The following is a 56,409-nucleotide window of genomic DNA, read 5'->3' on the forward strand; positions in this document are numbered from 1 at the left end:
GGTCCTGCCGGGCCTCGACCGCCAGCCGCGTCGCACGCTCACGCAACTCGTCCGGGTACTTCCGTGGTGCTGCCATGACTCTCATCCTCCGTGAGTTGAGAACCTCCACTGAACCCGGGGCGCTTCAGTGTGTCAGCCGGTCCCGCAGGCCGAGCCGGTCGACGACGGTGTCGAACCACTGCTGGTCCACCTCGCGCCCGGCGATGTCGAGCGGCAGCGTGATGTTCTCGTGCGCGGTCAGCGTCGGAACCAGGTTGAACGCCTGGAAGACGAAACCGATCCGGTCGCGGCGCAGCCGGGTCATCTCGTTGTCGGAAAGTCCCGCCAGCGTGACGTCGCCGATCCGGACGGTGCCCGAGCTGGCGTCGTCGAGCCCCGCCAGGCAGTGCATCAGGGTCGATTTGCCGGACCCGGAGGGCCCCATGATGGCGGTGAACTGGCCTGCGCCGAAGGCGATCGAGATGTCGTTGAGTGCGTTGACGACGGTATCGCCCGATCCGTAGATCTTCCTCACGTGCTCGGCACTGGCGGCGACGGTTGCCCGGGAAACCTCTGGAGATTGCGTCATGGTCACCACGGTTCCAGATGCCGGTATGTCGCGCCAATGGGGGACCACCCCCAAAACGGCCCGTAACCGGGCGGTCCGCGGTCCGGATATCCACGGCGGCCTTAACCGAGGGTTACCAGAACCGTCCGCGTTGGCAACTGCCGGGAAATATCCGGGAAACGCGTGGTTCCTATGTTTGGCGAACCCACCGCCGACGATGGCTACCACCGACCAGAGGAATACCCATGACCAACGCGGAAATCCAAGAGTTTCCGATACCGGAGATAGCCAAACACGCCGCGGGCGAGAGCGTGATCAAGCCCGGCTACGCGCCGTCACTGACCAACGAAGACCTCGCGCCTCTGAAGAAGCAGACGTGGACCTGGTACAACATCTTCGCGTTCTGGATGTCCGACATCCACAGTGTGGGCGGCTACGTCTTCGCCGGCAGCCTGTTCGCGCTCGGGATCGCCGCGTGGCAGGTACTCATCGTGCTGGTGCTCGGCATCGTCGCGGTGAACTTCCTGGCCAACCTGGTCGCGAAGCCATCGCAGCAGGCCGGCGTCCCCTATCCCGTCACCACCCGTATCTGCTTCGGAGTGAAGGGCGCCAACGTACCTGCCATCATCCGCGGCATGATCGCGGTGGTCTGGTACGGCATCCAGACCTACCTCGCCTCAACGGCATTCGGCCTGCTGGCCATCAAGTTCTGGCCGTCGCTCGCCGAGTACGGCGATTCCGGCACCCACTCGTTCCTCGGGCTCTCGCCGCTGGGCTGGGCGGGCTTCGCCATCATGTGGGTATTGCAGGCGGCGGTCTTCTGGAACGGCATGGACACCATCCGCCGATTCATCGACTTCTGCGGGCCCGCAGTCTATGTCGTGATGGTGCTGCTGGCCGGCTACCTGATCTACCGGGCAGGCTGGAGCAACGTGCACTTCGACCTCTCCGAAGGCTCCGAGTTGAGCGGCTGGTCGTCGATCACCATGATGATCTCCGCGTTTGCCCTGGTCGTCTCGTACTTCTCCGGGCCGATGCTGAATTTCGGTGACTTCTCGCGCTACGGCAAGACCTTCAGCGAGGTCAAGAAGGGCAACTTCTGGGGCCTGCCGGTGAATTTCCTGTTCTTTTCGGTGCTGGTCGTCGCCACGGTGTCGGCCGGCGCCACCGTGATCGGCAAGGACGACAGCGGCAAGATCATCACCGACCCGGTGCACATCGTCGACAAGATCGACAACACCACCGCCGCAGTCCTCGGCGTGCTGACGTTCGCGATCGCCACCATCGGCATCAACATCGTCGCCAATTTCGTGTCGCCCGCCTTCGACTTCTCCAACGTGGCGCCGACCAAGATCACCTGGCGGGTCGGCGGCATGATCGCCGCGGTCGGCTCGGTGCTGATCACGCCGTGGAACCTGTTCAACAGTCCGACCGCCATCCACTACACGATGGACACGCTGGGCGCCGTGATCGGTCCGCTGTTCGGCATCCTGATCGCCGACTTCTATCTGGTGAAGAAGCAGAAGATCGTCGTCGACGATCTGTTCACCCTCAAGCCCGACGGCCGCTACGCGTATCGCAAGGGCTGGAATCCGGTGGCCGTGATCGCGGTTGTCATCGCCTCGATCCCGCCGATCTCGGTCGTCATCTGGGGCACCGCCTACGCGGCCAGCTTCACCTGGTTCATCGGTGCAGGCCTCGGCTTCGTCGTCTACCACGCCGGCATGCGGTACACGCCGAAGAAGTACCTCTACGGCGACTACGCCGAGGACGGCGGGCACCACTCCGACGATACGACCCCGGCCATGTCGGCTACGTCCGCCTGAGACGCTCGGGTGCCCGGCACCGGATCCGCACTCGCCCGAGCTCGCGAGACGGGCTGGATGCCCCCAGACGACGACGCCCCGGTCACCGCTGGAAGCGGGAGACCGGGGCGACGTCGAATCGTGGTTTAGGCCTTATCGGCCTCGTCGAGGCGGGTGACCAGGGCGTCGAGCTCGGACTGCAGACCGGCCGGCAGCCGATCGCCGACGAACTCGTACCACTCCTCGATGGTGGGGACCTCGGCCTTCCACTCGTCGACGTTCACCGCAAGGGCCTCGTTCAGGTCCTGCTCGGAGACGTCCAGACCGGTCACGTCGATCTCACCCGGGGCGGCGACGATGCCGATCGGGGTCTCGATGCCCTCGACCTTGCCCTCGATGCGGTCGACCATCCACTTCAGGACGCGGCTGTTCTCGCCGAAGCCCGGCCACAGGAAGCGGCCGTCGTCGCCGCGGCGGAACCAGTTCACGTAGAACACGGCAGGGAGTTGCACGCCCTCGCGCTGCCCGACGTTCAGCCAGTGCTGGAAGTAGTCGCCGACGTGGTAGCCGAGGAACGGCAGCATGGCCATCGGGTCGCGGCGGACGGCGCCCACGGTGCCCTCGGCGGCGGCGGTCTGCTCGGAGCCGACGGTGGAGCCCATGAAGACGGCGTGCTCCCAGTCGCGGGCCTGGGTGACCAGCGGGACGGTGGTCTTGCGGCGGCCGCCGAACAGGATCGCCGAGATCGGCACACCCTGCGGGTCGTCCCACTCCGGGGCCAGCGTCGGGCACTGGCTCAGCGGGGTGCAGTAGCGCGAGTTCGGATGCGCCGCCTTGGTGCCGGACTCCGGGGTCCAGTCGTTGCCGAGCCAGTCGATGAGATGGGCCGGGGGCTCGCCCATGCCCTCCCACCAGACATCGCCGTCGTCGGTGCGGGCGACGTTGGTGTACAGGGTGTTGCCGGCCTCGATGGTCTTCATCGCGGTCGGGTTGGAGTCGTTGCTGGTGCCGGGGGCGACGCCGAAGAAGCCGAACTCCGGGTTCACCGCGTACAGGCGGCCGTCCTCACCGAAACGCATCCAGGCGATGTCGTCGCCGACGGTCTCGGCGCGCCAGCCCGGCAGCGTCGGCTGGATCATGGCGAGGTTGGTCTTACCGCAGGCCGACGGGAACGCGGCGGCGATGTAGTAGACCTTGTCCTCCGGGCTGATCAGCTTAAGGATCAGCATGTGCTCGGCCAGCCAGCCCTCGTCGTGGGCCATCGCCGAGGCGATCCGCAGCGCGTAGCACTTCTTGCCGAGCAGCGCGTTACCGCCGTAGCCCGATCCGTACGACCAGATCACCCGGTCCTCCGGGAACTGGACGATGTACTTGTCCGGGTTGCACGGCCACGGCACGTCCTCCTGGCCGGGCTCCAGCGGAGCGCCCACCGAGTGCAGGGCCTGCACGAAGAAACCGTCGTCACCCAGCAGGTCGAGCACCGGGGTGCCGACGCGCGTCATCACCATCATCGAGAGCACCACGTACTCCGAGTCGGTCACCTCGACGCCCAGCTTGGGGTCGTCGGCGCCGAGCGGGCCCATGCAGAACGGGATCACGTACATGGTGCGCCCGCGCATGCAGCCGCGGTACAGCTCGGTCATGGTGGCGCGCATCTCGGCCGGATCCACCCAGTTGTTGGTGGGGCCGGCGTCCTCTTCGGTCTTGCTGCAGATGAAGGTGCGCGACTCGACGCGGGCGACGTCGGCGGGGTCGGAGAGAGCCAGGAACGAGTTCGGCTTCTTCTCGTCGTTCAGCTTGACCATGGTGCCGGCCTCGACCAGCTGAGCGGTCAGGCGATCCCACTCCTCGTCGGTCCCGGCGACCCAGACCACCCGGTCGGGCTGCGTGAGCTCGGCGACCTCCGCGACCCAGGCCAACAGGCCGGCGTGATTCGTGGGCGCGCTACCGGCTTCCAGGCCGGGAATGGTCGCAGCGGTCATTGAGTGTCTCTCCTCGTATTGCTGACTCCGCGCAGTTCACCACGCCTGCACGGTCGCCAACATGATACCGCCGGGAGGCACCAACCGGACACATGCCCCGTCCCCGATGGGACCCGCGTGCCCGGTGAGGCGTCAGCCGAAGCGTCCCAGCTGTGTCGGCTGCCATACCCCGGTGGCCGGATCCAGATCGCTCACCGCGCAGTGCCCGGACGGATCCAGTTCGGTGATCCGGTCCACCCGGCCGTCCAGATCGGTGTCGGTGTAGACGGTCAGATGCGCGGCGGTCCCCCTGGTCAGCGAATCGGCGACGCCGTCCGCGTCGGCATCGAGCTGCGCCGGCCCCAGATCCCAGACCGAGCCCCCGTCGAACAGCCACAGGTGGTCGTCGAGCGGGTGCCCGCCGGACCCGCCCGCAGCGCCCTGACCACTGTCGTTGAGAGATTCCTCACCCGTCAGATCAATCCAGTCGTTCATGGCCCACTCCTTCGTTTCTAGAAGGTTGGACGCACCAGCGGGCCGTTCGGTTCCACGACTCGCGGGTGAGTTCGGCTTCGGCCGCCCCGATCAAGCCGGCGACAGCGTGTTCCAGACCGCCGCGGACCGCGGCGACGGCCTCCGCGGTGGAGCGTCGTGCGGCGGACCGCGTGGCCGCCTGCCGCCGGACGGCGACCACCCCGGCGGCGATCGCCAGCCCCACGAGCACCGTCAGTACGGTGCCCGGCGCACCCAGTCCGGCCCACCGCACCAGCGGGGCGACGGTCACCCGGCCGAGCCCCAGACCGGCGGATCCGCCCAGCGCCAGGACCACCAGATCCTCCGGAGACAGCCGCCGGGCGGGGGCATCGGGCACGACGACGTCCGCGGTCCCCGACGGCGACGGCGACGGCTCCGGCACCCGCACCCCGGCCAGCGCGGCGGCCCGGACGTGGTCGACGCCGCCGCGTACCTCGGCGTCGACGCGATCCCGGTACTCCGTCAGCGTCCCGGCCAGCCACGCCCGGTACGGATCGGCACCGCCCCGGCCCAGCCGCTCGCACGCGGCATCGGCGAGCCTGGTCACCTCCAGGGCACCGGCGCGGATGTCGGCGGCGGCCTGCGTGCGCACGGCGGCCAGTCCGGTCCGGGCCCCGGCCAGGCGCTCGGCGCGCAACCGGGCGCGGGCGCGCTCGGCGCCGGCGGGCGACGGCGCGGGGTCCGGCGGCCTGGGGGTCGCCGACGGCTCGGCGGTCTCCGCCGGTTCAGCGGCCTCGGCCGGGTCCGGGTCCGCACACCAGGCGGCCAGCGCCGTCAGCCCGGATCCGTCCCGGTCGCCGGCGCGCGCGGCCTCCAGCGAGACCGCGAAGACCGGCAGCCGGTGCCGCGGATCCAGCGCGTTCCGGGCCGCCGCGAGCCGGCGCGGCCAGTCCGGATCGAGACCGGCACCGACACCGACGAGCGCCACCTCGCGCGCCGGCCCGCCCGGCTCGGGCGCCCGCAGGCCGGCGAGCAGCGCACGTTCGGCGGCACCGGCCGTCGTCGTCAGGTCCAGGGCCAGCAGCGCGACCGGCGGCCCGGTCCCGGGCAGGAGAACGGCCAGCTCCGCCGGTTCGGCACCGGCGAGCCCGGCCACCGTCACGACGTCCGCGCCGCTCATCGCGGCACTCCACGCATCGCCAGCCGCGCTTCGACGGCGTCCCGGCCGGGGCCGCGGGCCGCCAGCACCGTCGACTCGGCCCGGTGGCGTCGTTCCCGGGCGGCCGCGATGCCCGGCGCGCAGGCCCGGATCGGTCCGACCAGCGCCGCGAAACCGCTGCGCGCCCGCACCGCCGCCGTCATCGCCTGCCCCGTCATCGCCTGCCCCGTCATCGCATCGGGGCCGAGCCGCGGCGAGCGCGCGGCGGCGGCCAGCGCGCACGCCAGGCCGGCCGGGCCGAGTTCGCGGAGCGCGCGGTCCCGCAGCGCTCGGTCGGCGGCATCGCGGGCCGCATCCGGGAAGGCCACCGCGGGCACCGGGACCCGTTCACCTGCGCCGGCCCACCGGCACAGCGCCGCGGCCAGGCCGTCGTCGATCCGGGCCGCCGCGAGGAGCCCGGACACCGGATAGACCGGGCGGCCCAGGGCGACGGCGGCCGCCTCAGCGAGTTCCCGGGCACGCTGGGGATCACGGCGCAGGTCCGCCTTCCCGGCGACCACCACGCACGGCCGTCGTTCCCCGGCGAGAAGCTCCCGGTCGCAGTCCCGCGCGACCGCGCCGAGCACATGCACCACCAGATCGGCGCCGGGATCATCGCCGGCCGCCGCCCACACCCCGAACTCGGTCCGCAGGCCCAGCGCGACGGTGTCCCGTCCGCCGCCGGGATGGCCGGTCACCACCGCGGTCAGCGGTGCGCGCCGGCGTCGTTCCAGCTCATCGGCCGTCGTTTCGGTCATGCCAACCTCCCCCGAGTCAGCCCGTCCGGCCGTGCCGGACGCCCCTTGACGACGCTACGCGCCCCGCCGGTTCGGGTGTCGGATATGGCTAATGGCGCAGAATGCGCCACGATGGAGCGGTGAACACCGACGCCGCCGCGCCCGGCGCCCCCGACAGCGACCGCTCCCGCCTGTACCCGCGCGTCACCAGCTTCCGCTTCCGGCGCGGCAGCCTGACCGCCGGACAGCAGCGCAACTGGGAGACGCTGTGGCCCGTCCTCGGTCGCGATCTGCGTACCGGCCCGGACCGCGCCGACGAGCCGCCTCTCGACGCCGGGGAATGGTTCGGCCGCCGCGCACCGCTGATCATCGAGGTCGGCAGCGGTACCGGCATCTCCACCGCGGCGATGGCCGCCGAGGAGCCGGACGCCGACGTCGTCGCCGTCGAGGTGTACCAGCCCGGCCTGGCCCAGTTGCTCGGCCTGATCGACCGCGGCGGCCTGACGAACGTCCGGATGATCCGCGGCGACGCGACCGTGGTGCTGACCGAGCTGGTCGGGCCCGACTCGCTCGACGGTGTCCGCGTCTTCTTCCCGGATCCGTGGCCCAAATCGCGCCATCACAAGCGCCGCTTCCTGCAGTCGGGCACCATCGAACTGATCGCCGACCGCCTCAAGCCGGGCGGCATCCTGCACATCGCGACCGATCACGCCGACTACGCGCAGTGGATCGCCGAACTCCTGGCCACCCAGGATCCGTCCCGCCCGCACGTGATCCCGCTGACCTACGACAGCCCCATCCTGCTGGAGCGGCCCACCACCAAGTTCGAGGGCCGCGCCGAGCGCGAGGGCCGCGAGGTCAACGAGTTCGTCTACGTCAAGCCCGTGCCGCGCGACAAGCCGGCCGCCGACGACACCCAGGAGGATCCGGTATGACGCCCACGGCCGACCTGAGCCCCACCCTCACCGGCACCAGCCCGGCCCGGCGCGTCCTTCTGGTCTGGGACGCCCCGAACATGGACATGGGTCTCGGCGGAATCCTCGGCGGCCGGCCGACCGCCGCGCATCGGCCCCGGTTCGACGCCCTCGGCCGCTGGCTCCTGGGCCGCACCGCCGATCTGGCGGAGACCAGCGAGGAGCCGGTCGAGCCCGAGGCCACCGTCTTCACCAACATCGTCCCGGGCAGCGCCGAAGTGGTGCGCCCGTGGGTGGACGCCCTGCGCAACGTCGGTTTCGCGGTCTTCGCCAAGCCGAAGATCAGCGACGACAGCGACGTCGACCAGGACATGCTCGACCACATCGCGCTGCGCGAGCACACCACCGGCCTGGCCGGGGTCTTCGTGGCCTCCGCCGACGGGCAGGCGTTCCGGGAACCGCTGCTCGAGCTGGCCCGGCAGGGCGTGCCGGTCACCGTCATCGGGTTCCGCGAGCACGCGGCATGGGCGACGACGTCGACCGAACTCGAGTTCATCGATCTCGAGGACATCCCGGCCGTCTTCCGGGAACCGCTGCCGCGGATCAGCCTCGACGCCCTGCCCGACGACGGCGCCTGGCTCACCCCGTTCCGGCCGCTCAGCGCTCTGCTCAAGTAGTCCCACAAGGGCTTTTCTCAGGCTCGCCTGCAAGAATGCCCGACGGGGTTTTGTCCGCGAGAAGGAAGGAACCGGCGTGTTCGGATCCATCGGCTCATTCGTGTACCGGATGCGCTACACCGTCATCGCCGTATTGATCGTGCTGATGGGCGGCCTCGGCATCTACGGTCTGGCGCTGCCGAAGTACCTCTCGCAGAGCGGCTGGTTCGACCCGACCTCCGAGTCGGTGACCGGTTCGGTGATCGCCGACCAGTCCCTCGGCCGCGACCACAAATCCGACGCGCTGCTGGTCATCACGCCGCCGAAGGGCACCGCGATCAGCGATCCCGCGTTCGGTGCGAAGGTCGAGAAGATCGTCGACGACCTGGTCGCCAAGTACCCGAAGATCATCAGCCGCGAGAGCCCGGACGATCCGAGCGACACCTCCAAGGCCGGCCTGCTCGATCCCTTCCCGGACGGCACCGGCGCCGGCGCCACCGCGCAGCAGCTCAAGCGCGACCGGATGTGGAACCTCAAAGAGAACGTCGGTTTCATCTCGATCGGCATCGTCGGCAACGACGACACCACGATCCTCAACAACTACAAGACCATCGAACCCTTCTTCGACAACCTGTCCGAGAAGTACGACATGCCGGGCACCACCTTCGAGCTGGCCGGCCTGCAGCCTATCGCCGGCGCGATGAGTCACGGCATGGAACAGGACATCCACCGCGCCGAACTGATCGCGCTGCCGGTGGTCGCGGTGATGCTGCTGTTCGTCTTCGGCGGCATCGTGGCCGCCGTGCTGCCGGTCCTGATCGGCGGTCTCACCATCGCCGGATCGCTCGGCATCATGACGATCCTGGCCCAGATCACCGAGCTGAACGTGTTCGCCCAGTCGGTGGTCACGCTGATCGGCCTGGGCATCGCCATCGACTACGGCCTGTTCATGGTGAGCCGGTTCCGCGAGGAGATCGCCGAGGGCTACACCGTCGAAGCCGCGGTCCGAAGATCGGTGATGACGGCGGGCCAGACCATCGCGTTCTCGGCCACCATCATCGTGGCCGCGCTCGCCTGCCTGCTGATGTTCCCGCAGCCGTTCCTCAAGTCGGTCGCCTACGGCGCGATCGCGTCGGTGGCCTTGGCCGCGCTGCTGTCGGTCACCGTGCTGCCGGCCATCCTGGGCATCCTGGGACGCCGGATCGACGCGCTGAGCGTGCCCGCCCTCAACCGCACCAAGACCCGCGAGGAGATCGAGAACGGCTTCTGGGGACGTCTCTCCGGCTGGGTGATGCAGCATCCGCTGCAGACCGCGATCCCCACCGTCCTGCTGCTGCTCGCGCTGATCATCCCGTTCGGCAACATCGCCTTCGGCGGTATGAGCGAGGCGTACCTCCCGCCGAACGACCCGCACCGCGTCGCGCAGGAGCACTTCGACAAGTACTTCCCGGCCGAGCGCACCGAGGAGATCAAGCTGGTCGTCGTCTACAACCCGGACGACGAACAGGCGACGGCCAAGATCCAGGCCATCGCCGACGAGGCGAACAAGGTCCCCGGCTTCACCAAGAAGTTCTCGCCGACCACCGACGGCGGCGGCCTGCAGGGGTCGTACTACAACAACCCGGACAGCGGCTACGCGGTGCAGCAGATGTCGGCCGGTCTGGCCGATCGCACCACCGCCGCCGAGGCGATCCACGAGCTGCGGTCGATCAACAATCAGGGTCTACGCGTCTACGTCGCGGGTATGCCCGCGCTGACCCAGGACTCGATCGACTCGCTGATGCGGCTCCTGCCGTACATGGCGATCCTGCTGGTCCTGGTGACCGGTCTGTTGATGTTCCTGGCGTTCGGCTCGATCATCCTGCCGATCAAGGCCGCGCTGATGTCGGCGCTCGGCCTCGGTTCGACGCTGGGCATCCTGACCTGGATGTTCATCGACGGGCACGGCGCGACGCTGCTGAACTACACCCCGGGCCCGTTGTTCGCGGCCGTCCTGGTGCTGATCATCGCGATCGTCTACGGCCTCTCCACCGACTACGAGATACTCCTGCTCTCCCGCATGGTCGAGGCCAGACAGCAGGGGGCGTCGACCACCGAGGCGATCCGCGTCGGCACCGCCCTGACCGGCCGCATCATCACCGCGGCCGCCGCCATCCTGGTGGTGGTGACCGGCGCGTTCGGCCTGTCGAACATCGTGATGATGAAGTACATCGCCTTCGGCATGATCGCCGCGCTGATCCTCGACGCGACCGTCATCCGCATGCTGCTGGTGCCGTCGGTGATGAAGCTGCTGGGTGACGACTGCTGGTGGGCCCCGCGCTGGATGCTCAAGCTGCAGCGCAAGATCGGCCTCGGCGAGACGATTCTGGAAGACGACCCGGCCTCGAAGGAGGTGGCGGTGGTCGCCGCCGGCAGCACCAGCGCCGGGGGCGTGGTGGCCGTCGCCCAGGCCGAGACCACCCAGTTGCGGGCGCAGCCGCAGGCCGATCGTCCCGCCGCCGGGCAGGCCGAGCCGCGCGGACTGCGCGCCCTGGCCCGCCGCGGCCGGAAGGACCACGACGCCGAACCCGACGTCGTCGCGGCGTCCCCGGCCGACGACGCCGACGAGGCGGCACCGCCGTCCGGGCCGTCGATCGCCCATCCCGCGAACCCGATGTCGGGCGAGCATCCGCTGGCCGAAGGGCACCTGGAGGATCTGGTCGACGATCCGCGCGCGTCGGACACCGGCGCGGCGGCCCGCGGCGGCGCCGGACCGGACACCGGTTCGTGGCGCCTCGGCGCGGGCGGGGTCCGGCTGGGCAACCGCGATCTGCGTCCGCGGCCGCAGCCGCCGACCGGTCCGCAGCGCAGGCCCGCCACGCAGCCCGGTCAGCCCCAGCCGGCCCCGCGGCCGCAGGGACCGGCCGGTGCTCAGCAGCCGGCGACCCAGCAGCCGACCGCGCAGCGGCCCGTCGCGCCGCGACCGCGCCCCCAGCGCCCGGCCGCACCCCCGGTCCAGCCCGCCCGGCCGCAGCCGGCCCCGTCTGCCACCCAGCCGCCGTCCGGTCCGCAGCCGGCCGCCCCGCAGCCGCCGGTGACGCCGCGGCCGCAGTCCGGCCCCTACCCGGGCACCGCGCCCGCGGGTCCGCCGACCATGCCGCCGCAGTACGGGCACCCGGCCGAGACCACGTCGCGGGAGCGGCGCGCCGACCGGAACGACCAGATCAGCGTGCAGGATCTGCTGCGCCGCAGTCGCGGTCAGGACACCGACGGCGACTGAGCGGTTGGTGCCGGGCGTTCCTGTGACACAAGTGTCGCGTGTCGAAAATTCATCGACGGTATGCCATTCGACAATTTTCGACACGCGACACTAGGGTGCTGAGCATGGCCGACGAGACCGGAGACGCCGACGGCCAGGAGGCACCGGCCAAGCGCACCTGGAACTGGAAGCGCTGGCTCCGCATCGGCACCCCGATCCTGATCGTGGTGATCCTCGGGGTCGAGGCCTGGATCGCCTGGCCGCACATCGCGCCGACCTGGCACGAAGGCCACCCGGGCAGCCGGCTGAGCGACATCCGCTGGTGGTGGGTGGCCGCGTGCATTGTCGCCGCCATGCTGTCGATGGACAGCTACGCGCAGGTGCAGCGCGTCCTGATGCGGTCGGCCCATGTCCGGGTCCGCCAGCGCGAGTCGCTCGCGGTGATCCTGGCGTCCAACTCGATCTCGCAGACCATGCCGGGCGGCCAGGTGTTCGCGCCGGCGTTCATCTACCGGGAGAGCCGCAAGTGGGGCGCGTCCCCGGTGGTCGCCTCGTGGCAGCTGGTGATGTCGGGTCTGCTCGCCGGTGCGGGCCTGGCGGTCCTCGGCCTGGGCGGAGCTCTGCTCGCGGGCGCCAAGACCAGCGCGTTCTCCGTCTTCTTCAGCGTCGCCGTGTTCATCGCCTTCGTCGTGGTGATGCAGTACATCGCGTCGCGGCCGGAGATTCTGGAGGGTCTCGGCGTCCGCATCCTCGGCTGGGTCAATCACATGCGCGACAAGCCCGACGATCACGGCGTGGCCCGGCTGCACCGCATTCTGGCTCAGCTGCGCGCGGTCCACCTGAACAAGCGCGACGGTGCCAAAGCGTTCGGCTGGAGCCTGTTCAACTGGGTCGCCGACGTCGCCTGCCTGGCACTGGCCTGCTACGCCCTCAACGCGCACCCGGGCTTCGCCGGCCTGATGGTCGCCTACGCGGCGAGCAAGGCCGTCGGCAGCGCGATCCCGCTGCTGCCGGGCGGCATCGGGGTCGTCGAAGCCGTCCTCGTCCCCGCCCTGGTGCAGGCCGGGATGTCGACCGCCGACGCGTTTCTCGCGGTGATCCTCTACCGCATCGTCAGCTATGTGCTGGTCTCCGCGATCGGCTGGGTGGTGATCGCCATCCGATACCGCGCCGAGATCAAGTCCCGCGACGACATCCAGCACGAGATGGCCCGTGAGGAAGACGACTTGGGCGCCGGGCCCGAGAGCGCCTGAGGCGGCCGCCGCAGTAGCGTGGACCCAGTGAGCACCGCAGCAACCCGCGCCTGGGACAAGTCCCTCGTTCTGACCGCTATCACCGATCTCGCCGCGATCGTCGCCTTCGTGGCGATCGGCCGGGGCAGCCACGACGAGGCGTTCACCATCGCCGGCTTCTCCCGCACCCTGTGGCCGTTCCTGGTCGGCGCGGTGATCGGCTGGGCACTCGGCTTTCTGATCAATTGGGTGCAAGACGGCGGCAAGCGCGACGTGATCGCGACCTGGCGTCCGATGCGGATCTTCCCGGACGGCGTGGTGATCTGGGTGTCGACCGTCGTGCTCGGCATGCTGCTGCGGGTCTCGTCCAGCCAGGGCACGGCGGCCTCGTTCCTCATCGTCGCGACAATCTCCACCGCGGTGCTGCTGCTCGGCTGGCGACTGGCCGTCGCGATCACGCTGCGCGTCCGGTCCGGACGAGTCGGCTCCTGAGAAGCCTGCTGTTCGGCGGTCGCTGAGCAACCACCGGACAGCAGGCCGGGCCCCGGCTCAGTCGTCGACGCGGCTCAGTTGTCGATGCGGTAGTACTTCTGCGCCACCTGCAGGGCGGCGGTGCCCGACTTGGCGCCCTCGCAGTAGACGACCAGCACCTTGCCGCCCGAGATGCCGACGAACCAGCCGGGCCCCTGCGGCCCGTTGGTGCCGACCAGGGCGCGCAGACCGGGCGCCCCGGTCAGGTCGCTGGCGTCGCCGGTCTTGGCGGTCGTCGCCATCGCCGCGGCGATCCGCCGCGCGGTGTCGGCGTCCATCGCGCCCAGCTTGCCACCGGTCACCTTGGTCGGCGTGCCCTTGATCAGGAACGGCGGCACCGATTCGCCGGTGCCGGCGATCGAGCGGGCCACCGAGACGCCGAGCGTGCCCATGTTGAGCATGGTGGCGGTGAAGTCCTGCGGGCGGAACGACGCCGCCGACACGGTCGGCCGGGACTCGTCCCGGGGCGCGACGACGCCCGGCACCGTGACGGTGATCCCCAGACCCAGGCGGTTGAGCTGCTCGGTGGCCGCCGACTTGGACTTCTGCGTCGCGTCGAGGGCGCCGAAGACCGGATCGAGGGTGCTGCCGGTCGGGTACGCGACATCGGCCAGGACCCGCTTGTCCGCGGCCGCGTCGTTCTGCGCCATGGCCAGGATGGCGCCCGAGCGCGCATCCAGGGTCATGATGGTCGCGGGCTGGGCCACCTCGACGGCGGCGTCACCCAGGGTGAGCTGCTCGTTCTGGTTGATCGTGGTCATGATGTCGGGTCCGGCGCGGCCCTGCTCGCCGGCCAGCTTGACCGGCGCCGCACCCGGCGCGGCCTGCTGCACCTGCCAGCCGGAGGTCGCATCGCGGATCGCCTGCCAGTAGTTGGTGAGTCCGGTCGAGAGCGGTGTCGACAGCCGCCGGTCGGACATCACGAGCATGCCGGTCTTGCGGACGGTGACCCCGGCGATGCGTTCGGGGTCGAAGGCCAGCACCTTCATGTCCGGGTCGCGCAGCGTCACCGCCACCGTCTCGCCGCCCTGCGCGGCGGCGATCTTGTCGTTGATCACCTGCGCGGTGATCAGCGGCGCGATCGGCTTGAGCGCGTCGGCGAGCGAGTTCACCGATCGCTGCAGGTTCCGCGTCGCGGCGGGGTTGATGACGATCTCGTTGACCGGCTGCATCTGCATGAAGGCCTTGCCCGACGCGCTGCGCACCGTCGGCGCCGGGGTCGCGTCGGTCCGGATCATCTGCAGGCGGCCGCCGACCGGCATCCCGGTGTGCAGCAGCCCGGATTCCCACTGCACCTTCCACCCGGTGGAGAGCCGGCGCAGGCTGCCGCTGGTCTTGGTGGAGAACTCGCGGTCGTCGGCCCAGCGCCAGGTGGTGCGCATGGTGAACGACCCGGTGCCGTCGCTGTATTCGACGGTGTCGAGAACGTGGGCGTCGACGGTCCGCGCGTGCATCCCGGCGAAGGTGCCGCTCAGCGAGTCGGCCGCTTGCGACGGCGAGGTGGTCATGTCCGAGGTGGCCTGCACCTCTTGGCTGGAGAACGCCTTCGCGAAGGCGCGGGCGGCCTTGGCGGGTTCGGAGTCGTCCTCACCGCCGCACGCGGCCAGGGACAGCACGCAGACGACGCTGACGAACAGCGCCATCGCCGATCGTCGCGACCACAGACTCATAGTCACAATTTTCACTCTAATCACATCTGTAGGGCCAGTCAGTCCGTTCACGGTCCGGCGTCTAACTGGTCACGATCCGGTCTCCGTCGATAATGGACCCATGTCCCCCCGCCTCGTTCGCGCCGCCGACCGCGCCGTCACCACCACCGAGTGGCTGACCTCCCGGCACGGCTTCTCCTTCGGCGACCACTACGACCCGGACGATACGCACCACGGCGTTCTGCTGGTCCACAACGACGAGATCATCGCTCCGGGAACGGGATTCGATACACATCCGCACGCCGAGACCGAGATCGTCACCTGGGTGCTGTCCGGAACACTGGTCCATCAGGACTCACAGGGACACAGCGGCCTCATCCATCCCGGGCTCGCCCAGCGGATGAGCGCGGGCACCGGCATCCTGCACTCGGAACGCAACGACCCCGGCCCGCCCGGCTCCCGAGCGACCGCGGCCGAACCGGTGCACTACCTGCAGATGTGGCTCAAACCCGATCGGCCGGGCGCCGACCCGAGCTACCAGCAGTGCGACGTCTCCACCGAACTCGCGGCGGGCGGACTGATCCCCCTGGCCTCCGGGGACCGGCGGCTCGACTCGGCCATCCGCATCGGCCACTCCGCCGCCACGCTGTGGGTGGCGCAGCTGGCCGCCGGGCGGACCGCGCGAATCCCGGACTCCCGATTCACCCACCTGTTCGTCGCGGACGGCGCGGTCACCGTCGACCACACCCCGCTGAGCACCGGCGACACCCTGCGGGCGACCGGATTCGGCGGCACCGTCATCGGCGCCCGCACCGATGCGCAGGTGCTGATCTGGGCGATGGACGCCGCACTCGGGGAGTAGCCGCAGCGCAACGTCGCCGATCAGGCACTATGGACGCGTGACGAACGACACTCCCAAGACCTCCGGCCTGGACCTGCAATGGGTCGACGACTCCGTGTCCGTCGGTGACGACCTCTTCACCCACGTGAACGGGCGCTGGCTCGCCGAGCACGTGATTCCCGCCGATCGCAGCATCGACGGCGCCTTCCACGTGCTGCGCGACAACGCCGAGGCGCACGTCCGGGACATCGTCGAGGCGGCCCAGGCCGAGGGTGCGCCCGGGTCGGACGCGGCCAAGATCGGCGCGCTCTACACGTCGTTCATGGACACCGAGCGCATCGAGGAACTCGGCGCCTCCCCGATCGCCGGCGGCCTGGCCGCGATCGACGCGATCACCGACATGGCCGGCCTGACCTACGCGCTGGGCGTCTTTCAGCGCGGGGGCGTCGGCGGCCTGTTCGGGTACTACGTCGACACCGATTCGAAGAACTCCGACCGGTACCTGGTGCACATCACCCAGAGCGGCCTCGGACTGCCCGACGAGTCGTACTACCGGGAGGACAAGCACGCCGCCACCCGGGATGCCTACCTGGCGCACGTGGAGCGGATGTTCGCCCTGGCCGGCCGCGCGGATGCCGCCGCCGAGGCCGCCACCGTGCTGGCTCTGGAGACCGAGCTGGCCGCCCACCACTGGGACGTTGTCCGCCGGCGCGACGCCGAGGCCACCTACAACCTGATGACGCGCGACGAGTTCGCCGCGGCGGCCGCCGGGTTCGACCTCGGCGCCTGGATCACGGCGCTCGCCGGCGATGCCGCGACGGCCGCCTTCACCGAAGTGGTGGTGGGCCAGCCGTCGTTCGTGACCGGCGCCGCTCAGGTGCTGGCGCAGCGGCCGCTCGACGACGTCAAGACCTGGCTGCGCTGGCGGCTGCTCCGCAGCGCGGCGCCGTACCTGTCGGCCGAATTCGTCGACGAGAACTTCGCGTTCTACGGGACCACGCTGTCCGGGGCCCCCGAGAACCGCGAACGCTGGAAGCGCGGCGTGGGCTTCGTCGAGGACGCGATGGGCTTCGCGGTCGGCGAACTGTACGTCGAGAAGCATTTCCCGCCCGCGGCGAAGGCCCGGATGGACCGGCTGATCGACAATCTGCTCGAGGCCTACCGCCGCAACATCAGCGAACTGGCCTGGATGACGCCGGCGACCCGGGAGAAGGCGCTGGCCAAGCTGGACAAGTTCACCCCCAAGATCGGCTACCCGGCGACCCGGCGCGACTACGGCGCACTGACCGTCGATCCGGCGGACCTGCTCGGCAACGTCGCCCGGGCCGCCGCCTACGAGACCGACCGCGAACTCGCCAAGATCGGGCGACCGGTAGACCGCGACGAATGGTTCATGACCCCGCAGACGGTCAACGCGTACTACAACCCCGGCATGAACGAGATCGTCTTCCCGGCCGCGATCCTGCAGCCGCCGTTCTTCGACGCCGAGGCCGACGACGCCGCCAATTACGGCGGGATCGGCGCGGTGATCGGCCACGAGATCGGGCACGGCTTCGACGATCAGGGCGCCAAGTACGACGGCGACGGCAACCTGGTGGACTGGTGGACCGACGACGACCGCACCGAGTTCGGCAAGCGGACCTCGGCGCTGGCCGCCCAGTACGCGCGGTACACGCCGACCGGCCTGGACTCCCAGTACACGGTGAACGGCGAGTTCACCCTCGGCGAGAACATCGGCGACCTGGGCGGTCTGTCCATCGCGCTGGTCGCCTATGCCCTCGCCGGGGCCGATGCCGAAGCCCCGCCCGTGATCGACGGCCTGACCGGCCCGCAGCGCGTCTTCTTCAGCTGGGCCCAGATCTGGCGCACCAAGACCCGCGACGAGGAGGCCATCCGCCGCCTCTCGATCGACCCGCACTCGCCGCCGGAGTTCCGCTGCAACGGCGTGGTGCGCAACATCGACGCGTTCTACGACGCCTTCGGCGTCACCTCCGGCGACGCGCTGTACCTGCCGCCCGGGGAACGGGTGCAGATCTGGTGAAGAAGCTCTCGCTCCGGCAACCGACCACCACCGCCGAGGAAGCCCCGCTGATCAAGACCCAGGGGCCGATCGAGACGGCGGCGCTGGACAACGTCAACGCGGGCTGGCTGACCCGGGCCCTGCTGCGCCCGCTGTTCGCCGCGTGCGTGCTGGTGATCGGCTACTTCCTGCTGCCGTTCAACCACACCAGCGACTGGAACGTCGCGGCGTCGGTGGCCGGTTCGCTGCTGCTGCTCGCTTTCTGCGTCTGGGAGGTCCGCGCTTTTCTGCACGCGACCTATCCGCTCGCGGCCGCGCTGGAGATGCTCGCCGCGCTGGTGACGCTGTATCTGGTGTCGTTCTCGACGATCTACTTCACGATGTCCGACTACCACCCGGGCAGCTTCAATCAGCATCTGACGCGGATGGATGCGCTGTACTACTGCCTCACGGTGTTCACGACCACCGGTTTCGGTGACATCGATGCGGTGACCCAGGGCGCGCGGATCGCGGTGTCGATCCAGATGATCTGCAACCTGATCCTGATCGGCCTCGGGTTCCGGCTGTTCAGCATGGTGGTCACCGCGCGCCTGCGGGCCAGCCCGCACAACGGCTGACCGTTACGACAGGAACGCCGAGACGGTCCGCTCGAACGCGTCCTTGGCCTCGATCATCACCCAGTGGCCGCACCGCGAGAAGACGTGCAGCTGCGCGTCCGGGATCAGCCGCAGCGGCACCAGCGCCATATCCGGTGGGCTGACCCGGTCGTCGTTCCCCCAGGTGAGCAGTGTCGGGCAGGCGACCTTGTGCATCCGCGCCCAGTAGGGCGGCCGGTCGGACGTGGCCTGGTAGCGCTGCATCATCGCGAAGGCGGCCGAGCCGTACATCATCGCGGCGGTCGCCGCGGCCGCCGGATCGGTCGCCGCGTTCCAGCGCTCCTCGATCAGTTCGTCGGTGACCAGCGCCCTGTCGTAGACCATCGAGTGCAGCCAGCGCACCAGCTTGTCCCGGTCCGGCGCGTCGGTGAACTCCTGCAGCAGGCGCAGTCCTTCGCTGGGGCTGGGGCTGAGCAGGTTGGGGCCGACGCCGCCGATCGTGACCAGCTTCTCGACCCGCTCGGGGTGGTCGATCGCGAGGTTGATGCCGACCACGCCGCCCATCGAGTTGCCGACCATCGCGGCGCGGTCGATACCGAGGCCGTCCATGAACCGGATCACCGCGGCACCGGCGGTCAGCACCGGATGGCCGTCGACCGGGTCGGAGACGCCGAAACCCGGGAACTCGACGATGTACACGTGATGCGTGCGCGCGAAGAAGCCGAGGTTCCCGCGGAAGTTGCGCCACCCGGTGACCCCGGGGCCGCTGCCGTGCAGCAGCAGGAGCACGTCGTCGTGCTGCTCCCCGGCTTCGTGATAGCGGATCACGCCCTGGTCGGTGACGAGCTCGCGGCGGGTGCTGTCGAAGGTGAGGTCCACGCCGCCGATACTAGAACACGTTCTAATATCGCGCCAGGGCCGTCTCCCGCCGCATGACGGTCGAGCGAAGTCGAGACCACCACCCCGCCACATGATGGTCGAGCGAAGTCGAGACCACCACCCCAGACACTAGAGTCGAAATGGCACGACCCCCATCGCGAAAGGAGATCCGCCCATGCGCGCAGTCGTCATCCACGGCCCCGGAGACATCCGGACCGAGGAGGTTCCCGACCCGCGGATCGTCGAACCCACCGATGCGGTGATCCGGGTGACCGCCACCTGCATCTGCGGTTCCGATCTGTGGCCCTACCGCGGCATCGACGCGGTGAACGAACCCCGGCGGATGGGCCACGAGTACGTCGGCGTCGTCGAGCAGATCGGCGACGACGTGACCTCCCTGGCGGTCGGCGACTACGTCGTCGGCTCGTTCATCGCCTCCGACAACACCTGCGACATCTGTCGTGCCGGATACCAGTCGCGCTGCGTCCACATGGTCGGGATGGGGTCGATCGGTACGCAGGCCGAACGCGCCCGCGTGCCGCTGGCCGACGGCACCCTGGTGAAGGTGCCCGGCACGCCGACGCCCGAGCAGGTCACCGGTCTGCTCGCCGCGTCCGACGTCCTCGGCACCGGCTGGTTCGGCGCGGTGTCCGCGGAGGCCGGCCCCGGCAAGACCGTCGCGGTGGTCGGCGACGGCGCCGTCGGCCTGCTCGCCGTGCTGGCCGCGAAGCGCCTGGGGGCGGACCGCATCATCGCGATGTCGCGGCACGCGGACCGGCAGGCGCTCGCGCGCCGATTCGGCGCGACCGACATCGTCGCCGAGCGCGGCGCGGCCGGGATCGCGAAGATCAAGGAGCTCACCGACGGCCTCGGCGCGCACAGCACGGTCGAGGCGGTCGGCACCCAGGAATCGATGGACCAGGCCATCGGCGTCACCCGGCCCGGCGGCCACATCGGCTTCGTCGGCGTCTCGCACGGCGTCGAGATCGAGGGCCGCGCTCTGTTCTGGGCCACCGTGCACCTGGCCGGCGGTCCCGCGCCGGTCCGCCGCTTCCTCCCCGAGCTGATCGACCTGATCATGGCCGGTGAGATCGATCCCGGCGCCGTCTTCGACCTCACCCTCCCCCTCGAGGAGGCCGCCGACGGCTATCGGGCGATGGACCAGCGCCGGGCCACCAAGGTGCTGCTCACGGTCTGACGCCTCCCATGCCCCGGCGACCGAGAGGTGGTGGCTTCGACTCGGCTCGGCCATCGCCTCGCCGGCTCAGCCGGCGGACGGGAATCGCTCGTCTAAGGTGAGCCCTATGCGTATCGATCCCTCCGTTCCCGCTGTCGCCGCCGGCCTGATCGGCGGCTACGCCGTCGCCCGCTACTCGGGGCGCCGCGAGCTGGGCGGAGTGGTCCTGGCGGCGGCGGGCGCCGTCGCCGGTCGCAGCTGGCTGCAGCGGGGGCCCGCCGTCACCGCCGGGCTCACCGCCACCTACCTGGGAGCGTTCGGCGCCTCCCATCCCCTGGCCAAGAAGATCGGGGCCTGGCCCTCGGTCTTCGCCGTCACGGCCGCGGCAACCGGAATAACCGCCGCAGTCACCGCAAACGGCTGAATTCCACCCGTCGATTGCGGCTGAGCAAGGACACAGACGGCGCTGCCACACTAGAGGGATGCGCGATAGACTTCTCCGCCTCTCCCTGTCCGCTGTCGCACTGACGGCCGCGTCGACCCTGATCGTGGCCTGCACCAACAGCACCCCCAAGCACGTCGATGCGCCGCCCGCGGCCATCGCCCTGGCCCCGCACGACGCGAAACTGAACCCCACGACGCCGATCGTCGTGGACGCGACCGGCGGCACCCTGACCCAGGTGACCGTCACCAACGCCGCCGAATCGGGCAAGCAGGTGACCGGCAAGCTCGATCCGGGCGGGCGCCGCTGGAGCACCACCGAGGATCTCGGCTACGGCGCCACCTACACCGTCGACGCGACGGCGGTGAACGCCGATCAGAAGCCGGTCCACCAGACCTTCACGGTCAACACGATCGCCCCGGACTCCACCGCGTACGCCAACGTGGTCCCGGATCCGGACATGGTGGCGCAGACCGGGATCGGCGTGGGCCAGCCGATCTCTGTGCAGTTCACCGCGCCGGTCACCAACAAGGCCGAGGTGCAGAAGCATCTGAAGGTCACCACCACGCCGAATCAGCCGGGCGCCTGGTACTGGATCGACGACCAGAACGTCCACTACCGGGGACCGGACTACTGGAAGCCCGGCACCAAGATCCACCTGGATGCCGAGGTCTACGGCGTCGATCTCGGCAACGGCGTCTACGGGGCCGAGGACTACTCGGTCGACTACACCGTGCACGACTCCTGGATCGCCAAGGCCGACGGCGCCACCGAGCTGCTGACCATCTTCCACAACGGCCAGCAGGTGAATCAGATGCCGATGAGCCTGGGCAGCCCGGACACGCCGTCGCACAACGGCCCGCACGTGATCAGCGAGAAGTCGCAGACCGTGACCATGGACTCGTGCACCTACGGTGTCTGCGCGGGCCAGCCGGGCTACTACAACGAGACCGTGCTGTGGGACGAACGCATCTCCAGTGACGGCGAGTACGTGCACGCCGCACCGTGGTCGGTCGGCCAGCAGGGCTCGTCGAACGTGTCGCACGGCTGCGTCAATCTGAGCACCGACAACGCGATCTGGTTCTACAACCACTTCGGACTCGGCGACGTTGTCGAGATCACCCACTCCCAGGGCCCCACCCTTCCGGTCTGGGACACCTACGGCGACTGGACGGTGCCGTGGTCCACCTGGCAGAAGGGCAACGCGGACGCCTGAAACCCTGAAGCATCGACCCCGGAGCAGACGACTGCTCCGGGGTCATTGCGTTCTGCTCAGCGGTAGAGGTCCGGGGTGGGCGGGATGTCGACGGGCACCGGGCCGGGGCTTTCCAGGGCTGTGACACCCGCCTCGCAGCACAGCGCCGCGCGGTAACCGTCCCAGGCCGACGGTCCGGTGGCGCCACCCGCGCGAACAGCGGTGATCCAGTCCTGCACCTCGCGGTCGTAGGCGGCGGCGAACCGGGTCGTGTAGTCGCGATGCTCGGCGATCGACGACGCCCCCTCGGCCCAGACCCGCAGACCCGCAGGGGCCCCGATCCGGGCGACCCCGCGGGACAGCACCGCCTCGGTGGTCACCTGGTAGCCGAATCCCGCGGACACGCTCATCTCGACGTCCGCGAGCACGCCGCCGGCGAGCTCGATCAGCACCAGGATCGGCTCGCGCAGGTGCTCCGGGGCGTGCGGGTTGCGCCGCCCGTACCGGACCTCGATCGAGGTGACCGGGGCCCCGGCGAGCCAGGGCAGCACGTCGAACTCGTGCACCACCGAGTCGGTGATCAGCATCGACTGCCGGTAGCCGGCCGGCACCGAGGGGTTGCGGTGGACCGCGTGCAGCATCAGCAGTTCCCCGGCACCACCGCGGGCGATCAGCTCCCGCAGGGCCGCGTACTCGGGATCGAACCGGCGCATGAAACCGACCTGGATCAGCCGCCGGCCACCCGCCAGTTCGGCGTCGACCACCCGGCGGGCCGACGCCGCGTCTGGGCAGAGCGGTTTCTCGCACAGCACCGGGAGGCCCGCGGCCAGACACCGGAGCAGGTCGTCCTCGTGCCGGGGCCCGGGTGAGGCGAGCAGCACCGCGTCCAGCCCGCCGGCCGTCAGGGCCGCGGGCAGGTCCGGGTATCCGGCCGCGCCGGGCGTGGAGTCCAGGGCCGCCGCGCGCCGCGCCGTGTCCGGTTCGATCACCGCGGTGACGCGAGCACCGGCGACGACGCGGTGAAGCCGCCGCAGATGATCGCGGCCCATCGCTCCGGCGCCGACGACGCCGACGCGCAGTTCGGTGAAGGTCATGTCGGTGACGCCCCTTCGGGTCGTGATCAGCGGGTCCTGGTCAGCGGGTGGCAGCCGAGGATGTGCCGCCGGGTCCGGGTGGCGATCGGTGCCGGGCGGTCGAGGTCGCAGCCCGGCATGTCCTGCTCCACGATGGCGAACATGTCCGGGTCGATCGCGGCCGCGGCGTCGATCACCGGCGCGAAGTCGGGGATCCCGCTCGGCGGCTCCACCATCACCTCGGCGGCGCAGTCGGCGAACGGCACGTCGTCGCGCCGGATCCGCTCGATCAGCACCGGATCGACCTGTTTGAGGTGCAGGTAGCCGATCCGCTCGGGATGGCGTGCGAGCAGGTCGAGGCAGTCGCCGCCGTAGTAGGCGAAATGGCCGGTATCCAGGCACAGGCTGACCGCACCCGGATCGGTCTCGGCGAGCAGTCGTTCCACCTCGGCGGCGGTCCCGACGTGGGTGTCTGCGTGCGAGTGGAACTGCTGCCGGATGCCGAACTCGGCGGCGAGCGCCCGGCCGAGCCGGTCGTGCCCGGCGGCGAGCGCCCGCCACTGGCCGTCGTCCAGTGTGCGCGGCTCGCGTTCGGCGCCGGTCACGTCGCTGCGCCAGAGTTCCGGGATCACGACGAGATGCCCGCCGCCCAGCGCGCGCACGAGCGCCGCCACCCGCGACACTCGCGCCCACGTGTCCGGCCATTCACCGGCGCCGCGGTGGAAGGCGGTGAACACGGTGCCGCCGGACAGCGCGAGGCCGCGACTGCCCAGTTCGTCGGCCAGCCGGGACGGGTCCGTAGGCAGATAGCCGTACGGCCCGAGTTCGAGATAGTGATAGCCCGTGGCGGCCACCTCGTCGAGGAAGCGCTCCCAGCCGATCTGACCGGGATGGTCGGCGAACCACACTCCCCACGAGTCGGGCGCGGTACCGACGCGCAGGCCCGTCGCCCGGACGGCGTCGTCATCCATCTGCGTCTCCTTCCGTGGCGTCTCCTTCCGCGGCGCCGCCCAGAAGCGGCCGCTGCCGCCGGCGCTGCTCGTCGTAGACGGCCCGCGCCGCCCGGGTATCGGGGAGCGCCGAGACCTCGGCGACCGGGACGTCCCACCAGCCGTGCCCGTCGGGCGCCGGGATCAGCGGATCGCTGCGGACGTGCACGACGGTCGGCCCTTCTCGACGCTTGGCGGCGACGACGGCCGCGCGCACCTCGTCGCACACGTCGGGGCCGGGTGGCACATCGACCACCGCGCACCCGTAGCCGTGCGCGTGGGCGACGAGGTCGACGCCCGGATAGCGCGTGCCGTACCGGCCGGAGCCGATCGATTCGGAGAGGGCGCCGATGGAGGCGAACCCGTCGTTCTGGATCAGCACGACGATCAGCCGGATGCCCTCGGCGGCCGCGGTCGCCAGCTCGGAGCTGAGCATCAGGTACGACCCGTCGCCGACCAGCACGATCACGTCGCGGTCGTCACCGGCGTCGAGCAGGCCGCGTTTAGCCCCGAGCCCACCGGCGATCTCGTAGCCCATGCACGAGAAGCCGTACTCGACGTGATAGCCGAGCGGATCCCGCGGACGCCACAGTTTCTGCAGGTCGCCGGGCAGTGAACCGGCCGCGGCCACGACGACGTCGGCGGGTTCGACCGCCGCCAGCACGGCGCCGATGATCTCCGGCTGACCGGGCAGTTCGGCACCCCGCGGCGCCAGTGCCCGGTCCACGACCCGCGCCCAGTCGTCGATCGCGGCGGTGATCGCCGCGGTGTGCCCGGCCGGAACGCGCAGACCCGCGACAGCCTCGTGGAGCGCGGCGAGGCCCTCGCGGGCGTCGGCGACCAGCGGCAGCGGCGACCCGTGTTTGGCAGCGTCGAACGGGGCGACGTTGAGGTTGACGAAGACGACGCCGGGGTCACCGAACGCGGACCGGCTGGCGGTGGTGAAGTCGCTGTAGCGGGTGCCGATGCCGACGACGACGTCGGCCGTCGCGGCGATCGCGTTGGCCGCCGCGCTGCCGGTGGCCCCCAGCCCGCCCAGGTGGAGCGGGTGCCCGGCGGGCAACGACCCGCCGCCGGCCTGGGTGGTGGCCACCGGGATGCCGGTCGCCTCGGCGAACGCCCGCAGCGCGTCGGTGGCGCCGGAGTAGATCACCCCGCCCCCGGCGACGATCATCGGCCGCCGCGCCGCGTCCAGGGCCGCGGCGGCCCGGGCGATCGCGCCGCGTTCCGGCGGTGGACGGCGCAGGTGCCAGTCGCGGTCGGCGAGGAATTCCACGGGCACATCGAGCGCCTCGGTGGCGGTGTCCTCCGGCAGCACCAGGGTCACCGCGCCGGTCTCGGCGGGATCGGTCAGCACACGCAGCGCGGCCAGTGCCACCGAGTAGAGCTGCTGCGGCCGGTCGATCCGGCCGAAGAAGCGGGACAGCGGACGGAACGCATCGGCCACCTGAAGCCCCGGGTCGTGCGGGTGTTCCAGCTGTTGAAGAACCGGATCGGCGACGCGGGTGGCGAAGGTGTCGGCCACCAGCAGCAGCGCGGGGAGCCGATTCGCGGTGGCCAGCGCCGCCCCGGTCAGCATGTTCGCCGCCCCCGGGCCGACCGAGGCGGTGGCGGCGAGGGTGGCGCGCCGCCGATGCATGCGGGCGTAGCCGACGGCCTGGTGCACCATGGCCTGTTCGTTGCGCGCCTGGTGATACGGCATCCGTCCCGGATCGATCGTCTCCCCTTCCAGCAGCGCCTGCCCGATCCCCGAGAGGTTGCCGTGCCCGAAGATGCCGAGCACGCCGGCGACGGTCCGCTCGCGGACGTCGCCGTCGACCGTCCACTGGTGGCCGAGGAAGGTGATGAGCGCCTGGGCGACGGTGAGTCTGCGGGTGGTCATCGCCGGTCCGCCCGTTCCGCGGTGAAGGGCAGTCGCGGATCGGCCTCCTGGCCCGGCCAGGTGTCGCGCACCCAGGCCTGACCGGGGTCGTCGCTGATCAGCCAGACCCGTTCCGGTCCGGGCCCGGCCATCACGTTGAGGTAGTACAGGTCGTACTCGGGCGCGGCCATCGCCGGACCGTGATAGCCGTAGGGCACCAGCGCGACGTCGCCGGTGCGGACCGTGGCGTGCGTGTCGATCTCGCCCGCGGGCGACGACGACGTCACGAACATCCCGAAGGCGTCGACGTCCGCGGGCGCGCTCAGGTGCCGCGCCGGGGCCGCCTCGAAGTAGTAGATCTCCTCCAGCTGCGACTCGTGGCCGGGCACGTATTCGTCGTGTTTGTGGGCCGGATGCGACGACCAGTTGCCGCCCGGGGTGATCACCTCGCAGACGATCAGCGCCGCCGCGTCGAGCACGTCCGGGGTGCCGAGGTCGTGCACCTGCCGGGTGTCGCGCCCGGTGCCGCGGATCTCGACCGGGATGTCGCCCGCGCCCAGGTGAACGGCAGGCCTGGCCTGGGTGGTCCGCGCCTGCGCGATCGCCACCCGCCCGGATCCGCGCAGCGTGGCGGCGGTTCCGGCACCGAGGAAGAGGACGTCCGTGGGTCCGGAGAAGACGTTCGCGCGGCCGGCCAGCGATGTCGCGGCACCGTCGTGGTCGATGTCGAACGACCCGGCCAGCGGAACCACCAGGCGCTCCACGTCACCGGCAGGCAGATCGACGGCGGCACCGGCGACGACGTCCGCGACGCGCAGGCCGGTGTGGGTCCAGCCGTCGATCGCGTCGTCGACCACGACCGCGCAGCCGTCGCGGGCGAGGGTTCCGCGCGGCCGGAACCAGGCGTTCGGCACGGCCGCCCTCACCGCTCCACCGCCGCGTGCACCAGCTCGGCGGCCGCCGCGACGGCCCCGGCCACGTCGCCGTCGTGCGGATAGAGCAGGGCGCGGCCGACGGTCAGCCCGACCACGCCGGGCAGGGCGAGCGCCGACTCCCAGGACGACGCGACCGTATCCGGGCCGATCGCCGGGTCGCCGCCGAGGAGCAGGGTCGGCAGGGTGGTCGACGCCATCACGTCGGCCATGTCGTCGACCACCGGAAGTTTGAGCCAGGTGTAGGCGGAGCTGCCGCCGAGGCCGGCCGCCATCACGATCGAGTTGATCACCGCGTCGGTGGACAGGTCGTTCACGATCCGGCCGTCTACGCGGCGGCTGAGGAACGGCTCCAGCATGATCGGGACCTGCGCGGCGGCCGCGGCGTCGACGGCGCGGGCGGTGGCCTCCATGGTGGTGACGGTCGCCGGATCGTCCAGGTCGAAGCGCACGAGGGCCTTGGCGAAGTCGAGGCGGTCGCGGGTGATCGCCGGGATGTCGTAGGCGGTGTAGCGGTCGTCCATCTCGAAGGCCGCGCCCCGGAGCCCGCCGCGGTTCATCGAACCGACGACGATCTTGTCGTCGAGCAGCCCGAGCAGGGCCAGGTCGTCGATCAGTTCCGGGGTGCCGAGGACTCCGTCGACGCCGGGGCAGGCCAGCGCGGTGGCGACGCGCTGCAGCAGGTCGTACCGGTCGGCCATCGCCATCGGGTCCTTCCGGATACCGAGCGCGCCGCGGGCCGGATGGTCGGCGGCGACGATCAGCAGACGGCCGTCTCCGCGCACCACCGGGCGGCGCCGGCGCACGGCGAACGCGCGGCCCACCGCCTCGGGGTCGGCCAGCCGGGTCAACCGGAGCTGGGCGAACGCACCCTCGGTGATCGGGCCGGGCGTCGCCAGCGGGCGCATCGCGGTCATCGCGCGCCCACCCGTCGGCCCGGGTGCCCGGCCAGCAGCGCCGTCACCTCGGCGGTGGTCGGCATCGCCGTCGAGCATTCCCGGCGGCCCGCGACCAGCGCACCGGCGGCGTTCGCGAAAGCCGCGACCCGCCCCAGGTCCCAGCCCTGGAGCAGCCCGTGGCAGAAGGCGCCGCCGAAGCCGTCGCCGGCGCCGAGGCCGTTCACCACCTCGATCCGGCACGGCGGCGCCTCGACTCGCTCGGACCGGGTCTTGGCCAGCACACCGCCGGCGCCCCGCTTCACCACGGCCAGGTCCAGTCCTCGTTCCAGCAGCGCGTCGGCGGCACGGTCCGGGTCGCGCTCGCCGACGGCCGTGAAGCACTCGTCCTCGTTGCCGATCGCGATGGTCACCAGGCCCAGGGCCGCCTCGATCTGCGCGGTCGCCGCCGCACGCGACGGCCAGAACATCGGCCGGTAGTCGAGATCGAGCACCGTCATCGGGACGCGCCCGCGGGCCGCCCAGGCGGCGTGGTGCGCCGACCGGCTCGGTTCGCGGGACAGTCCGGTCACCGTCGACCAGTAGATGCGCGCGTCCGTGATCGCCGGGCGATCGAGGCCGTCGGCGGTCAGCGTGAGGTCCGGCGCGATCGGCTCGCGGTAGAAGTACAGCGGGAAGCGGTCCGGCGGGAAGATCTCGCAGAAGGTGATCGGGGTGTTCAGCCCGTCGGCGGTGCCGACGTACCGGTCGTCCACGCCGAGCCGGGTCAGCTCCCGGTGGAGATAGCGGCCGAAGGGGTCGTCGCCGGTGGCCGAGATCAGCGCCGTGCGCAGGCCGTGCCGGGCCGCCGCGACGGCCACGTTCGCGGCGCTGCCGCCCAGCGACTTGCCGAAGGTCTCCACCTCGTCGAGCCCGACACCCGACTCCCGCGGATACAGGTCGACGCCGAGCCGCCCGATGGTGAGCAGGTCGAAGGGTGCAGCGTCCGGCGACGAAAGCGTCATGGCGGCCGGACCTCCCTGCTCGTCGGCGTGGCATCCCTGCCTTGAACTCTAGTCAGTTCTCCCGAGTTGCTTTGCGGTCCTCGGCGTATGAGGCGAGTGGACCCGAGACGGGCGGGATGCGGTCGCCGCTGAAGTCGACGTCGGCGGATCTGCAGTCGAAGGACCACTCCTGGTGTCGTACCGAAGTCGAACATCGCGTGTTCGCAGTCCGATGCCCAACACCGACCGGAGCCATGATTGCCGCCGTAGGAGTCGGCTCTCCCAGAGATCGCAAGTAGGTGCCACAACCAGGGGATACAGTCTCACAACGGCACAGAGATCATCGGTAGCGCACACCACAATATGAATGTAATATAAATCATAGATACTTCGAACATCATGAGGGATCAGAGGGAGGTGACAACCATGGAGATCGGCGAGGCATCCGGCGAGTTCGCCACCCGCTGGGCCGGGGTCGACTTCGCTCCGGCGGGGATGGTCGCCCCCGATGACACCGATGATGAGCAGACCCAGTGCCATGACTGGGGCGTGTACGCCGAGTCGGCATGGCGGGGGCAGGCGTTCCTGTATTGGCAGCAGCTATACGCGGTCGGCCAGTTCCTCGACATCGCGCTGGCCGGCCTCGACGACCAGGTATGCGCGGGGGCCGAGCAGAAAGACCTGTTCGATCCTTACACGGTGGCGGTGGAGTTCTTCGGGGCCATGTTCGCCGGGAACCGGCGGGATTCCCGCGCTCTGGTCGCGATGGCGATCGCCGTGGCCGAACGCCTGCCGAGGACCGCCGACCTGCTGCGGCAGACGGTGATCAGCCCGGCGATGTTCGCCAAGGTCGTCGACCGCACCGACATCGTCGACGAGCCCGCGATCGTCGCCACCGTCGACCAGGACGTGGCGAACGCGTTGGCGAAGGCCGGGCACATCTCCGAAAAGGCCGCCGAACGGATCGCCGACCGCATCGTCGACAAACACGATCGCGAGGCCTCCCGCAAACGCCGCGACAAAGCCCAACGACGTAAGAACGTGACCCGGCGGGACTACACCGACGGGCTCGGTGGGATCACCATCACCGCCGACGCCGAAGAGACCCGTCTGGCGTACGAGGCGGTCGAGGCGATGATCGCCGGAGTCTGTCCCAACGATCCCCGCAGCAAGGGGGCGTTACGGTCGGCGGCGGCGATCGCCCGGCTGCGCGGTCTTCCGTTCACCTGTGCCTGCACCGGCAAAGAGACCTGCACCGCAACCCTGTCGACCGAGGAGATCTCCGAGCGGCAGGCGCGAATCATCGTGCACGCAGTGTGCCGCAAGACCACCCTGGCCGGCGGCGACGACGAGCCCGGATTCCTCGATGGGCACGGCCCGATCGGCGCCGACCACGTCCGTGATCTGGCGCGCCGCCCCGATGCCCTGGTCCGAGACCTCGACCTGGGTAAACTCCTCACACCCCACCGGACCCTGGCGACCACAGCCGAGACCACGACCCCCGACAACGGCGGCGCCCACAGCGGTGACAGTGACGGCGCCCGGGCGGCACCGAAAGCCGAGTACCGGCCACCTACCGGAGACGACGAGGACGCCGAGACAGGCAGCGCCGATACCGGGGACCAGGACGGGGGCGCCGCGACCGAGACCAGCGGGGGTCCTGTGCCGCCAACGTTCCTCACCGACACCGCCCAGCCCGGGGATCCCTACCGCCCCACCGCCGCCCTGGACGTCCTCATCCGCGCACTGTTCGGCACCTGTACCGTCCCCGGCTGCGATCAGCCCGCCTGGCACTGCGAGTTGGATCATTGCCAGGAGTTCAACCAGGTCTGCCCCGCTTCCGGCGGCCCCACCTGCCTGTGCAATCTCAACCCCAAATGCAAACGGCATCACTTGCTGAAAACTCACCTCGGCGCCACCAACCCCGCAGACGGCTGGATCGACGAACAGTGGATCGACCACGACGGCACCGTGTGGACCGCGATCACCGTCCACGGCATCACGCTCGAGACCCGCGCGGAGAATCAGTGGCTGTTCCCCGATCTGACCGCGGCGACATGCGCCCACCAGGCCCAAGCACCACCCGAGACAGCTCCGGCCGGCGAACCAGCCCCACCACGCGCGTGCGCGTGCACCCCCAGTGGAGGCCTTCGAGCCGCCACCGCACACAAGCACGCCTGGCGGCGCGCCGAACGCGCCCGCCTCCGCCGCGAACGCGCGCACGCCGACGAACTCTACGGCCCACCACCGTTCTAGTCAGACCACCGGGGTCAGGAACGGAAGTCGCCCGCCGCGAATCGTTCCTCCAGCTCCTCCAGGGAACGGCCGCTGGTGTTCGGCAGGAAGCGGTACATGAGGAACGCGAACACCGCGGTGCACACCAGGAAGGTGCCGTAGGTGGTGGCCAGGCCGCCGGCCTCGACCAGTGCGGGCACCGCCTGGCCGACGGCCGCGTTGGCCAGCCACAGCACCAGCGCCGCGGCGCCCATGCCGAAGCCGCGGAGCCGGAGCGGGAACAGCTCGGACAGGCACACCCAGGTGGTGACGTTCATCGTCGTCTGCTGGCAGAGGACGAACAGGCCGAGCAGCACCAGGATGGTCCACGCCTCGGCGCGACCCGAGCCGGGCATCAGCAGGGTCACCGCGATGATCGCCGCGTGGCAGACCATCACCAGGCACATGCCGGTCAGCAGCAGCGTCTTCCGCGGGACGCGGTCGATCAGGTAGTAGAGGCAGAAGATGCTGCCGATCACGCCGGCCGCACCGACGAAGACGTTCGCGATCGGGGCCGCCGATCCGCTGACGCCGCCGACCTCGAGCAGTTTGGTGCCGTAGATCATCACCGAGTTCACCCCGGTCACCTGCTGGCCGATCGCGACGATCACCGCGGCCAGCAGCAGCCGCCGCACCCAGGGCACCGCGAGGTCGCGCCAGCCGCCGAGATGCTCGAGTTCTTCGTCGGCAGCGAGCCGCTCCACCTCGGCCATCTCCGCGCGGGCCCGCTCCTCGCTGCGCACCTGGCGGAGCACGGCCAGGGCGTCGTCGTACCGGCCCTGCCGCACGTACCAGCGCGGCGACTCGGGCATCCGCAGCATGCCGACGAACAGGCAGACCGCCGGGATCGCACAGATCGCCAGCATCACGCGCCAGATTCCGGAGTAGCCGCCGGGGTCGGCGGCGGTGGCCGGCGGCCAGATCGACGCGATCACCGCGTTGACCGCGAACGCGGCGAGCTGACCGGCGACTATCGCGAGCTCGTTGCGGCCGCCGAGCGCCCCGCGCCGCTCCGTGGGCGCCAGCTCGGACAGATAGATCGGCACGACGACGGAGGCGCCGCCGACCGCGAGACCGAGGATGAAGCGCGCCGGCAGCATCACCGCGAGTCCCGGCGCGAACACGCTGGCCGCGGTCCCGGCGAAGAAGACGACGGCCAGCCAGACCAGTGTCCGGCGCCGCCCGAAGGCGTCGGCCAGCCGGCCTCCGCTGAGCGCCCCGAGCGCGGCGCCGATGAGCAGGCTGCTCACCACCAGGCCCTCGGTGGTCGAGGAGAGCCCGAACTCGAACTTCATCGGCTCGAGCGCACCGTTGAGGACTCCGGTGTCGTAACCGAAGAGCAGACCGCCGAAGGTCGCGACCACCACGATCACGTCCATCCGGCGCTGCCACGGGCCGCGGGTCAGCGGCGGCAGGGTTCCGGCCGCGACGACACCGTCCGACATGAGGCACACTCCTTCCACACCGGGCGTTTCGCCGGTGTGGAACCGGAGAAACCGGAGATCACCCTACGTCAGGCCGGACCCAAGAGCAGCCGCCTCGCGGATCGCCGGCGCGAACAGCGCCGCCAGGTTCGCCGCGACCCGGGGGGCCGGCACCTCCGGCGGCATCGCCACGTAGCTCAGCGCCATGCGGGCCAGCGCACCGGCGAGCGGATCGGCGGCGACGTCGGGCAGCCCGATCCACGACCGGGTGATGATCCGCGCGAGATTCGCCTTGGCCGCCGCGATCAGCGGCGCCGCCTCGGTGGTGATCAGCTTGTGCAGATCCGGGTTGGGTTCCCCGGAGAGCAGGGAGGCGATCATCGGGTCCAGCGCGGCGGCGGCGAAGAATCGCTCGAATCCGCTGGTCAGGGCGGCGTCCAGGTCGCCGGGGACCTCGTCGATCGCCGCACCGATCACCTCGGTGAACTCGTCGACCAGGCGCAGCGCGTACGACTGCGCTAGACCGTGCCGGGAGCCGAACTCGTTGTAGACGGTCTGCCTGCTGACCCCCGTCTGGCGCGCCACGTCGGTCATGGTCACCTTGGACCAGTCCCGCTGGGTCAGCAGGTCGTGCACGCCGTCGAGCAGCGAGTTCCGCAAGAGCCGCTTGCTCGCCTGGGCATACGTCGTCGGGTCGCTCACCCGCCCCAGCGTAGCCGGGGCGGGTACGGCGACGGGCGCACTCATACCGCGGCACCCGCGGCAACGGCGGCGATCTCCGCGCGCAGTTCCCGAGCCGCTGCCGCCCGGCCGACGGTCACCGCGCCGCGCAGGCCCTCCGGACCGGAGACCCGGACCGTCGCGGACGGCCGTCCGTCCGCGGCAGGGGCCAGGTCGCCGTCGACGGCGACCTCACCCTCGCCCGCGGGCCGGCCGACCAGCTGCACGTTGACGCCGTACTGCATGGTCCAGGCACGCGGCACCTCGGCGAACACCGGCGCGGGCGTGCCGGCCAGATCCGCCAGCACGGTCCGGGCGACGGCGGCCCCCTGGTCGAGCGCCCCGAACCAGTGCTCACACCGCATCGGCTCGCCGGACCGCGGATCCGGCACGGCGGCCAGATCACCCGCCGCGTAGACGCCCGCGACTCCGGTCCGCAGCGACGGGTCGACGACGACGCCACCGCGCCCGGCTTCGGCACCGGCCGCCGCGGCGAGCGCGACGTCCGGCGTCATGCCGAGGGCGGCGATGACGGTGCCATGCACGACGGTCCCGTCGGCGAGCTCCACTTCCCCGGCGGTGGCCCGCACCACCGCGCTGCGCAGACGCAGGTCCACCCCGTGGGCGGCGTGCAGGTCGGCCAGGAAGCCGGAGAGCACCGGCGGCACCACCCGGCTCATCGGGCGGTCACCCGCCTCGAGCACCGTCACGCGGTGCCCGGCCGCGGCCGCGGAGGCCGCGAGTTCCAGCCCGATCAGGCCGCCGCCGATCACCACCAGCGAACCGGACTCGACGATCGCGCCCCGGATACGTTCGGCGTCGGCCACGGTCCGGAGGGCCGGGACGTCGTCGGCGAGCCAGTCCGGGCGGATCGGCTGCCCGCCGGTCGCCAGGATCAGGGCCCGGTAGCCGAGCGCGGTCCCGTCGGACAGCCGCACCGACCGGGCGGCCGGATCGACGTCGACCACCGTGGTGCCACCGCGGATCTCGATGTCCTTCTCGGCCCAGAACGCGGGCTTCTGCAGGGCGATCCGCTCGGGGCTGAGATCGGCGGCGAGGAGGTCCTTGCTGAGCGCGGTGCGCCGGAAGGGCAGACCGGGCTCGGCGCCGACGACCGTCACGGGCCCGTCGTACCCGTCCGCGCGCAGCGTCTGCGCCGCGGTCGCTCCGGCGACTCCGGATCCGACGATCACCACGCCGGCGTCGGTGCCGGTCATGAGCGGGCGACCTCGACCATCTCGAAATCGGCCTTGGCGGCACCGCAGTCCGGGCAGCTCCAGTCATCCGGGATGTCGTCCCAGCGGGTGCCGGGCTCGATGCCGTCCTCGGGCCAGCCCTCGGCTTCGTCGTACTCGAAGCCGCACTGCAGGCAGCGGAAGAGCTTGTAGTCGTTCACGGCGGTCATGTCATTCTCCGATCCGGATGAAGTCGATCTTTTCGCGGACCCCGCAGTCCGGGCAGGGCCAGTTGTCGGGGATGTCGGCCCAAGCGGTGCCGGGCGCGAAGCCCTCGCGCGGGGCACCGGCGGCGGCGCGGTAGGTGTAGCCGCAGTTCGGGCAGGCGTGGAGCGTCTCGGCCGTGGCGGCGGCCGATTCGAGCACGGCGACCGCGCCCTCGTCCTTCGCACTGCTCTGCCGCAGACCCGCGGCCGTCGTCGCCGACAGCGCCGCGCACTCGCTCGCGTACTTGGCCAGGAGCTTGTCCTCCTTGCCAGGCTGCAGGCTGGCCCGGGTGAGGTCACCGCCGTAGTGGGCGATCACGCGCTTGTCCATCACCTTGCGCCAGACCGGCGGCACGTAGGCGAGGGTGATCATGCTGGCATAGCCGCTCGGCAGGTTCGGCGCCTCGTCGAAGCTGCGCAGGACCTGGTAACGCCGGGTCGGGTTGGCGTGGTGGTCGCTGTGCCGCTGCAGGTGGTACAGGAAGATGTTGGTCGCGATGTGGTCGGAGTTCCAGCTGTGCTGCGGGGTGCAGCGCTCGTAACGGCCGCGGGCGTTCTTCTGCCGCAGCAGGCCGTAGTGCTCGAGGTAGTTGACGGTCTCCAGCAGCGAGAATCCGTAGATCGCCTGCAGCACCATGAACGGCAGGATCTGCCAGCCGAAGACGGCGGTGAGGACGCCCCAGAGGGCGATCGACATGAACCAGGCGTTGAGCACGTCGTTGCTCGGGTGGAAGACCGGGCGCTCCAGTCGCTTCATCCGGTTCGCTTCCAGCTCCCAGCCCGACTTGAGGCTGCCGAACACGCTGCGCGGCAGGAAGGTCCAGAAGTTCTCGCCGAAGCGCGAGCTGGCCGGATCCTCCGGGGTGGCGACACGGACGTGATGGCCGCGGTTGTGCTCGATGTAGAAGTGTCCGTAGAAGGTCTGCGCGAGGGTGATCTTGGACAGCCAGCGCTCCAGCGAGACCTTCTTGTGGCCCAGCTCGTGCGCGGTGTTGATGCCGATGCCGCCCATCACGCCGATGGAGAGGGCCAGACCGATCTTGGAGACCAGCCCCAGCGAACCGCTGTCGATGCCGAGCCAGCTCAGATCACCGAAGCGCCCGCCCGGTTTCGCCGTCCAGAGGTACGCCGCGAAGATCAGGCTGGCGATCTGGAACGGGATGTAGACGTAGGTGCAGTACCGGTAGTACCGGTCGTTCTCCAACTGCTCCATCAGCTCGTCCGGCGGGTTCTGCCCGTCCGGGCCGAAGAAGACGTCGAGCACCGGCAGCAGCACATAGAGCAGGATCGGGCCGATCCACCACCACACCGGCGAGATGGTGGTCAGCCATCCCCAGCCGAGCTGGTGCCCGGCCCAGTTCATCAGGGCGATGAAGCCGGCGGCGAGGAAGACCGCGGTGGGCGGGATGAGGCCGAGCAGCCAGAGATAGCGCTTCTTGTCGCGCCACTCCAGGGCGGGTACCTCCGAGTGATCAGTGGTCTGTTGTGTCATGTCGACTCCTCCAGGTGAAACGTGCGAACTTTACGTTATGCCATCCATCGTCTTGTGTCTATACATTCATTGATATTTGTACACCAGGTGGTCCTGACCTGCTCCAACGCGCACGACGGCTACCATCGGAGGCGTGCATTTCTCCCGATTCGTCGCCCTCGGCGACAGCCAGACGGAGGGGATGGGCGACCCCGATCCGCGGTACGAATACCGGGGCTGGGCCGACCGGCTCGCGACCCTGCTGGCCGTGCAGAATCCCGGGCTGCGATACGCGAATCTGGCGGTGCGCGGCAAGACCACCCGCCAGGCCCGCGAGGAACAGCTGGCCCCGGCCCTGGCGCTGGAGCCCGACCTCATCACCGCACCGCTCGGCATGAACGACGTGATCGGCAGTTCGGACATGGCGCAGGTGCACGACGACCTCGACGCCGTCTACCGGGTCCTCGCCGCCACCGGTGCGACGGTCCTGATCTCGACCTATCCCGACGTCACCGCCACCATCCCACTCGGCCGGCGCTTCGAAGACAAGCTGCTGACGCTCAATCAGATGATGCGCGACTTCGCCGGCCGCTACGGGTTCGTGCTGGTCGACCTGTACTCGGCGCCGGTGCTCACCGATCTGCGCTCCTGGGCGCCGGACCGGCTGCACGCCTCACCGCTGGGCCACGAGCGTTTCGCCGCGGGCGCCGCGCACGCGCTGGGACTGCCCGGGAGTTCGCCGGACTGGGGACGACCGCTCGACACGCGGCCGGATCCGCACCGCCTGCTCCGGCACGCCCGCGACACCCGCTGGGCGGTCCAGCACCTGACCCCGTGGATGATCCGCCGTCTCCGGGGCCGTTCGCTGGGCGACGGCCGCGCCCCCAAACGGCCGCTTCTCACCCCGGTGAACGACCCCGATACCGTCCGCGCCGACTCGGCCTCCACGGAATAGGACGTCACCGCAGACGGCAGCGGGGCCGACCGGCGACGATGCGTCGCCGGTCGGGCCCGTTCACCGATCGATGATGCCGGTCAGCGGAAGAGCATCCCGCCGTCGATCAGTCCCGCCTGACCGGTCATGTAGTCCGCATCCGGACCCGCGAGGTAGCTGACGTAGCCGGCGACGTCGTCCGGCGTCTCCGCGCGGCCGAGCAGGATGCCGGACACGAACTTGTCGTAGGTCTCGCCGATCTCGGCACCGGTCAGTTCGGCGAAGCGACGGTCGATATCCGCCCACATGTCGGTGCCGACCACGCCGGGGCAGTACGCGTTGACGGTGATCTTCTTGTCGCCGTATTCGCGCGCGGCGGCCTGCGTCAGGGCTCGCACAGCGAACTTGCTGGCGCTGTAGCAGCCGAGCATCGGGAACCCGTCGTGCCCGGCGATCGACGACGCGTTGATGATCTTGCCGGGGCGGCCCTGTTCGATGAACTTCGCGGCAGCGGCCTGGATGCCCCACAGCACACCGTTGATGTTGATCCGCCACAGGCGGTCGACCTCGTCGGGCCGCACGTCGGCGAGCGGTTCGACCATCGCGATACCCGCGTTGTTGACCATGATGTCCAGTCCACCGAGTTCGGCGACGGCATGGTCGACGGCCGCGAAGACCGCGTCTCGATCACTGACGTCGGCCCCGAAGACCGCGGCGCGGCTTCCGAGCGCGACCACCTCGTCGTGCACCGCGGCGACCGACTCCGCCGTGAGGTCGACCAGGCAGACATCGGCACCGTCGCGGGCCAGGCGAAGTGCGATGCCGCGGCCGATGCCGCGCGCGGCACCGGTGACGAGTGCGACCTTGCCGGCGAGGGGACGGGTGGGATCAGTGGCAGCCATGCGGGGACCTCCGGAGGATGGGGCCGGCACCCTGAGCGGCGCCGGAACAGCCCGACCGTAAGCCGGGTGCGACCCCGGCACGAGAGTTGCAGGGGGTTGCACCGGCCGCGTCACACGCGGACGGCCGGATCAGCTCTGGGACGCGTTGTGCGGCTTGCCGCCGACGATGTCGAAGACGGGGTTGGTGATCCGCTCGACGGCCGCGACGGTGGCCGCCTGCCGCTGCGCGAACTCGGCGACGATCACCGCCAGTTCGGCTTGCACCTCGGCGAACTTGGCGACCGTCTCGGCGAGCTTGCGCTGCTGCACGATGAACTCCTGCATCGGCTGCGACACCGCTCCGGCCAGGCCGGTCACCCCGCTGGCCATCCCGGTGACCGCGCCGCTGAGTTCCACGACCTGCTGCATCAGCACATCCGGTGAGGTGACACCCGCGGTGGCCATCGCGCGCACCTTGCCGAGCGTGTCGGTGGCGACCTTGACGGCCTGCTCCTGCGACCGGGCGAACAGCCCGAGCGCCGAGACCACCAGTCCCTCCTCGGAGGCGGCCTCGGTGGAAGCGGACTCGTTACCGGTGGACTCGTTGGCAGCCATATCCGCAGCGTAACGCACTGGCACGACACTCACCGGCGATCACGGCCCGGTGAGTCGGCCGCCCCGCCGGGTAGTGTCAGACAGGTCCGCCCGCCCGCACCAGAGGAGTCCCGCCGTGTCGCTCGAACCCGGAGCCGTCTTCGCCGGTTACCGCGTCATCGCGCCGATCGGGCGGGGCGGGATGGGCGAGGTCTACCTCGTCGAGAACCCCGGCCTGGCACGACGCGAAGCCCTGAAGCTGATCTCCACCGCGGGCGACGCGAGCAGTGATTTCGCCGAACGCTTCGCCCGGGAGGCGCGGACCGCCGCCGCGCTGCATCACCCCGGCATCGTGACCGTGTATCAGTACGGCGTCGAGGGCGGGCGGCCGTGGTTCACCATGCGCCACCTCGACGGCACCGATCTGACCGGGGAGCGGTTGTCGACCGGCGACGTCCTCGACGTCGCAGGCGCCGTGGCCGATGCCCTCGACTACGCCCACGCGCAGGGTGTGGTGCATCGGGACATCAAGCCGGCGAACATCCTGATGAGCCGTCGGCCCGACGGCCGGGTGGGCGCGGTGACCGTCCTCGATTTCGGCATCGCCCGGCTTGCCGACTCCACCTCGCTGACCGGGACCGGGAATTTCATCGGCACGCTGCGCTACAGCGCCCCCGAGGTGATCGAGGGCGCCCCCGCAACGGCGGCCGCCGACCAGTACTCCCTGGCCTGCACGCTGTACGAGTTGCTCACCGGCGCCGCGCCCTTCACCAGCGACAATCCGGTGGCCCTGATCCGCGCCCACGCCGATCATCCGGCGCCGCCGGTCAGCAGCCGCCGGCCCGATCTGGCCGCGCTCGACCCGGTCTTCGCCCGCGCGCTCGCCAAGGACCCGGCAGGCCGATTTCCCGACTGCCGTTCCTTCGCCGCCGAACTGCGCCACGCCCTCGCACGACCGCCCGCCGCCGCGACCGCGCCGCTCACCGCTCCATACCCGGCTCCCGCGCCCGCATCGCCGCCGCCGGTCCCGGAGCCGTCCGCGCCGGCCACTCCGGTGGCGGAACCCGTTCCCACCGGGAAACGACGCAGCCGCGCCCCGCTGTTCGTCGGCCTGGCCATCCTGGTGATCGCCGGGCTCGCGATCGCGCTGGCGATCATCCTGACCAGGTCGCACGACGACCGCCCCGCCGCGACGTCCCCGGTCACGGTCACCGAAAGCGGCCCGAGCACGTCGCCGTCGACCAGCACCTCCACCGCGACCGGTTCAGCGGCCGTCGAGACGCCGACCGTCGCCCAGTTGCAGACGATCCTGCGGAAGGCCGTCGACCCGAAGACCCCCGCCGGGGAACTCGGCCGCTACGTCTACACCGGCGACGATCCGGCCGCCGTCACCAAGATGAGCGCCTACGCGGCCGCTACCTCGCTTGCCGGCTACACCCCGGACTCGTACACGGTGAAGGCGCCGGTGACCATGACGGGCGGGAACACGACGACGGCGAGCGTCGCCGCGAAGTCACCGCGCGACGCGGCTCCCACCACCATCCGCGACGTCGAGTGGATCCATTCCGGCGGCTACTGGAAACTCGTGCCCGACGCGATCCTCACCTCCGGCCCGCACTGACACCGGGCGCGCACGAGTCACCCGGATACGCGCGCGGCACCCGCGACCGACGCGCCCGTGCTCGACTGCCGCGCCTACGCTGGGAGGCGGCCCTCAGCGACGTCGATCACCCACTGGGGAGTGTCTACGCCGCGCATCTGGTTGTTGACGACCACGATCTCGGCGGCGATCCGGCGCTCCTCAGCAGTCCGTCCGCGCAGCTGTCGCTCAGACCGGGCTCGGGCTGCTGCACTTTCTTCAAGGGAGCTCATTGCTCTCCTCCTCCGCTTTCCCGCGCCCACATGACGGTGTCCACGATTCCACGCTCACTGTCGGTCAGCAAGGGAGAGGTCGCCAAGACATGCACCACCGACAGCCCCATCCGCCGCCCCTCCGTGCCCTCGGAAATGGTCAGCTCCGCGGCCCATTGAAAGCGCCTCCACCACTCGGCTCGTGACTCGATCTCCAGTCGGTGTTCGCGGTCGACCCGCTCCGAGTGCTGCCGCTGCCACAGTGTCCCGATCACCCCGGCGCTCGTCAGCAGACCGAGGACCAGCGCCACCCATGCCTGCGCCGCCATCACGCACTCGCCCGGCCTGGCGTCTTCTCGTGTTCCGACATCTGTTCCCCCTACCGTCACCCTCAGGGTCGCCGATCGGGTCTGCGACGTCGAACACTCCATCCACAAGCCGTCCGAGTGCCGGTCGAGTTGTCCACAGGAACGACACGCGGCCCCGACCGGAGGAATCCGGTCGGGGCCGCGGGTGTTCAGCCGAGCGAGACTTACGCGGAGCGCAGGTTCTCGTTGGTCAGCGTGGTGACACCGTTCTCCGCCTTCGCGACCAGCGAGGCCGGCGGGCGGAAGTGCTCACCGTACGACTCGGCCAGCTCGTTGGCGCGAGCGACGAAGCCGGGGACCCCGCCGTCGTACTGGTTGATGTACTGGATCACGCCACCGGTCCACGCCGGGAAGCCGATGCCGAAGATCGAGCCGATGTTGGCGTCCTCGACGGAGGTGAGCACACCCTCGTCGAAGCACTTCACGGTCTCCAGCGCCTCGGCGAAGAGCATGCGCTCTTCCATGTCGATCAGCGGGATCTCGACGCTGCCCGACTTGAAGTGCTCACGCAGACCCGGCCACAGCAGGGTGCGCTTGCCGTCGGCGTAGTCGTAGAAACCGGCGCCGTCCTTCTTGGCGGTGCGGCCGTTCTCGACCATCCAGTCGATCACCGCGTACGAGCCGTGCTCCGGGAACTCGCCGCCGGCGGCCTCGACGCCCTCCTTGGTGGCCTTGCGGATCTTCTGCATCAGCGTCAGCGTCAGCTCGTCCGAGAGCTGCAGCGGCGCGGCCGGGTAACCGGCCTGGCTGCCCGCCTGCTCGATGAAGGCCGGCTCCACACCCTCGCCGACGGCCGCGATGGCCTCGTTGATGAAGGTGCCGATGACACGGCTGGTGAAGAAGCCGCGGCTGTCGTTGACGACGATCGGGGTCTTCCGGATCTGCAGGGTGTAGTCGATGACCTTGGCGAGCACCTCGTCCTTGGTCTTCTCACCGCAGATGATCTCGACCAGCGGCATCTTGTCGACCGGCGAGAAGAAGTGGATACCGATGAAGTCCTCGGGACGGTTGACGCCCTCAGCCAGCAGCGTGATCGGCAGGGTCGAGGTGTTCGAACCCAGCACGGCGTCCGGCTCGACGATGTCCTGGATCTCCTGGAACACCTTCTCCTTGACCTCGACCGACTCGAACGCGGCCTCGATCACCAGATCGACGCCCGCGAAGTCCTGCGGGTCGACGGTCGGGTGGATGCGGGCCAGCAGCGCGTCGGACTTCTCCTGCGTGGTCTTGCCGCGCGAGAGGGCCTTCTCCTCGAGCTTGACCGAGTAGTCCTTGCCGCGGTTGGCGGCGTCGATGTCGATGTCCTTGAGCACGACCTCGATGCCGGCCTTGGCCGAGACGTACGCGATGGCCGCGCCCATCATGCCGGCGCCGATGACGCCGACCTTCTTGGCCTGCCACTTGTCGAAGCCCTTGGGGCGCGAGCCGCCGCCGTTGATGTGCTGCAGATCGAAGAAGAACGCCTTGATCATGTTCTGCGCCACCTGGCCGGTGACCAGCGAGACGAAGTAGCGGGTCTCCACCAGGTCGGCGGTGTCGACGTCGACGTAGGCGCCCTCGATGGCCGCGGCCAGGATGGCGCGCGGGGCCGGCATGTTGGTGCCCTTGATCTGCTTGCGCAGCAGTGCCGGGAAGGCCGGCAGGTTCGCGGCGACCTTCGGGTTGGTCGGCGCGCCACCGGGCATCTTGTAGCCCTTGACGTCGAACGGCTGCTGAGCCTCCGGGTTGGCGGCGATCCAGGCCTTCGCGGCCGGGAGCAGGTCGTCGACGGTCGGCACGACCTCGTCGACCAGACCGGTCTCCTTGGCCTTGGTGGGGTTGAACTGGGTGCCCTGCAGCAGCACGCCCATGAGAGCGTTCTGCATGCCGAGGAGGCGCACGGTGCGCACGACGCCGCCGCCACCCGGCAGCAGGCCGAGGGTCACCTCGGGAAGACCGATCTTGCTGCCCTTGGCATCCGCGGCGACGCGGTAGTGGCAGTGCAGCGCGATCTCCAGGCCACCGCCGAGCGCGGCGCCGTTGATGGCGGCGACGACCGGCTTGCCCAGGGTCTCCAGGCGGCGCAGCACGGCCTTCATGCCGTTGGTGCGCGCGGTGATGTCGGTGGCGATCTCCTCGGGAGTCTTGTCCTTCGGCGCCCCGCTGGTCATGTCCTTGAGGTCGCCGCCGGCGAAGAAGGTCTTCTTCGCCGAGGTCACCACGACGCCGGCGATATCGTCCTTCTCGGCCTCGAGCCGGTCGACGGTCGCAGCGATGGAATCCATGAACAACTGGTTCATGGTGTTGGCGCCCTGGTTCGGGTCGTCCATGGTGAGGATGACGACGCCGTCGGCGTCCTTCTCCCACGCGATCATGTTCTCGCTCATGAGGTTAAGTCTTTTCCTTCTCTAGTCCGGCGGCGTCAGACGCGCTCGATGATGGTCGCGACGCCCATGCCGCCGCCGATGCAGAGGGTGACCAGGCCGTAGCGGCCGCCGGTGCGCTCCAGCTCGTCCAGGCAGGTGCCCAGGATCATGGCGCCGGTGGCGCCGAGCGGGTGACCCATGGCGATCGCGCCGCCGTTGACGTTCACCTTCTCGTGGGGGATGCCGAGATCCTTCTCCCACTTCATGACGACCGAGGCGAAGGCCTCGTTCAGCTCGTAGACGTCGATGTCGTCGACGGTCAGGCCGGCCTTGTCCAGGGCCTTCTGGGTGGCCGGGGTGGGGCCGGTGAGCATGATCGACGGCTCGCTGCCGACCTCGGCGAAGGCGACGATGCGCCCGCGCGGGGTGAGGCCGTTGCGCTTGCCCGCCTCTTCCGAACCGATCAGGACGACGCCGGCGCCGTCGACGATGCCGGAGCTGTTGCCGCCGGTGTGGACGTGGTTCACCTTCTCCACGCTCGGGTACTTCTGCATGATGACGTCATCGAAGCCGGCCATGGCGGCGAGCGCCTCGAACGCGGGCTTGAGCTTGCCGAGGCTCTCGACGGTGCTGCCCGGACGCATGTGCTCGTCCTTCTCCAGCACGGTGACGCCGTTGATGTCCTTCACCGGGACCACCGAGTTGTCGAAGCGGCCGGCCTCCCAGGCCGCCGCCGCACGACGCTGCGACTCCGCGGCGAAGGCGTCGACGTCTTCCCGGCTGAAGCCCTCGATGGTGGCGATGGTGTCGGCACCGATGCCCTGCGGGGTGATGTAGTTGTCGTACGCGGTGGCGGGATCCATGAAGAGCGCACCGCCGTCGCTGCCCATCGGCACGCGCGACATCGACTCGACGCCACCGGCGATCACCAGGTCGTCGAAGCCGGACGCGACCTTGGACGCAGCCAGGTTCACGGCCTCCAGGCCCGACGCGCAGAAGCGGTTGACCTGGGTACCCGGAACGGTCTCACCGAGACCGGAGACCAGCGCCGCGGTGCGGGCGATCACGGCGCCCTGCTCGCCGACCGGGGAGACCACGCCGAGCACCACGTCGTCGACGGCCTTCGGATCGAGATCGGGGTGACGCTCGAGGAGCGCGTCGATCAGGCCGGAGACCAGGTCGATCGGCTTGACGCTGTGCAGAGCGCCTCCGCGCTGCTTGCCGCGAGGCGTGCGCACCGCGTCGTAGATGAATGCTTGGTCAGGCACTTGTGTTCCTTTCACACGAACCTAGATGGTTACCCAGTGAGGCTAACGCGGAATAACGCTCTTGGCTATACCCACAGGTGAATCCGTAGGAATTCGCTCCATCTTCGGCTATGGTCGGTTCACGATGCCGACCGACAAGACCGCCCGCAGCAGTCGCGCGGAGGACCGCCGCCGCCAGCTCATCGCTGCGGCCGCCAGTCTCTTCGCCGATCGCGGCTACCCGAATGTCTCGGTCTCCGACATCGCCGCGCGGGCCGGGGTCAGCACGCCCACCGTGTACCGCCACTTCGCCGACAAGCAGGCGCTGCTCTTCGCCGCCACTCAGTGCGCCGTCGACGCCTTCGAATCGCAGACCGAGGCCGCGCTGGCGGCCGCCGGCGACCCGGCACAGGCCGTCGTCGCCGCGGCCACCGCGCTCGGCACCTCCGGCACGGGTCAGACCGCGCTGTGGCGCTGGTCGGGCCAGCATCTGTCGGACGAGCAGAACCGCGAAGTGGTGCGGCGCACCCGTTCGGTGCTGCGGCGGTGGGCCGCGGCCATCGCGCAGGCACGACCCGGACTCAGCGAGCGGGAGTCGATGTACCTCGCCGGCGCCGTCCTGTCGGTCTCCGGCAGCCTGATCGGCCGCACCTCGAAGTCCGACCTGGCCGCGGTGAATTCGGCCGTGCGGCAGCTGATCTGGCGATTGTTCGAGTTGCGGCCGGCCCTGGCGCCGCCGCTCACCGAACACCCGGCGGGCCTCCCCGGCGAGGGCGGGCGGCGCGACGAGATCCTCGACGCCGCCGCCGCATTGTTCGCCGCCCGCGGCTACGAGGGCACCGGAATGGACGACATCGGCGCCGCCGTCGGCATCACCGGTCCCAGCGTCTACAAGCATTTCGCCTCGAAAGACGCGATCCTGGTCGCGATCAGCCAGCGCAGTTCCCTCCGCCTGCAGGCCGATGCCCTCGCCGCGTCGGCGCGAACCGACCGTCCGGCCGAACTCCTCGGCCTCCTGGTGGACTCCTATGTGCAGACGATCACCGGCACACCCGATCTGCTGGTCGCGCTGATCAGCGGTTACGCCCTCCAGGAGAACCCGCACGCCGGGGAGCTCGTGGCCGCGCAGCGCCGCTACGTGGTCCGCTGGATCGACCTGCTCCAGGCCGTCCACCCGGAGATGTCGCGGCCGTGTGCCGCGCTCACCGTGCGTGCGGCGCTCGCCGTGGTCAACGACGCCGTGCGGATGCCCCGGAGCACCCCGCGCCCGGAGTTCGCCGCCCGGATGGCCTACCTGGTGAAAGGCCTTCTACAGGCCTGACACCGGCGGGTGCGGGATGAAACACTGGTCGAATGGAAGACGAAGAGCTGCCGTACCGCTACAGCAGCGAGGAGATCATCGAGCAGCTGCGCGTCGATTCCGACTTCGCCGACCGGCTGTGGCGCGCCTTCGGATTCGCCCGGAACACCGAGCGCGCCGACTCGGCCTCGGTGTTCTCCGAGGCCGACCTCGCCGCGCTCGCCGTCTTCGCCGGCAGCGACCGGGAGATCGATCCGGCGGCGCAGGTCGCCGCGGCGCGGTCCATCGGGCAGGCGACGGCGCGGCTCGCCGAATGGCAGGCCGAGCAGATCCGGCTGCTCGCCGCCGATCCGCGCGTCACCCTGACCGCCGACCAGCTGATCGATGCACTCGCCCACCTGCAGCAGGCGGTCTGGCGACGCCACCTCGACAGCTTCCTGGCCCGCGACGGCGGCCCGCACACCGGCGAGGGCGACGAGGTGATCGTCGGATTCGCTGACATCGTCGGCTACACCTCGCTCTCCCGGCGGCTGCGGCTGGCCGCCCTCGAAGCCCTCCTGGAGAGCTTCGAGTCGGCCGCCCATCTGATCATCACGACGCACAACGGCAAGGTGATCAAGTCGATCGGCGACGCCGTGATGTTCACCGCTCCCACGCACGCGGCGGCGGCGGACATCGCCATCGAACTGCACGCCCTGACCTCGGACGGTGAACTCCCCACCCTGCGCATCGGCCTGGCATCGGGGCGGGCGCTGACCCGGATGGGCGACGTCTTCGGCGAGCCGGTCAACATCGCCGCCCGGCTGGCGAGCGCGGCGCGCGAGGGCACCACGCTGGTCGACGACAACCTGGCGGCGGCGCTCGCCGATCAACCCGAGTTCTACCTCCACCACATCAGTTCGCTCTCCGTGCGCGGCTACCGCCGGCTGAAGGCCTACGTCCTGGAGCGGCACCGGGACGCCCCCTCCGTGCTGGCCGCCGCGGAACGAGAGGCCGCGGAAGCCGCCGCACGCGCCGAAGCCGCGGCCGCCGAGAAGGCGCGCATCGCCGCGGAGAAGGTGGAGCAGAAGGCCGCCAAGAAGGCGGCACGGACCCGCTCCCGCGCCGAACGGAAGGCCGCTAAGGCCGCGGACTGAGCGGCACGCCCCCGGCGTGGGCCGCGGTCATCGCCGGTGTCGCCGCCCTCGACACCGGCGATGCCACGGCCGGCGTCATCCGCGGAGCGCCCGCCATTCGGCGAAGACGTCATCAGCGGTCCGGCCCTCGAGTGTCGCCCAGCGCGCCTCGTGCAGGCTGCCGTCCACGTCGGTGGCCTGCGGGACGGCGATGCGCACCATGCCGGCGCCACCCGCGGCGGTGAGACCGAGTTCCGAATCCTCGAGCACCACGCACTCGCGCGGATCGAATCCGAGCAGGCGGGCCGCCGTGAGGTACGGCTCGGGATGCGGTTTCCCGTTCGTCACGTCGTCGCCGGTGACGACGACGTCGAACTCGGGCGCGCCCGGCGCGTCGAGCACCAGCTGCGCCGACTCCCGGTAGGCCATCGTGACCAGGCCGATGCGTACCCCGGTAGCGGCCACCGAGGTCAGCAGCTCCAGGGCACCGTCGCGCCACGGCAGACTGCGCCGCATCGCCTGGGTGACCCCGGACACGACGTGCTCGATGAGTTCCTCCCTCGGCCGCACCGCACCCGCCGCCTGCAACTGATCGGCGAAGTCGTCGAGCGACGTGCCGATCGATGCCTCCCGGTGCGCGTCGGTCCACTCCCCGCCGGTCTCCAGCACGAAGCGGCTGCCGACCTCGGCGTACAGGTGGTCGGTCTCGATCAGGGTGCCGTCCATGTCGAACAGCACGGCGGCAGGCCGGGCCGTCACAGCGTCTGCAGCCATCGGCCCCACCTCGGATCCGCCATCTTGGCGCGGGCCCGCGCCAGCTTCCACGCGCCGTACTTGTAGAAGTCGTAGTCCCAGTTGCGGATCACTTCCTGGTAGAAGCACCCGAAGATGCCCCACTTCAGGTCGGCCAGCGCGGCCGCGACCTGGACCCGGGCCACCACCTCCGGGCTGGTGTGACCGTACTTCGCCTCGACGCAGCGGAGGATCATGTCCTCGTCGTAGAAGTATTCGGTGAAGGTGACCGCCAGGTCGTAGGCCCGCTCGTTGTTCGACGCGAACTCGAAGTCGACCAGCTTCATCGGCTTCCCGTCGGCGACCAGGAAGTTGCCCGGCATCGGGTCGTTGTGGCATGGCACGATGTCGAGCCCGGACGCCGTGAACGCCGCCCGCGCGGCCTCGTACTCGCGGAGCATCTGGATGGAGTACGGCGGCAGTTGCACGCCGAGTTCGGCGACCTGGTCCAGGTGTTCGTCGATGAGGTCGAAGATCGTCTTGGTGAGCGGCAGTTCACCGATCCGGTGGAACTCGGTCTGCAGGCCGAGCACCGATTCGGCGACGTCCCAGCGCTTCATGTCGGCGTTGGTGCAGGCGCGGTATCCCTCGAGGAACTCGACGATCTCCACCCCGGTCGCCGGATCGAACCGGACGATCTTCGGGCTGATACCGAGCTCGCCGGCCCGTTTGGCCGCCTCGTGGGAGTTGGCGCGGTCGATGTATTCCTCGGTACCGGCACCGGGCACCTTGAGGAAGTAGACGACGTCGTCGCCGACCACCTCGACTCGCCAATTGCTGTTCTGCAGCCCGCCGAACAGCGGCGAGTAGCGCACCTCGCGCCCGGTCCATTCGGTCACCGCGCGGATGCACTCCTCGACGGCGGCCTCACTCTCGTTGCGGGCCGTGCCGAGCCAGCGTGTCTCTTGAGCGTGTGCGGGATTGCTGGTTCCGTTCGCCATCAGAGGCTCCTCAGGTAGTCGTCCACCGCGTGGTCGGACAGTCCGACGCGGGCCCACAGGAACATCCAGTCCGAGAACTTCGAATACTCCAGCGTGCCCGGATCGCAGTGGTCGGCCCACGCGCCGATCAGGCCGCCGCGGACGGCTTCGGCGAAGCCGTAGCACTTGGCCCGCGCGTACAGCCGCTCGTCGTAGCCGCCCCAGACCTCCTCGAACACCGCGCGGGCATCACAGTTGCCCAGGCCGAGTTCGAGGACCAGCGAGCCCACGTCCTGTACCGGGTCGGCGACGGCCGCCCAGTCGAAGTCGAGCAGGAGCACCCGCCCGGTCTCCCGGTCGATCGCCACGTTGGAGCAGTTCGCGTCGCCGTGGATCGGCACCGTGTCGTACCCGGTGGCCTCGATCCGCCGCTCCGCATCGGCCAGGGCCCGCAGCATCCACGGCAGGTCGGCCGGCAACTGGGCGCCGGCGGCCACGCTGCGCTCATGGAGGGCGCGGACGTCGTCGAACACCGTGGCCTTCCGGGCCCGCGGCACGTCCAGTTCCCAGACGGCGCGGCGCTGGGCGATCAGCGCGGCCCGCCGGTCGGCGTGATTGAAGTCCTCCAGCGAGGCCGTCGCGAAGTCCTCGGTCAGGTCGGCCATCACCAGCCGGCCGGACGACGCGTCGGCGTCGAAGACCTCCGGACCGATGCCCCGCGCACCGGCCGCGGCGCTGACCGCGAACGACGACTCGATGTCGAGGTAGGTGCGCGCCACGTCGGTGATCGTCTTGACGAACGCCGTGGTCGACGATCCGTCCAGCCGCTTGCGGGCGCGCAGCGAATCGGCGCCCCACCACTGCGGGCTCGCCATCGTCGCAGCCGGCGGCGTCAGCGCATCGTCGTCGATGAGCGCGATCATGCGTAGTCTCCTTCGGTGTATCCCCGCGCGAAGAAGCCGGGGGACAGCGCGGCGGCACGGCGCGGCTGCTCCGGCCAGACGAACTCGGCACTGCGCCGGGCCTCCAGCCATTCGGACACCGCGAGGACCCGCTGGTCGGTGAACCGGGGGCCGGCCACCTGAACGGCGACGGGCACGCCCTGCGCGATACCGAAGCCGATCGCCGCCGCGGGCTGGCCGGACTGGTTGTACCAGCACGTGAACGAGCAGTGGCCCAGCGGCGCGTGCGAGTCGAGGCCGACCATCTCCGCCCGGTGCCCGAGCCCCGGCAGTACCGGCGACAGCACGATGTCGAACGGTTCGTGGGCCGCCGCGAACCGCATGGCCGACCGGGCGACGGAGTTCTGGTCCTCCTCGTGCCGCACCGTGTCGAATCCATCCGCCTGCGCGCACCACTCGACCACTTCCGGCAGGACGCGAGCGCGTCCCTCCTCGTCGAAGGCCGCCCATTCCGCCCGCGCGCGCACCGCGAACAGCCGGTCGAGCGCGAGATAGGGGTCGTCGTCGAAGACCGGGCCCAGCCGGGTGACCTTCGCACCGGCCGCGGCCAGCAGCTCGGCGGCGGCCTCCACGGTGGCGACGACCTGCGGGTGCGCGGCGAAGCCGTACCCCATGTCGCACATCACGCCGACCCGGAGGCCGGCGACGGCGGCGTCGTCGAGCGGCCCGGCCGGGGGTTCGCCGTCCGGAGCGAGACTCGAGAAGTCCCGGGAATCCGGGCGCGAGATGACCGCGAAGAGCTCCGCCGCTTCACGGACGGTGCGGGCCATCGGCCCGGCGGAGCGGACGTTGCTCGGTGCCAGGTGGGGAATCCGGCCCTGCGTCGGCTTGAGCGCGACCAGACCGCAGTGCGCGGCAGGCAACCGGACCGATCCGGCGATGTCGCTGCCGACCGACATCGAACCGATGCCCGCGGCCAGGCTCGCGCCCGCACCCGCGCTCGATCCGCCGGTGTTCATCGAGGTGTTCCAGGGGTTGCGCACGATGCCGTACAGCGAACTGACGCCCGAGGCGAGCATACCGAAGTCGGGCATGGCCGTCTTCGCGAAGATCAGCGCCCCGGCCTCCTTCAGCCGTGCGGCCGGCGGCGCGTCGAAGGTCGACATCGGCAGCGCCACGTTGGGTGCGGTGCCGTGCCGCCAGGGGGTGCCCACCGAGGCGACGCTGTCCTTGATCGAGATGGGCAGGCCGTCGAGATCGCTGAGCGGCGCACCCGCCGCCCACCGCTTCGCCGACGCCTCCGCCTGGCGCATCGCCTCGTCGGTGTTCAGGTAGGCGAAGCAGTTCAGTTCCCCGGACACCGCGTCCGCGCGGGCGAGGGTCTGATCCAGCACGTCGACGGGGGTGGTGTCGCCGGCCCGGTAGGCGGCGCGGAGGTCCGCGCTCGACGTGTTCGCGTTCACGGTGAAGCTCATGCGATCACCACCGGAGTGCCGATCAGCCAGCCGCCGTCGACGGCGACGGTCTCGCCGACGATGTGGTCGGACAGGTCCGAGCAGAGGAACAGGACGGTGTCGGCGATCTGCTGCGCGGTGGCCCACTTGCCGTTGGGGGTCTGTCCTTCCAGCGCCCGGCGGATGTCGGCGTCGTAGATACTGGTCATGTCGGTCTCGACGAAGCCCGGAGCGACGGCGTTCACGCCGATGCCCATCGGCGAGTAATCGATCGCCGCCTGGCGCGTCAGGTTCACGATCGCGGCCTTCGCGGCGCAGTACGCGGCGAAGCCGGGGTTCGCACGGAGCCCGCTGATCGACGCGACGTTGACCACCTTGCCGCTCCGGCCCGCGGCCAGCATGGCCCGGATCGCGGCGCGCATGCAGTAGAACGTGCCGTCGACGTTCACCTGGAACTGGCGGCGCCAGACCTCATCGGAGGTCTCGGTCACCGAGCCCGCCTGCAGCACGCCCGCGTTGTTGACCAGGATGTCGAGTCCGTACCGGCCGTCGACGTCGGCGATCAGCGCATCCACCGCGACCGGGTCGGTGATGTCCAGTTCATGCGATTCCGCCGCGCCGCCGGCCGCGACGATGGCCGACCAGGTGGCCGTGTCCGGGTCCGCGGCGAAGTCGGATCGATCGGCGATCACCACCCGCGCCCCGGCCCGGGCGAGGGTCATCGCCGTCGCCCGGCCTATCCCCCGGGAACCACCGGTCACCACGGCCGTTCTTCCGCTCAGATCGATCATCGGCTTCCTCATCCTTCCGACTACGGTCCGGCCACGCCGGAATTAATGGTCGCAATGGTAGCACCGATTTGGTCTGGCGCTAGGGGGAATTTCCGACATCGTCCCGTACCGGATGCGGGCCGCCAAAACCGGTCACAACCTGCACTCTCGTCGCGTAACACGCTCTTTACTCACCCGACACCGACTTCAATCCGGAAAACTCTTCCCAACCAAAGAAGCGGCCGCTACCATACCGTTCACCGGTTATCGACCAACCATTTGCCGAACCGGGCTCGCGCAGTCGATCTGACAGCGATGTCGACCATCCACGTCCACAGAAGGTGTGACACCCCATGAAGAAGGCCCTCGCCGCACTCCCACCGCGGCCCGTGAAAGCAACACTCCTCACGATCTACGCCATCGCCATCGCGATGGCGATCCTGCCGCCGCTGTATCTCTCCTCCAGCGGGCGCTCGTACGTCATCCTGGGCATGCCGCTGACGATCTGGTACTGGATCGTCGATGCCCTCCTCGTGGCCTTCGCCCTGACCGTCCTCTACTTCTACGAGGATGCCCGGGGCGAGCTCGATGAGGAGTTGAACCGATGATCATCATGCTCGGCATGCTCGCGGTCTTCTACGCGATCGTCGTCGTCATCCTCTACGCGACGCAGCAGAAGGAGAAGCCGACCTTCAGCGAGTACGCGGTCGGCAACCGCAGCTACGGACCGTGGTTCATCGCGATGTCGTACATCAACTCGTGGTGGCCGGGCGCGACGTTCATCGCGTTCTTCGGCCTCGCCGCGGGCTACGGCGTCTTCGGTTTCTACGGTCTCGCCTATTCGACCCTGGGTGTCGCGTTCATGTACTTCATGGCGACCCGCGCGTGGCGATGGGGCGCCGCGTACGGGCTGCAGACGCAGCCGCACCTGCTGGGCAAGCGCTTCGACTCGCTGTCCGTCCGCCAGATCGCCAGCGCGATCGGCGTGGTCTCGCTGTTTCCGTGGATCATCCTCGGCATGCAGGTCCTCGGCATCCTGTTCCAGGTCGCGAGCGACGGCCACTGGGGAGTCCGGACGTGCCTGGTGATCGGCCTGCTGACCATCGTGATCCGTCAGTTCTGGACGGTGAAGATGGGTATGCGCGGCCTCATCATGACCGACGTCTTCCAGGGCCTGGTCGCCTACGGCGGCGCCGCCCTGATCTGCATCCTGATGCTCGCCGGCATCGGCTCCAGCCCGATCTCGTTCTCGGAGATCACCCACGTCTCCGAGCAGTACCTGCGCGTTCCCGGCGACGGCGGCAGCTACGGCCCGTGGTACATGTTCAGCCTGATCCTCACCGGTGTGGTGGGTTCGCTGTGCTGGCCGACCAGCTTTCAGCGGATCTACACCGCCTCGGGTGTCCGCTCGGTGAAGGCCGGCACCATTCAGACGGTGTTCCTGTCCGGCACCTTCTACACGCTCCTGATGCTGGTGGGCATCGCCGCCGCCGGGCACAAGGCGATCGCCGCCGACCCCCAGTCGGGCTGGTTCACCCTGCTCAACGAGTACGGCGGCACCTGGCTGCTCGGGCTCGCGGTGACCATCGTCTTCGCGGCGTCGATGGGACACACCGACGGTGCGGTCCAGGTCAGCGGCCTGCAGGTCGCCAACGACCTGCTCGGCGTGCGGTACAAGTTCACCGACGCCCGGCTCACCCACATCGCCAAGGTCTGCATGGTCGTGGCGATGATCCTGGCCGCGTTCCTGGCCTTCGTGACCCACGGGATGCCGCGCATGCAGCTGCTCGCCCAGATCAGCTACCAGGGCATCGTGCAGCTGGCGGTGCCGCTGTTCCTCGGCATCTTCTGGAAGGGCGGCAACAAGTACGGCGCCAACGCCGGCATGGTCGGCGGCTTCGTCGTCGCCGCGGTGCTGACCTGGATCTACCCCGACGACATCCCGTGGCTCGGTTCGCTGACCGGCGGTATCGTCGGCCTCGTCGTCAACCTGGTCCTGTACCTCGGCGTCTCGGCCGTCACCGGACGCACCGACGAGGACCGCGCCCGCGTGGACGAGTTCTTCGCGGTCGCCAAGGGCCCGCTCGGCCGGCCGGCCGCGGAGCGGATCGCACCCGTGACGGCTCCGAACCCGTAGCACCCGGCGCACCGGGCGGTGTCCCGAAAGTCTCTGCGCGAGCAGGACGCTTTCGGAACACCGCCCGGTGTCGTTCCGGGAACAGATGATGCCGTGCCGGACGCGCTCCGCTGCGCGGCGGCCGGAGTGCCGCACGCCGCCGGCGGCGACCACCGAACCCCGGGAATCACGATCATCCAGGCCTCAGGGGACGTGGAAACCGGCCCCCGGCCTCACACGATGTAGGCCGTCTCGCAGCCGTCGGGGCCGCTGCGCACCGTGATGGTGGTCCGGTCGGACCGGTACAGCTCCTTCGAGTATTCGAAGGGCCTGCCGTTGTCGAGTTCGGTGACGCGGGTGATCGAGATGAGGGGCGCACCGGCCGACACCTGCAGGAGTCCGGCCACCTCGCGGCTGGCCGACCGGGCGGCGATCTCTTCGACCGCGACACCCCGGTGCAGGTCGTACTCCGACTCGAACAGCTCGTAGAGCGAACCCGACAATGATCGGTCCAGCAGCCCGGGGAACATGTCGCTGGGGAACGCCGCTTCCTCGATCACCAGCGGAATACCGTCCGCGAGCCGGAGCCGGTCGATGTAGAACACCCAGGAGTCCGGTTCCAGCCGCAGGTGCGCGGCGACGTCCTCGTCGGCCGGCGCCGTCCGCGTGCTCAACACCACCGTGCCCGACTCGATGCCCTGCTGCTGCAGGTACTTCGGCAGTCCGACCAGCGGCGTCCGGCGCACCAGCTTCTCCGGGGCGACGAAGACCCCGCCGCTGCGGCCGTGCGACCGGAGCACTTCGCCGTGACCTTCCAGCTCGCTCAGCGCGCGCCGGATCGCCCATCGGCTGACCTTCAGGTTCTCGGCGAGATCCCGCTCGGCACCGACCCTGTCGCCCGGCACCAGGCCCTGGTCGGCGATGATCGCCCGAATCGCTTCCACCAGGTCAGCGGTACCGGTACCGGCCTTATCGGCCGGGGTCGACGCCGTGCCCTTTCCCCCATCGCTCACGGTAATCCTCCTTATTCGCAGCCTAGCAAAGCAGCGCGACCATTAAGGCAATTGGTCGCCCAAGTCTCAGATCCCGCATCCGGGGGTCCGGTACCGAAATCACCGGCCCGGCGACAACGAGACGCCCGTCCCGAACGAGTCGGGACGGGCGTCGGCACGCCACCGGCGTATGCGCGTCGTCAGTGGGTTCCGGTGAACGCGAAGTGCTTGTTCAGATCACCATGCGGCCGCGGAATCACATGCACCGACACCAGCACACCCACACTCGCAGCCACCTCCGACCCCGCCTCGGTCGCCGCCTTCACCGCACCCACATCACCATTGATGATCACCGCCACCAGGCCGTCCCCCACCTCCTGACGACCCACCAACGACACATTCGCCGCCTTCACCATCGCATCCGCCGCCGCCAACGCAGCCACGAAACCCCGCGTCTCGATCATCCCGATCGCATCACTCATGATTCCCACTCCTTCTCGTCAGTTCTGTCTCTGATTGATTGGTTGTCGTCGTTCATCCGGTGCCCTGGTCGTCCAGGATCCCGATCACGAGCGCGTCGGCGGGCACCGCTCCGGGGAGACAACGCGCGACGGCGCTGCCCAGCGCGACCAGCACCCGGTCGCCGGGCCCGCAGCCCAAGTGATCGAGCGCGACGTACCGCTGGTCGGTGTGGTCGCGCCGCACCTCCAGCAACGCGCCGGCCGGAAAGCCGTCGATGCGTTTGGTCGCCCAGACCGGGCCGACCACCGTCGCCCGGATCATGGCCGCCTCACCAACTCGATACCGGAGCGGCGGATCGCCTCCCGAGCCAGCGGCGTGATGGCCACCGCGGCCCCCACCACCAGGCTCGCGCCGTCGGTGACCGCCTGCCGGACGATGCGCTCGGAGAGCACCCCGTCGTCGACCTCGACCACCCCGGCGGCCGCCGGCTGGGCGGGCACCCCCGGTGAGCGCGGCGCGGCCGCGGCACGGCCGGCGAGCGTGAACCGCATCCGGCCGGACCGCAGCAGGGCACCGGAGACCGGGTCGTCGGCGAGCGTCAGCAGCTCGCGCACGAACGCGTTCAGCTGGTCGTCGTCGGCGATCGGCACCGGGCGCGGCGCGGGGTCGAGGCCGGCGGCGGGCAGGAGTTCGCGCAGCACCTCGCGCACCAGCGTGCGCAGGCCGGCCGTCTCGACGCTCATCGCCGCATCTCCAGCGCGGCCTGCGCGGCATCGGCGGCGGTGCGGACCGCGTCCTCGTTGCCGGCCAGGTACACGCGGCCCGACGCACCCATCATCCGATAGTCGACCACCTTGATCGGGCTGGCCTTCTCGGCTTCGTTGGTCGCCAGGATCGCGTACGACGCGGGCTGCATCTCCATCACGAACAGCGAGTCGCCCGGCAGCAGCATGGAACCGGCCTTGTTCCGGTTCACCAGGAAGGCGTGCTCGTCGTCGACATTGGAGATGATCTTCGACGCGGTGACCTCCGGGGGACGCGCGTCGGAGGGGCTGGCGCCGAGTTCGTCGAGCACCGCGTCGGCGGCGAGCCGCACGGAATCCGCCGAATGCGAGTGGATCTCCAGGTACCCGAACTGCCGCTCCACCACCAGCATGCCGGCGCGCACCTGACTGTGCTTGAGCGCCACGTCGGTGAGCGGTTCGATGTC

At 70.2% G+C, this 56,409-nt stretch carries 51 protein-coding genes and 1 pseudogene (1 of these 52 only partly in view); 19 read left to right on the forward strand and 33 right to left on the reverse strand.

The genetic code is table 11. From position 1 onward, the window contains the following. Positions 1 to 127: 127 nt before the first annotated feature. Positions 128 to 568, reverse strand: a pseudogene (locus ACSEEN_RS03890) (ABC transporter ATP-binding protein); the annotation flags it as partial. Between the two features lie 224 nt (positions 569 to 792). Here ACSEEN_RS03890 and ACSEEN_RS03895 point away from each other — a divergent pair. Further along, a complete protein-coding gene (locus ACSEEN_RS03895) occupies positions 793 to 2,373 on the forward strand; it encodes an NCS1 family nucleobase:cation symporter-1 (RefSeq protein ID WP_440712366.1) in 1,581 nt (526 codons plus the stop codon). Between the two features lie 125 nt (positions 2,374 to 2,498). Here the strand turns inward: ACSEEN_RS03895 and ACSEEN_RS03900 are convergent, their stop codons facing one another. The 4 genes from ACSEEN_RS03900 to ACSEEN_RS03915 form a co-directional block, all read right to left on the reverse strand. Beyond that, on the reverse strand, positions 2,499 to 4,334 hold the full coding sequence (locus ACSEEN_RS03900) for a phosphoenolpyruvate carboxykinase (GTP) (RefSeq protein WP_247865419.1): 1,836 nt from the start codon (positions 4,332 to 4,334) through the stop codon (positions 2,499 to 2,501). Between the two features lie 132 nt (positions 4,335 to 4,466). After that, positions 4,467 to 4,808, reverse strand: a complete 342-nt coding sequence (locus ACSEEN_RS03905; protein ID WP_440712367.1) for a DUF6802 family protein — start codon at positions 4,806 to 4,808, stop codon at positions 4,467 to 4,469. Then, complete coding sequence (locus tag ACSEEN_RS03910) at positions 4,792 to 5,967, reverse strand: hypothetical protein (RefSeq protein WP_440712368.1); 1,176 nt, start codon at positions 5,965 to 5,967, stop codon at positions 4,792 to 4,794. Before ACSEEN_RS03910 ends, ACSEEN_RS03905 begins: the two co-directional genes overlap by 17 nt. Next, positions 5,964 to 6,743 carry a hypothetical protein gene (locus tag ACSEEN_RS03915; RefSeq protein WP_440712369.1) on the reverse strand — a complete coding sequence of 260 codons (780 nt, stop codon included), beginning with the start codon at positions 6,741 to 6,743 and terminating at the stop codon, positions 5,964 to 5,966. The genes ACSEEN_RS03910 and ACSEEN_RS03915 overlap by 4 nt, the downstream gene beginning before the upstream one ends. A gap of 101 nt (positions 6,744 to 6,844) precedes the next feature. Between ACSEEN_RS03915 and trmB the strand changes: the two genes are divergently transcribed. The 5 genes from trmB (at position 6,845) to ACSEEN_RS03940 (ending at position 13,254) form a co-directional block, all read left to right on the forward strand. Then, positions 6,845 to 7,657, forward strand: a complete 813-nt coding sequence (gene trmB, locus ACSEEN_RS03920; RefSeq protein WP_440712370.1) for a tRNA (guanosine(46)-N7)-methyltransferase TrmB — start codon at positions 6,845 to 6,847, stop codon at positions 7,655 to 7,657. Then, complete coding sequence (locus tag ACSEEN_RS03925; RefSeq protein WP_247865424.1) at positions 7,654 to 8,313, forward strand: NYN domain-containing protein; 660 nt, start codon at positions 7,654 to 7,656, stop codon at positions 8,311 to 8,313. The genes trmB and ACSEEN_RS03925 overlap by 4 nt, the downstream gene beginning before the upstream one ends. Positions 8,314 to 8,389: 76 nt before the next feature. After that, the gene (locus ACSEEN_RS03930) at positions 8,390 to 11,551 is read left to right on the forward strand and encodes an MMPL family transporter (protein WP_440712371.1); all 3,162 of its coding nucleotides are present in this window, start codon (positions 8,390 to 8,392) and stop codon (positions 11,549 to 11,551) included. A 104-nt stretch (positions 11,552 to 11,655) separates the two neighbouring features. Further along, entirely contained in the window at positions 11,656 to 12,783 is a 1,128-nt protein-coding gene (locus ACSEEN_RS03935) for a lysylphosphatidylglycerol synthase transmembrane domain-containing protein (RefSeq protein WP_247865426.1), read from the forward strand. 27 nt (positions 12,784 to 12,810) lie between these two features. Further along, positions 12,811 to 13,254: a DUF3054 domain-containing protein gene (locus ACSEEN_RS03940; RefSeq protein ID WP_298443468.1), complete on the forward strand. Its 444-nt coding sequence runs from the start codon at positions 12,811 to 12,813 to the stop codon at positions 13,252 to 13,254. A gap of 74 nt (positions 13,255 to 13,328) precedes the next feature. Here ACSEEN_RS03940 and ACSEEN_RS03945 read toward each other — a convergent pair whose 3' ends face one another. Continuing rightward, entirely contained in the window at positions 13,329 to 14,963 is a 1,635-nt protein-coding gene (locus tag ACSEEN_RS03945) for an NTF2-like N-terminal transpeptidase domain-containing protein (RefSeq protein WP_298443473.1), read from the reverse strand. Between the two features lie 100 nt (positions 14,964 to 15,063). Here ACSEEN_RS03945 and ACSEEN_RS03950 point away from each other — a divergent pair, with 100 nt between their 5' ends. The 3 genes from ACSEEN_RS03950 to ACSEEN_RS03960 are packed head-to-tail and all read left to right on the forward strand — an operon-like array spanning position 15,064 to position 18,420. After that, a complete protein-coding gene (locus ACSEEN_RS03950; RefSeq protein ID WP_247865429.1) occupies positions 15,064 to 15,804 on the forward strand; it encodes a pirin family protein in 741 nt (246 codons plus the stop codon). A gap of 37 nt (positions 15,805 to 15,841) precedes the next feature. Next, entirely contained in the window at positions 15,842 to 17,824 is a 1,983-nt protein-coding gene (locus ACSEEN_RS03955) for a M13 family metallopeptidase (RefSeq protein WP_283255255.1), read from the forward strand. After that, a complete protein-coding gene (locus ACSEEN_RS03960; protein WP_247865430.1) occupies positions 17,821 to 18,420 on the forward strand; it encodes a potassium channel family protein in 600 nt (199 codons plus the stop codon). The genes ACSEEN_RS03955 and ACSEEN_RS03960 overlap by 4 nt, the downstream gene beginning before the upstream one ends. 3 nt (positions 18,421 to 18,423) lie before the next feature. Here the strand turns inward: ACSEEN_RS03960 and ACSEEN_RS03965 are convergent, their stop codons facing one another. Beyond that, positions 18,424 to 19,278: an alpha/beta fold hydrolase gene (locus ACSEEN_RS03965; RefSeq protein WP_247865431.1), complete on the reverse strand. Its 855-nt coding sequence runs from the start codon at positions 19,276 to 19,278 to the stop codon at positions 18,424 to 18,426. Between the two features lie 175 nt (positions 19,279 to 19,453). On the opposite strand from ACSEEN_RS03965, the gene ACSEEN_RS03970 reads away from it, so the two are divergent. From ACSEEN_RS03970 to ACSEEN_RS03980, 3 genes are all read left to right on the forward strand, one after another. Continuing rightward, positions 19,454 to 20,476 carry a zinc-dependent alcohol dehydrogenase family protein gene (locus tag ACSEEN_RS03970; RefSeq protein ID WP_247865432.1) on the forward strand — a complete coding sequence of 341 codons (1,023 nt, stop codon included), beginning with the start codon at positions 19,454 to 19,456 and terminating at the stop codon, positions 20,474 to 20,476. A 106-nt stretch (positions 20,477 to 20,582) separates the two neighbouring features. Next, positions 20,583 to 20,879, forward strand: a complete 297-nt coding sequence (locus tag ACSEEN_RS03975) for a hypothetical protein (protein ID WP_298443482.1) — start codon at positions 20,583 to 20,585, stop codon at positions 20,877 to 20,879. Positions 20,880 to 20,937: 58 nt separating this feature from the next. Beyond that, on the forward strand, positions 20,938 to 22,113 hold the full coding sequence (locus ACSEEN_RS03980) for a L,D-transpeptidase (protein WP_298443485.1): 1,176 nt from the start codon (positions 20,938 to 20,940) through the stop codon (positions 22,111 to 22,113). Between the two features lie 56 nt (positions 22,114 to 22,169). Here ACSEEN_RS03980 and ACSEEN_RS03985 read toward each other — a convergent pair whose 3' ends face one another. From ACSEEN_RS03985 to iolC, 6 genes are read right to left on the reverse strand one after another with little or no spacing between them, the layout of a single operon-like run. Further along, positions 22,170 to 23,186, reverse strand: coding sequence for a Gfo/Idh/MocA family protein (locus ACSEEN_RS03985; RefSeq protein ID WP_440712372.1), 1,017 nt, complete (start codon positions 23,184 to 23,186; stop codon positions 22,170 to 22,172). A 26-nt stretch (positions 23,187 to 23,212) separates the two neighbouring features. Beyond that, positions 23,213 to 24,136, reverse strand: a complete 924-nt coding sequence (locus ACSEEN_RS03990) for a sugar phosphate isomerase/epimerase family protein (RefSeq protein ID WP_440712373.1) — start codon at positions 24,134 to 24,136, stop codon at positions 23,213 to 23,215. Beyond that, the gene (gene iolD / locus ACSEEN_RS03995) at positions 24,129 to 26,036 is read right to left on the reverse strand and encodes a 3D-(3,5/4)-trihydroxycyclohexane-1,2-dione acylhydrolase (decyclizing) (protein WP_440712374.1); all 1,908 of its coding nucleotides are present in this window, start codon (positions 26,034 to 26,036) and stop codon (positions 24,129 to 24,131) included. The genes ACSEEN_RS03990 and iolD overlap by 8 nt, the downstream gene beginning before the upstream one ends. Next, a complete protein-coding gene (iolB, locus tag ACSEEN_RS04000) occupies positions 26,033 to 26,941 on the reverse strand; it encodes a 5-deoxy-glucuronate isomerase (protein ID WP_440712375.1) in 909 nt (302 codons plus the stop codon). The genes iolD and iolB overlap by 4 nt, the downstream gene beginning before the upstream one ends. Beyond that, a complete protein-coding gene (locus tag ACSEEN_RS04005) occupies positions 26,938 to 27,864 on the reverse strand; it encodes a Cgl0159 family (beta/alpha)8-fold protein (RefSeq protein WP_440712376.1) in 927 nt (308 codons plus the stop codon). The genes iolB and ACSEEN_RS04005 overlap by 4 nt, the downstream gene beginning before the upstream one ends. Then, on the reverse strand, positions 27,861 to 28,847 hold the full coding sequence (gene iolC, locus ACSEEN_RS04010; RefSeq protein ID WP_298443502.1) for a 5-dehydro-2-deoxygluconokinase: 987 nt from the start codon (positions 28,845 to 28,847) through the stop codon (positions 27,861 to 27,863). The genes ACSEEN_RS04005 and iolC overlap by 4 nt, the downstream gene beginning before the upstream one ends. A 405-nt stretch (positions 28,848 to 29,252) precedes the next feature. Here iolC and ACSEEN_RS04015 point away from each other — a divergent pair, with 405 nt between their 5' ends. Further along, a complete protein-coding gene (locus tag ACSEEN_RS04015) occupies positions 29,253 to 31,082 on the forward strand; it encodes an HNH endonuclease signature motif containing protein (RefSeq protein ID WP_440712377.1) in 1,830 nt (609 codons plus the stop codon). A 14-nt stretch (positions 31,083 to 31,096) separates the two neighbouring features. On the opposite strand, the gene ACSEEN_RS04020 is transcribed toward ACSEEN_RS04015, so the two are convergent. The 5 genes from ACSEEN_RS04020 to ACSEEN_RS04040 form a co-directional block, all read right to left on the reverse strand. Next, on the reverse strand, positions 31,097 to 32,545 hold the full coding sequence (locus ACSEEN_RS04020) for a sugar porter family MFS transporter (protein ID WP_440712378.1): 1,449 nt from the start codon (positions 32,543 to 32,545) through the stop codon (positions 31,097 to 31,099). Positions 32,546 to 32,608: 63 nt separating this feature from the next. Next, the gene (locus ACSEEN_RS04025; RefSeq protein ID WP_440712379.1) at positions 32,609 to 33,271 is read right to left on the reverse strand and encodes a TetR/AcrR family transcriptional regulator; all 663 of its coding nucleotides are present in this window, start codon (positions 33,269 to 33,271) and stop codon (positions 32,609 to 32,611) included. Further along, the gene (locus tag ACSEEN_RS04030; protein WP_440712380.1) at positions 33,268 to 34,461 is read right to left on the reverse strand and encodes an NAD(P)/FAD-dependent oxidoreductase; all 1,194 of its coding nucleotides are present in this window, start codon (positions 34,459 to 34,461) and stop codon (positions 33,268 to 33,270) included. The genes ACSEEN_RS04025 and ACSEEN_RS04030 overlap by 4 nt, the downstream gene beginning before the upstream one ends. Next, positions 34,458 to 34,640 carry a rubredoxin gene (locus ACSEEN_RS04035; RefSeq protein WP_247868121.1) on the reverse strand — a complete coding sequence of 61 codons (183 nt, stop codon included), beginning with the start codon at positions 34,638 to 34,640 and terminating at the stop codon, positions 34,458 to 34,460. Before ACSEEN_RS04035 ends, ACSEEN_RS04030 begins: the two co-directional genes overlap by 4 nt. 10 nt (positions 34,641 to 34,650) lie before the next feature. Continuing rightward, a complete protein-coding gene (locus tag ACSEEN_RS04040) occupies positions 34,651 to 36,177 on the reverse strand; it encodes a fatty acid desaturase (RefSeq protein WP_440712381.1) in 1,527 nt (508 codons plus the stop codon). Between the two features lie 133 nt (positions 36,178 to 36,310). On the opposite strand from ACSEEN_RS04040, the gene ACSEEN_RS04045 reads away from it, so the two are divergent. Then, positions 36,311 to 37,111, forward strand: a complete 801-nt coding sequence (locus tag ACSEEN_RS04045; protein ID WP_247865446.1) for an SGNH/GDSL hydrolase family protein — start codon at positions 36,311 to 36,313, stop codon at positions 37,109 to 37,111. Positions 37,112 to 37,191: 80 nt separating this feature from the next. Here ACSEEN_RS04045 and ACSEEN_RS04050 read toward each other — a convergent pair whose 3' ends face one another. Both ACSEEN_RS04050 and ACSEEN_RS04055 read right to left on the reverse strand, forming a co-directional pair. Next, positions 37,192 to 37,992, reverse strand: coding sequence for an acetoin reductase (locus ACSEEN_RS04050; protein WP_440712382.1), 801 nt, complete (start codon positions 37,990 to 37,992; stop codon positions 37,192 to 37,194). A gap of 129 nt (positions 37,993 to 38,121) precedes the next feature. Next, a complete protein-coding gene (locus tag ACSEEN_RS04055) occupies positions 38,122 to 38,586 on the reverse strand; it encodes a hypothetical protein (RefSeq protein ID WP_440712383.1) in 465 nt (154 codons plus the stop codon). Positions 38,587 to 38,701: 115 nt separating this feature from the next. Between ACSEEN_RS04055 and ACSEEN_RS04060 the strand changes: the two genes are divergently transcribed. Next, the gene (locus tag ACSEEN_RS04060; protein WP_440712384.1) at positions 38,702 to 40,186 is read left to right on the forward strand and encodes a serine/threonine-protein kinase; all 1,485 of its coding nucleotides are present in this window, start codon (positions 38,702 to 38,704) and stop codon (positions 40,184 to 40,186) included. 247 nt (positions 40,187 to 40,433) lie between these two features. Here ACSEEN_RS04060 and ACSEEN_RS04065 read toward each other — a convergent pair whose 3' ends face one another. The 3 genes from ACSEEN_RS04065 to ACSEEN_RS04075 form a co-directional block, all read right to left on the reverse strand. Next, entirely contained in the window at positions 40,434 to 40,745 is a 312-nt protein-coding gene (locus ACSEEN_RS04065; protein WP_440712385.1) for a hypothetical protein, read from the reverse strand. Positions 40,746 to 40,948: 203 nt separating this feature from the next. After that, on the reverse strand, positions 40,949 to 43,150 hold the full coding sequence (locus tag ACSEEN_RS04070) for a 3-hydroxyacyl-CoA dehydrogenase NAD-binding domain-containing protein (protein ID WP_440712386.1): 2,202 nt from the start codon (positions 43,148 to 43,150) through the stop codon (positions 40,949 to 40,951). 35 nt (positions 43,151 to 43,185) lie between these two features. Next, positions 43,186 to 44,397 (reverse strand): acetyl-CoA C-acetyltransferase, encoded by a 1,212-nt coding sequence (locus tag ACSEEN_RS04075; protein WP_247865453.1) that lies wholly within the window; start codon positions 44,395 to 44,397, stop codon positions 43,186 to 43,188. Between the two features lie 124 nt (positions 44,398 to 44,521). Here ACSEEN_RS04075 and ACSEEN_RS04080 point away from each other — a divergent pair, with 124 nt between their 5' ends. Next, positions 44,522 to 45,697, forward strand: coding sequence for a TetR/AcrR family transcriptional regulator (locus ACSEEN_RS04080; protein ID WP_371308713.1), 1,176 nt, complete (start codon positions 44,522 to 44,524; stop codon positions 45,695 to 45,697). A 32-nt stretch (positions 45,698 to 45,729) separates the two neighbouring features. Beyond that, on the forward strand, positions 45,730 to 46,812 hold the full coding sequence (locus tag ACSEEN_RS04085; RefSeq protein ID WP_298443530.1) for an adenylate/guanylate cyclase domain-containing protein: 1,083 nt from the start codon (positions 45,730 to 45,732) through the stop codon (positions 46,810 to 46,812). 75 nt (positions 46,813 to 46,887) lie between these two features. On the opposite strand, the gene ACSEEN_RS04090 is transcribed toward ACSEEN_RS04085, so the two are convergent. Genes ACSEEN_RS04090 through ACSEEN_RS04110 form a run of 5 tightly spaced genes read right to left on the reverse strand, consistent with a single transcriptional unit; the run spans position 46,888 to position 51,650 of the window. Continuing rightward, positions 46,888 to 47,565: an HAD family hydrolase gene (locus ACSEEN_RS04090; RefSeq protein ID WP_247865456.1), complete on the reverse strand. Its 678-nt coding sequence runs from the start codon at positions 47,563 to 47,565 to the stop codon at positions 46,888 to 46,890. After that, complete coding sequence (locus tag ACSEEN_RS04095) at positions 47,547 to 48,524, reverse strand: choline/ethanolamine kinase family protein (RefSeq protein ID WP_247865457.1); 978 nt, start codon at positions 48,522 to 48,524, stop codon at positions 47,547 to 47,549. The genes ACSEEN_RS04090 and ACSEEN_RS04095 overlap by 19 nt, the downstream gene beginning before the upstream one ends. Further along, positions 48,524 to 49,426, reverse strand: a complete 903-nt coding sequence (locus ACSEEN_RS04100; RefSeq protein ID WP_440712387.1) for a phosphotransferase — start codon at positions 49,424 to 49,426, stop codon at positions 48,524 to 48,526. Before ACSEEN_RS04100 ends, ACSEEN_RS04095 begins: the two co-directional genes overlap by 1 nt. Further along, positions 49,423 to 50,880, reverse strand: coding sequence for an amidase family protein (locus tag ACSEEN_RS04105; RefSeq protein WP_440712388.1), 1,458 nt, complete (start codon positions 50,878 to 50,880; stop codon positions 49,423 to 49,425). Before ACSEEN_RS04105 ends, ACSEEN_RS04100 begins: the two co-directional genes overlap by 4 nt. Next, entirely contained in the window at positions 50,877 to 51,650 is a 774-nt protein-coding gene (locus ACSEEN_RS04110; RefSeq protein WP_247865460.1) for an SDR family NAD(P)-dependent oxidoreductase, read from the reverse strand. Before ACSEEN_RS04110 ends, ACSEEN_RS04105 begins: the two co-directional genes overlap by 4 nt. Before the next feature lie 332 nt (positions 51,651 to 51,982). Between ACSEEN_RS04110 and ACSEEN_RS04115 the strand changes: the two genes are divergently transcribed. Further along, on the forward strand, positions 51,983 to 52,237 hold the full coding sequence (locus ACSEEN_RS04115; RefSeq protein WP_247865461.1) for a hypothetical protein: 255 nt from the start codon (positions 51,983 to 51,985) through the stop codon (positions 52,235 to 52,237). Continuing rightward, positions 52,234 to 53,766, forward strand: a complete 1,533-nt coding sequence (locus tag ACSEEN_RS04120) for a sodium:solute symporter family protein (protein WP_440712389.1) — start codon at positions 52,234 to 52,236, stop codon at positions 53,764 to 53,766. Before ACSEEN_RS04115 ends, ACSEEN_RS04120 begins: the two co-directional genes overlap by 4 nt. Before the next feature lie 212 nt (positions 53,767 to 53,978). Here the strand turns inward: ACSEEN_RS04120 and ACSEEN_RS04125 are convergent, their stop codons facing one another. From ACSEEN_RS04125 to ACSEEN_RS04145, 5 genes are all read right to left on the reverse strand, one after another. Next, a complete protein-coding gene (locus ACSEEN_RS04125; protein WP_247865463.1) occupies positions 53,979 to 54,758 on the reverse strand; it encodes a GntR family transcriptional regulator in 780 nt (259 codons plus the stop codon). A 179-nt stretch (positions 54,759 to 54,937) separates the two neighbouring features. Further along, positions 54,938 to 55,222, reverse strand: a complete 285-nt coding sequence (locus tag ACSEEN_RS04130; protein WP_247868122.1) for a BMC domain-containing protein — start codon at positions 55,220 to 55,222, stop codon at positions 54,938 to 54,940. 49 nt (positions 55,223 to 55,271) lie between these two features. Next, complete coding sequence (locus ACSEEN_RS04135) at positions 55,272 to 55,520, reverse strand: EutN/CcmL family microcompartment protein (RefSeq protein WP_247865464.1); 249 nt, start codon at positions 55,518 to 55,520, stop codon at positions 55,272 to 55,274. Beyond that, complete coding sequence (locus ACSEEN_RS04140) at positions 55,517 to 55,942, reverse strand: hypothetical protein (protein ID WP_440712390.1); 426 nt, start codon at positions 55,940 to 55,942, stop codon at positions 55,517 to 55,519. Before ACSEEN_RS04140 ends, ACSEEN_RS04135 begins: the two co-directional genes overlap by 4 nt. Further along, a protein-coding gene (locus ACSEEN_RS04145) for a BMC domain-containing protein (RefSeq protein WP_247865466.1) crosses the window boundary here: on the reverse strand, positions 55,939 to 56,409 show its 3' portion. 135 nt of this gene lie beyond the right edge of the window; 471 of the gene's 606 nt are visible here — the last part of the coding sequence; its start codon lies beyond the right edge, outside the window; the stop codon is at positions 55,939 to 55,941. Before ACSEEN_RS04145 ends, ACSEEN_RS04140 begins: the two co-directional genes overlap by 4 nt.

This window comes from Gordonia marina, assembly GCF_052036135.1.
Classification (GTDB): domain Bacteria; phylum Actinomycetota; class Actinomycetes; order Mycobacteriales; family Mycobacteriaceae; genus Gordonia.

Excerpts from the sequence above, each read along its gene's own strand:
- ACSEEN_RS04135 (WP_247865464.1), bottom strand. The coding sequence starts at position 55,520 with ATGATCCGGGCGACGGTGGTCGGCCCGGTCTGGGCGACCAAACGCATC.
- ACSEEN_RS03895 (WP_440712366.1), top strand. The coding sequence starts at position 793 with ATGACCAACGCGGAAATCCAAGAGTTTCCGATACCGGAGATAGCCAAA.
- ACSEEN_RS04105 (WP_440712388.1), bottom strand. The coding sequence starts at position 50,880 with ATGAGCTTCACCGTGAACGCGAACACGTCGAGCGCGGACCTCCGCGCC.
- ACSEEN_RS03905 (WP_440712367.1), bottom strand. The coding sequence starts at position 4,808 with ATGAACGACTGGATTGATCTGACGGGTGAGGAATCTCTCAACGACAGT.
- ACSEEN_RS04100 (WP_440712387.1), bottom strand. The coding sequence starts at position 49,426 with ATGATCGCGCTCATCGACGACGATGCGCTGACGCCGCCGGCTGCGACG.
- ACSEEN_RS03945 (WP_298443473.1), bottom strand. The coding sequence starts at position 14,963 with ATGAGTCTGTGGTCGCGACGATCGGCGATGGCGCTGTTCGTCAGCGTC.
- ACSEEN_RS04005 (WP_440712376.1), bottom strand. The coding sequence starts at position 27,864 with ATGACCGCGATGCGCCCGCTGGCGACGCCCGGCCCGATCACCGAGGGT.
- ACSEEN_RS04030 (WP_440712380.1), bottom strand. The coding sequence starts at position 34,461 with ATGACCGGCACCGACGCCGGCGTGGTGATCGTCGGATCCGGAGTCGCC.
- ACSEEN_RS03900 (WP_247865419.1), bottom strand. The coding sequence starts at position 4,334 with ATGACCGCTGCGACCATTCCCGGCCTGGAAGCCGGTAGCGCGCCCACG.
- ACSEEN_RS03985 (WP_440712372.1), bottom strand. The coding sequence starts at position 23,186 with ATGACCTTCACCGAACTGCGCGTCGGCGTCGTCGGCGCCGGAGCGATG.
- ACSEEN_RS04090 (WP_247865456.1), bottom strand. The coding sequence starts at position 47,565 with ATGGCTGCAGACGCTGTGACGGCCCGGCCTGCCGCCGTGCTGTTCGAC.
- ACSEEN_RS04040 (WP_440712381.1), bottom strand. The coding sequence starts at position 36,177 with ATGACACAACAGACCACTGATCACTCGGAGGTACCCGCCCTGGAGTGG.
- ACSEEN_RS04025 (WP_440712379.1), bottom strand. The coding sequence starts at position 33,271 with ATGAGTGCGCCCGTCGCCGTACCCGCCCCGGCTACGCTGGGGCGGGTG.
- ACSEEN_RS04140 (WP_440712390.1), bottom strand. The coding sequence starts at position 55,942 with ATGAGCGTCGAGACGGCCGGCCTGCGCACGCTGGTGCGCGAGGTGCTG.
- ACSEEN_RS03975 (WP_298443482.1), top strand. The coding sequence starts at position 20,583 with ATGCGTATCGATCCCTCCGTTCCCGCTGTCGCCGCCGGCCTGATCGGC.
- trmB (WP_440712370.1), top strand. The coding sequence starts at position 6,845 with ATGCGCCACGATGGAGCGGTGAACACCGACGCCGCCGCGCCCGGCGCC.
- ACSEEN_RS04080 (WP_371308713.1), top strand. The coding sequence starts at position 44,522 with ATGCCGACCGACAAGACCGCCCGCAGCAGTCGCGCGGAGGACCGCCGC.
- ACSEEN_RS03970 (WP_247865432.1), top strand. The coding sequence starts at position 19,454 with ATGCGCGCAGTCGTCATCCACGGCCCCGGAGACATCCGGACCGAGGAG.
- ACSEEN_RS04065 (WP_440712385.1), bottom strand. The coding sequence starts at position 40,745 with ATGGCGGCGCAGGCATGGGTGGCGCTGGTCCTCGGTCTGCTGACGAGC.
- ACSEEN_RS04110 (WP_247865460.1), bottom strand. The coding sequence starts at position 51,650 with ATGATCGATCTGAGCGGAAGAACGGCCGTGGTGACCGGTGGTTCCCGG.
- ACSEEN_RS04095 (WP_247865457.1), bottom strand. The coding sequence starts at position 48,524 with ATGGCGAACGGAACCAGCAATCCCGCACACGCTCAAGAGACACGCTGG.
- iolD (WP_440712374.1), bottom strand. The coding sequence starts at position 26,036 with ATGACCACCCGCAGACTCACCGTCGCCCAGGCGCTCATCACCTTCCTC.
- ACSEEN_RS03990 (WP_440712373.1), bottom strand. The coding sequence starts at position 24,136 with ATGGATGACGACGCCGTCCGGGCGACGGGCCTGCGCGTCGGTACCGCG.
- iolC (WP_298443502.1), bottom strand. The coding sequence starts at position 28,847 with ATGACGCTTTCGTCGCCGGACGCTGCACCCTTCGACCTGCTCACCATC.
- ACSEEN_RS03950 (WP_247865429.1), top strand. The coding sequence starts at position 15,064 with ATGTCCCCCCGCCTCGTTCGCGCCGCCGACCGCGCCGTCACCACCACC.
- ACSEEN_RS04115 (WP_247865461.1), top strand. The coding sequence starts at position 51,983 with ATGAAGAAGGCCCTCGCCGCACTCCCACCGCGGCCCGTGAAAGCAACA.
- ACSEEN_RS04055 (WP_440712383.1), bottom strand. The coding sequence starts at position 38,586 with ATGGCTGCCAACGAGTCCACCGGTAACGAGTCCGCTTCCACCGAGGCC.
- ACSEEN_RS03910 (WP_440712368.1), bottom strand. The coding sequence starts at position 5,967 with ATGAGCGGCGCGGACGTCGTGACGGTGGCCGGGCTCGCCGGTGCCGAA.
- ACSEEN_RS04020 (WP_440712378.1), bottom strand. The coding sequence starts at position 32,545 with ATGTCGGACGGTGTCGTCGCGGCCGGAACCCTGCCGCCGCTGACCCGC.
- ACSEEN_RS03935 (WP_247865426.1), top strand. The coding sequence starts at position 11,656 with ATGGCCGACGAGACCGGAGACGCCGACGGCCAGGAGGCACCGGCCAAG.
- ACSEEN_RS03980 (WP_298443485.1), top strand. The coding sequence starts at position 20,938 with ATGCGCGATAGACTTCTCCGCCTCTCCCTGTCCGCTGTCGCACTGACG.
- ACSEEN_RS03925 (WP_247865424.1), top strand. The coding sequence starts at position 7,654 with ATGACGCCCACGGCCGACCTGAGCCCCACCCTCACCGGCACCAGCCCG.
- ACSEEN_RS04070 (WP_440712386.1), bottom strand. The coding sequence starts at position 43,150 with ATGAGCGAGAACATGATCGCGTGGGAGAAGGACGCCGACGGCGTCGTC.
- ACSEEN_RS04015 (WP_440712377.1), top strand. The coding sequence starts at position 29,253 with ATGGAGATCGGCGAGGCATCCGGCGAGTTCGCCACCCGCTGGGCCGGG.
- ACSEEN_RS03915 (WP_440712369.1), bottom strand. The coding sequence starts at position 6,743 with ATGACCGAAACGACGGCCGATGAGCTGGAACGACGCCGGCGCGCACCG.
- ACSEEN_RS04120 (WP_440712389.1), top strand. The coding sequence starts at position 52,234 with ATGATCATCATGCTCGGCATGCTCGCGGTCTTCTACGCGATCGTCGTC.
- ACSEEN_RS04085 (WP_298443530.1), top strand. The coding sequence starts at position 45,730 with ATGGAAGACGAAGAGCTGCCGTACCGCTACAGCAGCGAGGAGATCATC.
- ACSEEN_RS04050 (WP_440712382.1), bottom strand. The coding sequence starts at position 37,992 with ATGGCTGCCACTGATCCCACCCGTCCCCTCGCCGGCAAGGTCGCACTC.